The organism is Qipengyuania sp. MTN3-11 (assembly GCF_042851825.1).
Classification (GTDB): Bacteria; Pseudomonadota; Alphaproteobacteria; order Sphingomonadales; family Sphingomonadaceae; genus Qipengyuania.
Genome location: NZ_BTGM01000001.1, coordinates 1 through 55905, shown reverse-complemented (window position 1 = coordinate 55905; position 55905 = coordinate 1). Strand labels below are relative to the sequence as shown.

Here is a 55905-nt window from a genome sequence, read left to right as displayed (position 1 = left end):
CGAGACCAGCACATATTGTCCCATGTGGCCGATCAGCGCGAACAGCGTCTCCGGCGCCCGCGAAGGAAACAGCGGATGTTGCTCCTCTCCCGTCTCGCGGTTGAGCCAGGTCTGGAGCCCGTACTGCGGGCTGCGCGGGCTCGGCGTGACCATCGCCTCGACCCAGGCGCGGGGCAGGATCTGCTCGCCGCGATAGGAGCCCTTGTTGCGAAGGAAGTCGCCGAACCTCGCCCAGTCGCGCGCCGTCGCGTGGATCAGGCTGCCGCCGATCAGCGTGCCCGCCCGGTCGAACTCGGGCACGACCGAACCCATGCCGAGCGGCGCGAACAGCCGTGCCTGAAGATAGTCGCTCACCGCCTTGCGCCGCGCCTCGGGATCGCTGCTGTCGGTCAGGGCCCGCGCGGCGATGTCGGCGAGGATCACCGTGGTGTTGGACGAGTACTCGAACCGCTCGCCCGGCTCGGCTTCGAGCGGCTGTTCCTCGGCCCAGCCCGCCATGTCGTCGCGCCCGTCGAGGAACAGCATCTGCACCTCGCTGCTGGTGCGCGGATCGGGTCCGGCCTCGGTGTGGTCGAGGCCCGAGCGCATCTGCAGCAGGTGGCGCAGCGTGATTGCGGAGCGGGGATCGCCGGGGCGCTGCCACTGCGGCACCGGGGCCGGCTGGTCGAGCCGCAGGCGTCCGTCGGAAACCAGCAGGCCGATCAACACCGCGGTCACCGTCTTGGCCATCGACCAGCTGACGAAGCGGGTGCTGGCATCGTAACCCGGAGCGTAGCGCTCGGCCACGACCTCGCCGCCGTGCATCAGCACCACGGCCCGTGTCTCGCCGAGCCCGTCGCGGGTGAACAGGTCGTCGATCTCGCGCGCCAGCGCCCGGCGCGGCGCGCCCGGGCTCTCGCCGATCGCCGCCAGAGCCTCGTCCGAAAGCGGCGGCGGTTCGTCGGCGGGCGCCTCGCCGCAGCCGGCCAGGGTCGTGGTGCCGAGGGTTGTGAGAAGGGCGAGAGTGGCGATAAGGGGGCGGGGCCGGGCGATCATGCGCGGCATCTCGCATGGGGGCTCGCATCTTGGCAACGCGGAAATCGGGAACACGCGCCCGGCGCTGGGTGCTGATCGTGATCGTCGTCGCAGCGCTGGCGGCGCTCGCCTGGTGGCGCTGGGGCGGGGGCCTGCGCGACGATGCCACGGCCGGGACCGCCTATATGGCACGGGTCGCCTGTTCCTGCCGCTACGTCGGCGGGCGCTCGATGGAGGATTGCGAGAAGGACCGGCTGGCGGGGATGGAGATCATCCGGCTGAGCGACGATCCGCAGTTCCGCAGCGTCACCGCCAGCGCCTACGGCATCGCCTCGGCCACCGCCAGCTACCGCGAAGGCTACGGCTGCGTGCTGGAGGAATGGGAGGGCTGAGGCGCTCGACCGCCGATACGTGAAGATCGGTCCGTCGCCGGGGCCGTTCCGTCGATCCAGCCGCCGCCGACCACTCTTTCGCCGGCATAGAGCACCGCCGCCTGGCCGGGGGCGACGCCGAATTCGGGTGTGGCGAAACGGATCGTGACGGTTTCGCCTCCGCCCGGGGGCCCTTGCAGCGTGACAGGAACAGGTTTGGCGAGGCTGCGGACCTTGGCGGTCAGCGGCTGGTCGGGCAGGGGGCCGATCCGGTTGGTCTCGATGACGCGGGCTTCGGCGACAGCCAGCATGCGCTTGGGCCCGACCGTCAATTCGCGCGCCGCCGCGTCGATGCCGACGACGTAGAGCGGTTCCGCCTGCCCGCCGATCTCGAGCCCGCGGCGCTGGCCGACTGTGTAGTGTATGACACCCTTGTGTTCGCCCAGCGTCTCGCCCGTCTCGGCATGGACGATCGCGCCCGGCTTGCCGCCCTCGGGACGCAGCTTGCGCACGATGCCGGCATAATCGCCATCGGGGACGAAGCAGATGTCCTGGCTGTCGGGCTTGGCGGCGTTTCGCAGACCCGCGGCCTCGGCCAGCTCGCGCACCTGGCGCTTGGGCAGACCGCCCAGCGGGAAGCGCAGGAAATCGAGCTGCGCCTCGGTGGTGGCGTAGAGGAAATAGGACTGGTCGCGCGCCGGATCGAGCGCCCGGTGAAGCTCGGGTCCGGCGGGGCCCATCACTCTGCGCACATAATGTCCGGTGGCGAGGCAATCCGCGCCGAGCTCGCGCGCCATCGCGAAAAGATCGGTGAACTTGGGGCCCATGTTGCAGCGGATGCAGGGCACCGGCGTCCGCCCGGCGAGATACTCGTCGGCGAAGGTCTCGACCACGTCCTCGCGAAACGCGCTTTCGTGGTCGTGGACGTAATGCGCGAAGCCCAGCCGGTCGGCGACCGCGCGCGCATCGGAGATGTCGTCTCCGGCGCAGCAGGCCCCCTTGCGCCCCGTGGCCGCGCCGTAATCGTAAAGCTGGAGGGTGATGCCGATCACTTCGGCGCCGCTCGCCTTGGCCAGCGCGGCCACCACCGAGCTGTCGACTCCGCCCGACATCGCCACCACGATCCGGCAGTCCTCTGCCGGGCGCGGCAGGTCGAACAGCGCAGCGGCTTGCGCGGCGCCCGGAAGCGCGAGAGGTGCGGCGGTTGCGGGCATGGACACGCCCATACACGCTCGATCCCGAATATGCCAGATATCCACAGCCCATGTTTCACGGAGTGTTTACCACGCCGCGCTAGACCGGCCCTCATGTTCGAGGGGCAGATCAAGGGCATCGACTATCCCGAAACCGGCGACTCGCCGGTTTTGCGGCAATTGCGTTGGACCGATCTCATGGCTCGGCTCGCCGCGACTCGGGATCTTCGCGAGGAGGCCGGATTGGGTGCGGGCGAGCGCGTTGCGAGCTTCGCGGGCTTCCGCCGCGAGACCGGCGAAGAGGGTAAAGGCTCCTTTAACCAAGATGTTTTAAGCCGCGGCAAATTCGCCCGGCTAGATGTCGCGAATGCCGACGACGATGCGGCTGACGGCGACCGAGAGAACATATGATCGAAAACCAAGACATCCGTCCGGCCCAGGTGATCGGCCCGCTCGGCGAGCCCCTGTCGCTCGCCGACCTGCCTTCGCCCAATACCAAGCGCTGGGTCGTCCGGCGCAAAGCCGAGGTCGTGGCGGCGGTCAACGGCGGCCTGCTGACGATCGACGAGGTGCTGGAGCGCTACAGCCTGACTCTCGAGGAATTCGCTTCCTGGCAGCGGGCGGTGGACCGTTCGGGCATGCAGGGCCTGCGCGTCACGCGTATCCAGCACTATCGCGATCTCTACGAGCGGCAGTTGAAATACTGACACACTTTCCCAGGTCGGGAACGGATGTTGAAGCAAGGCGCGTCTCGCAGGAGGCGCGCTTTTTGCATTCGCGCCGGCAACCCGGGAACGCATGTCTCCCTCGATCCGTTGCATCACCGGACGGGACGGGCATGGGCGCGCGTCCCGCTCCGATGCCGGTCCCGAAAGAAGGACCCCAAACAGGAGGAATTCTATGGGTTGGATTATCGCGATTATCGTCGGGGGCGTGGCCGGATGGCTGGCTTCCATCGTCATGAACCGCAATGCCTCGATGGGCATTTTCTGGAATATCGTCGTCGGCATCATCGGTGCGCTGATCGGCAATGCCGTGCTGGCTCCGCTGCTCGGCTTCGGCGGCAGCATCCAGACCTTCGATCTCGGCGCTTTCGTGATCGCCATCCTGGGCGCGATCATCCTGCTCGCCATCGTCAATCTGGTCCAGCGCGGCCGGGTCAGGTAACTTCCGGCGCCTTCTAAGGGGGCGCAGGCGAAATCACCGAGCGGGCGGCGCGCTGGATGGCGCGCCGCCCTTCGTCGTGTTTGGAGCGAATTTCCGGGACGACGGCATCCTCGCCGTTGGACGGGCCCTGTCGGCACCGTGTCGAGCCCGCGATTGCTCCTTGGGCGCGGCGAGTCTAAGCACGCTGCCAACGGACTTGCACCGACTGATTTACTGCTATAACACACCGCAAGTCTGAATTGCGAGACGTGATGAATTACGAAACCAGGGTCACGAGCGAGAGCGCCGAAGGGTTCACGACCGCCGAAGAGGAGGTCGTGATCGATCCCCCGCGCGATCGTCGGACCAATCGCTGGATCTGGATCGGCGTCATCCTGGCGATCATTGCGACGGCCGTCCTCGCCTGGCGCTTGATGTCGTCCGATGCCGCGCCGGCTGCGGACCGCGAGTCCCAGCTACCCGTCGTGACCGTGATCGTTCCCGGGCAGACCACGGTCGAGGGCGAGATCAACGCCACCGGCACGCTGGCGGCACGCCGGGCCATGCCCGTCGGGGTGGTCGGCGAAGGCGGGCGCGTGGTTTCGGTTCCGGTCGACGCCGGCGACTGGGTCCGGGCCGGTCAGGTGCTGGCCAGCGTCGATCGTTCGGTCCAGAACCAGCAGGCGCAAAGCGCGGCGGCCCAGATCCAGGTCGCCCAGGCCGATGCCAACCTCGCCCAGTCCAATCTCGACCGGGCGTTGCAGCTGGTCGAGCGCGGCTTCGTCAGCACGGCCGATGTCGATCGTCTCACGGCCACGCGCGATGCCGCCGTGGCCCGCGTCCGGGTGGCGCAGGCACAGCTCGGCGAGCTGCGTGAGCGCAACGCCCGGCTCGACATTCTCGCGCCCGCCGCCGGTCTGGTGCTCGAGCGCAATGTCGAGCCCGGCCAGACGATCGGTGCCGGCTCGGGCACGCTGTTTCTGATCGCCCGTGGCGGCGAGATGGAACTGCGGGCGGATGTCGGCGAGACCGAACTCGCAGCCATTTCGGTGGGCGAGGCCGCCGAGGTCACTCCCGTCGGCGGCGGCCAGACCTTCACCGGGCGAGTATGGCAGGTCGCCCCGACGATCGATCCGGAGGACCGGCAGGGCACCGTCCGGATCGCCATGTCCTATGCGCCCGAACTGCGCCCGGGCGGCTTCGCGTCCTCGGTGATCCGCAGCGGCACCGTGGTCGCTCCGGTCCTCCCGGAAAGCGCTATCCAGTCCGACGACGAAGGCAGCTACGTCTACATCGTCGGGACCGACGGCGTGGTCGAACTGCGGCGAATCGAGACCGGCCGCGTCACCGAGCGAGGGATCGTGGTCGCCAGCGGACTGCGTGGCGACGAGCGGGTGGTTCTGCGCGCAGGCGGGTTCCTCAACCCCGGCGACAAAGTCAATCCGGTCAGGCAGTAGGCGCAGGAATCGGCATGAACCTGCGCAACATATCCGCCTGGTCGACCCGCAACCCGATCATCGCGATCGTCCTGTTCATCGGACTGACGATCGCCGGCATCGTGTCGTTCATGCGGCTGCCGGTCATCAACTTTCCCGAAGTCGAATTTCCTTCGACCACCGTCGCGATTTCGCAGCCCGGCGCCGCGCCGACCGAGATCGAGACCCAGATCACCCAGAAGGTCGAATCGGCGGTCCGTTCGCTCAACGGGGTCGAGACGATCACCTCGACCGCGCGCGAGGGCAGCAGCAACACCGTCGTGGAATTCAGCATCGGTACCGATCCGGACGAGGCGACCAACCGCGTCAAGAACGCCGTCGACCAGATCCGCGGCGACTTGCCCGAGGGTATTCTCGAGCCCCGGGTGACCAAGAACGAGATGAGCGGCGGGCCCGGCGGTGCCGGCATGCTCGGATTCTACGCCGTGCAGGCCGACGACATGACGATGGAGGAGCTCAGCTGGTTCATCGACGACACGATCGCGCGCCGCTTGCTGGCCGTGCCGGGCATGGCCTCGGTGTCGCGCAGCGGCGGGGTCGATCGGGAAATCCGGGTCATCGTCGATCCTGCACGCATGCAGTCGCTCGGGGTGACGGCTCGGGACATCAACAACGTGCTGCGGCAGATCAATGTCGACGCGGCTGGCGGCCAGGCCGAGATTGCCGGATCGCGTCAGTCGGTCCGCGTGCTCGGCAATGCCGACAGCGCCTACGACCTGTCCCAGACCCGCATTCCGCTCGGCGGGGGTCGGACGATCCGGCTGACCGACGTCGCCACGGTGAGCGACGGCTATTCCGAACAGAGCAGCATTTCGCGCCTCAACGGGCAACAGACGGTGAGTTTCGCCCCCACGCGTGCCCGAGGCGAATCCGACGTCGAAGTCTACGAGGCGATGCAGGAGGAGATCGAGGCGATCCAGGCCGATCACCCCGGCATCGAGATCTACGAACTGTTCACCCCCGTACCTTACGCCAAGGGCCAGTACGAGAGTTCCATCGCCGCGCTGATCGAAGGCGCGATCCTGGCTATCGTGGTGGTGTTCTTCTTCCTGCGAGACTGGCGGGCAACGCTGATCAGCGCGATCGCCATTCCCCTTTCCGCGATCCCGACCTTCTGGTTCATGGACCTGCTCGGCTTCGACCTGAACTTCCTGTCGCTGCTCGCCCTCAGCCTGGTGGCGGGCGTGCTGGTCGACGATGCGATCGTCGAGATCGAGAACATCGTGCGCCACATGCGCATGGGCAAGACCGCCTACCAGGCATCTATCGACGCCGCCGACGAGATCGGCCTTGCGGTCGTCGCCACCACCTTCTCGATCGTTGCCGTGTTCCTGCCGGTCGGACTGATGCCGGGCATTCCGGGGCAGTTCTTCAAGCCCTTCGGCCTCACCGTGGTCGTCGCCGTGCTGATGAGCCTGCTCGTCGCGCGGATGATCACTCCGATGATCGCCGCCTATTTCCTCAAGGCGCATGGCCAGGCGGCGCATGGCGAAGGCCGGGCGATGGATTTCTACATGCGAATCCTGCGCTGGACGCTCTATTCCGGCGCATCGCAGAGAATGCTGGACCGGATCCAGCCGCTCGGATTCGAGAAGCGGTGGTATCACCGGCTGATCGGCTTCCTGTTGATTCTGGCGCTGGTCGGGGTTTTCGTCTTCGCCGCGGTGCGGCTTTTCCAGTTGGCCATGGGCTTCGGCCTGCCGATCCTCGTCACCGCCCTCATCGTCCCCCTGGTCGCCGCAATTATCGCGCTCGCCGTCGGTTTCCTTGCCTTCAAGCTGCTTTCCCTCCTCGGAGAGATCGGCGCCTATCTCGGCAATCTCGGGCAACGGATCGGTGCCCGAATGCGCGACCACCGCTTCTACGCCTTCGGCTTCGGCGTCTACGCGCTGATCATGACCTTCGCGCTGCTCGCCGGTCTGCCCCAGCAGTTCCAGCCCGACGTCAACCAGGACACCAGCGTCATCCGCATCGAGCAGGTTCCCGGAACCACGATCGAACGCACGCAGGAGGTCGCGCTCCAGGTCGCCTCGCTGATCGAGGACGAGCCCGAGGTCGAGCGTATTTCGATGGGTATCCGCGAGGGCAATGCCACGCTCTACATCGCTCTGGTCCCGGCCGAGGAGCGCGAGGCCAAGACGATCGAATTCGAGCGCCGGCTCGCCCCGCGGCTGAGCCAGGTGCCGGACGCCCGGGTCACGGTCTCTTCGCAGGGCGGGGGGCCCGGGGGGCGACCGATCTCGATCATGCTCTCCGGCAGCGATCCCGAACAGCTCGACCTCGCGGCGCGGACTCTGGTCGATCAGATGCAGGGGATCGAGGGGGTCGTGGCTCCGCGCATCGAAGCCGATCTCCAGCGCCCCGAACTGATCATCACCCCGCGCGAGGATCTCGCGGCGCAGCTCGGTGTCACCACCTCGGCGCTGAGCAGCGCGATCCGCATCGCCACGCTCGGCGAGATCGACCAGAACGCCGCGAAGTTCTCGCTGTCCGATCGTCAGATCCCGATCCGGGTGATCCTGCCGCGCGAATCCCGGCGAGATCTTTCGACGATCGAGAACTTGCCCGTGCCGACCGCGACCGGCGGATCGGTGCCGCTGCAGCGCGTCGCCGAAATCAGTTTCGGTGCCGGGCCTACCCAGATCCAGCGCTACAATCAGTCGCGCCGGGTCTACGTCAGCGCCGACCTCGGCGAAGGGGTGATCAAGGGTCCGGTGATGGAGCAGATCAGGGCCCTGCCGATCATGACCGATCTGCCGCAGGGGGTGTCGAACGAACCCGTGGGCGAAGACAAGTTTCAGATGGAGATGATCGAAAGCTTCTCCATCGCGGTGATAAGCGGCATTCTTCTGGTCTTCGCGGTGCTGGTGCTGCTGTACCACCGCTTCGTTTCGCCGCTGGTCAACATGACCTCGCTGCTGCTGGCGCCGCTGGGGGGCCTGCTGGCGCTGATGATCATCGGCCAGCCGATCTCGATGCCGGTCTATATCGGCATGCTGATGCTGCTCGGCATCGTCGCCAAGAACTCGATCCTGCTGATCGATTTCGCCATCGAGGAGATGCAGCGGGGCGTGCCCAAGCTCGAAGCGATCATCGATGCCGGGCACAAGCGTGCCCAGCCGATCGTGATGACCACCGTGGCCATGACCGCGGGCATGGTGCCGACCGCCGTCTCGCTCTCGGGCGACGGTGCCTGGCGCGCGCCGATGGGGACGGTGGTGATCGGCGGGTTGCTGCTCTCGACCGTGCTCACATTGGTGCTGATCCCTGCGGGCTTCAGCCTCGCCGACGGTTTCGAGAAGAAGATCGGGCCCTGGCTGCGCGAACGTTTCCTGACCTACCGCCCGGGCGACGACACGCGGGCGCATGTTGGCGAGCCGGGGGGCCATCCTGCCGAATAGGGCGATCGCGTGATGCCCGGGCGTCCGTTCTCGACCGGAATTGCGCGGGCCGAACCGGCCTTGCCCGACCGCGCCCGGACCATGCGCCGCGCCGCCACCGGCATGCTGGTGCTGATGGCGGCGATCTTCCTGTGGTCGGGCCGCTATCTCGACGTGCATCCGGCCTGGGGATACATTCACGCCTTCGCCGAGGCGGCGATGGTCGGCGGGCTGGCCGACTGGTTCGCGGTGACCGCGCTGTTCCGTCGCCCGCTCGGCCTGCCGATTCCGCACACCGCGATCATTCCGGAGAACAAGGATCGCATCGCCGACACCATGGCGGTGTTCCTGCGCGAGAACTTCCTCATCCCCCAGGTGGTCGCGCGCCGGATGCGCGAGATGAACCTTGCCGGAGCGATCGGGACCTATCTCGCCGATCCCGGAGAGGAGGCGGGCGGTCGCATCCGCGCTGGCGCCGGCGAAATGCTGGTGGAGGTGCTCGAATCGCTCGATCCCGAACGGCTCGGCACCCAGGTGCGTGCGGGCCTCGCCTCGGCGATCGAGCGGCTGGAGGTCGCGCCGCTGCTCGGCCAGATCCTCGACGCGATGATCGCCGACGGGCGTCACCGGCCGATCATCGACAGCATCATCCGCTGGGCGGGCCTGGTGCTGGAAGATAACGAGGACATGGTCCGGGCGATGATCCATGCCCGGGCCAACGCGCTTCTGCGCTTCACCGGGCTGGACGAGCGCTTGGCCAATTCGGTGCTGGACGGGCTCTACAAACTGCTCGCCGAAGTGCTGGTCGATCCCGACCATCCGCTGCGCGCCAAGATCGAGGAGGGGCTGGTCGATCTCGCCAGGGGGCTGCGCGACGATCCGGAGATGCGCGCGCGGATCGAGAGGACCAAGGCCGATATCCTCGCCAATCCGGCGGTCGCCGAATGGTGGCAGGGCGTGTGGGAGCGCGTCCGCCGCAAGCTCATCGCCATGCTGCGCGGCGAGGGGGGCGAGGATGCCGGCAAGCTGCTGGCCAGCCTCACCGAGATGGGCGAGGCGCTGCGCGACGATCCGCGCCTTCAGCTACAGGTCAACCGCTTCGCCCGCCGCACCGCCGTCGGCATCGCCACTCGCTACGGCGACAACATCGTACGGCTGGTTTCCGAAACCGTCCGCCGCTGGGACGCGCAGACGATCACCGACCGGATCGAGGGCGCTGTAGGGAGAGACCTGCAATTCATCCGCATGAACGGCACGCTGGTCGGCGGGCTGGTGGGGCTGACGATTCATTTCCTGGCGAGCGTATTGTGACTCACCCGCTTGGCAATGAAATCAATCCGGAATCACGTAACGAACAGTACTCTGGTAAAAGGATTTGATGGGTCGGCCGTCTGCGCCTTGGGCAGGGGCGAACTTCGCCCATAGCCGAATTTCTCCGCAGGCTGGTGACTTGAACCCGTCGCCTTCGGGACCGACCAATGCTGTGAGCGTGCAACTCTCGACGTCGCCATCAGGCTCTACAATGACTCGAATTTTGAATTCCGCTTGCTGCCCGCGAAGTACGGCACGCGAGGGATAATTCTCGACAATGCGCGAAACGATCCGATCTTGGTTCAACCATTCGGGAGATTTGGTCTGATTGCGGACTTGGGTCACATCGAGACCCCAGCTCGTCACGAGGTCATCGATGCAAGTTTTCATGGCTTGCATCACTGGACCGAAATTACCCGTTTCAAGCCGGTGCCGCCCGCCTTCGGGTGAATTCAATTCGATCCATTCAATCTGTGCGCCGGATATGACATCAGATGTTTCAGGACTGTCCTGGGGTTCGGGATCGGCAGGATCGATCCGTGCCAGCGCGGCTCTTACTGCGACCGCGTCTGACTCGAGCCATTCGCCTGTTTCAAGATTGGCCTTGATCGAGCGTTCACGGTCTTCCTCGTCCAATTTGGCGAAGATCCGGGCGGTTCGCTCGGCATCGAAGCGAAATCCCGTACCCCTGACAGCCATACCGTAATCACCGAGCGAAAGGCCGGCGGCACTGATGCCCTGCATGGATTCGAAACCCGGCCCGAACTGTATTTCAAAGGGTTCCCCTTCATTGAATTGTCGGACCGCATCGCCGGCGATGAGCCATCGGAAACCGTCGTTCGGAGAGGTGCTTTCAAGATAGAAAACACTTTTCCGACCATCGCGACTGAAGGTGCGAATGATTCGGCAGCGGTCGTCCGCATAATCAATCACCCACGCTGCCTGAGCCTGGTGTATTGCTACCGGGGTGGCCCCGGGAACCTGGGCCGAAATCGATTGAGCCGTCAAAATGGCCGCGACAGCAAAAGAGCTGGACATTCGAAACATTGCGACACCCCCCGCTGGCAGTGATAACCCAGCGGGGACCGCTCAACAAGTCATGGCGATTTCCTAAAGCTTCTCCGTCAGCTCCGGCACCGCCTTGTAGAGGTCCGCGACCAGGCCGATGTCGGCGACCTGGAAGATCGGGGCGTCCTCGTCCTTGTTGATGGCGATGATGGTCTTGGAATCCTTCATGCCGGCAAGGTGCTGGATCGCGCCCGAGATGCCGATGGCGATGTAGACTTCCGGGGCGACGATCTTGCCGGTCTGGCCGACCTGGTAGTCGTTCGGCACATAGCCCGCATCGACCGCCGCGCGGCTCGCACCGATCCCGGCGCCGAGCTTGTCGGCGAGCGGCGTGATGACCTGCTCGAAGGTTTCGGCATCCTTCAAGGCCCGGCCGCCCGAGACGATGATCTTGGCGCTGGTCAGCTCGGGGCGTTCGCTCTCGGCGATCTCGGCGCCGACGAAGCTGGACACGCCCGCATCGGTCGGACCGGAAATCTCCTCGATCGTGCCCGAGCCGCCTTCGGCCTCCGCCTTGTCGAAAGCGGTGCCGCGCACGGTGACGACCAGCTTTTCGTCCGAGCTTTCAACCGTGGCGATGGCATTGCCCGCATAGATCGGCCGCGTGAAACTTTTCTCGCCCTCGACCGACATGATTTCGGACACCTGCATCACATCGAGCAACGCGGCGACGCGCGGGGCGATGTTCTTGCCGGTGGTGGTGGCCGGCGCGACGAAAGCGTCGTGGTGCGACATCTGGTCGACCACCAGCGGCGCGACGTTTTCCGCCAGCGCATGCTCGTAGGCGGGATCGTCGGCGAGGTGGACCTTGCCCACGCCCGCGATCTTCGCGGCTTGTTCGGCCACCGCGCGGCAGCCGCTTCCCGCGACGAGCAAATGGACCTCGCTGCCCATCTGGCCCGCGGCGGTGACCGCGGCGAGGGTGGCGTCCTTCATTTCGGAATTGTCGTGTTCGACCCAGACGAGCGTTTTCATCAGGCGACTCCCAGGGTTTTGAGTTTGGCGACCAGTTCGTCGACGCTTTCGACCTTCACGCCGGCCTGGCGCACGGGCGGTTCGGAGACCTTGGTGGTCTTGAGACGGGGCGCGATGTCGACGCCGTAATCGCCCGGCGTCTTGGTATCGAGCGGCTTCTTCTTCGCCTTCATGATGTTTGGCAGCGAGGCGTAGCGCGGCTCGTTGAGGCGCAGATCGGTGGTGACGATCGCCGGCATGGTCAGCTTGACCGTCTCGAGCCCGCCGTCGACCTCGCGCTTGACGGTGACGCTGTCGCCCTCGACCTCGACGGTGTTGGCGAAGGTGCCCTGCGGGCGTCCCATCAGCGCGGCGAGCATCTGGCCGGTCTGGTTGCTGTCGTCGGAGATCGACTGCTTGCCCAGCATCACCAACCCGGGCTGTTCCTCGTCGGCGATGGCCTTCAGGATCTTGGCGACGGCGAGCGGTTCGACTTCCTCGTCGGTCTCGACCAGGATCGCGCGATCGGCACCCATGGCGAGCGCGGTGCGCAGCGTTTCCTGCGCCTTGGCCGGGCCGATCGAGACCGCCACGATCTCCTCCGCCTTGCCCGCTTCCTTGATCCGGATCGCTTCCTCGACCGCGATCTCGTCGAACGGGTTCATGCTCATCTTGACGTTGGCGAGGTCGACGCCGCTGCCGTCGGCCTTGACCCGCGGCTTGACGTTGTAATCGATCACCCGCTTGACGGGCACGAGGATTTTCATGTCGCGAAATTCCTTCTCTGCTTCAGCTGAAACCGGCGGGAACGCGCCGCTTTCCTAACGAATGACACAGCCGCCCTAGCGTTCCCTTTACGTTTACGTCAAGGTCAGCCGGGGCGTGCGCTCAGGCCGCCTTCTTGACCTCCGCCACGATCTTCTTCGCCGCATCGCCGAGATCGTCGGCGCTGACGATCGGCAGGCCCGAATTCTCGAGGATGTCCTTGCCCTGCTGGACGTTGGTGCCCTCCAGCCGGACCACCAGCGGCACCGACAGGTTCACGTCCTTGGCCGCCTGGACGATGCCGTTGGCGATCACATCGCATTTCATGATCCCGCCGAAGATGTTGACGAGGATGCCCTCGACCGCCGGGTCCTTGAGGATGATCTTGAACGCCGCGGTCACCTTCTCGGTCGTCGCGCCGCCGCCGACGTCGAGGAAGTTGGCGGGGAAGGCGCCGTTCAGCTTGATGATGTCCATGGTCGCCATGGCGAGGCCCGCGCCGTTGACCATGCAGCCGATGTTCCCGTCGAGCTTGATGTAGGCGAGATCGTATTCGCTCGCCTCGACCTCGGCCGGGTCCTCCTCGGTCTCGTCGCGCAGCGCCTCGATGTCCTTGTGCCGGAACAGCGCATTGCCGTCGAAGCTCATCTTGGTGTCGAGCACCAGCAGCTTGCCGTCTTTCGTCTCGACCAGCGGATTGATCTCCAGCATCTCGCAATCCATCGCCATGAAGGCGTCGTAGAGCTGCTTGCTGAGCTTCTGCGCCTGCTTGTTGAGATCGCCCTCCAGCTTCAGCGCGAAGGCCACCGCGCGGCCGTGGTGCGGCATGAAGCCCTGTGCCGGATCGATATCGATGGTGGCGATCTTTTCCGGCGTGTGGTGCGCCACTTCCTCGATATCCATGCCGCCTTCGGTGGAAACGATCATCGCCACCCGGCCGCTGGCACGGTCGACCAGCATGGAGAGATAATATTCCTCGGCGATGTCGACGCCGTCGGTGACGTAGAGCCGATTGACCTGCTTGCCCTCGTCGCCGGTCTGCACCGTCACCAGCGTGTTGCCGAGCATCTCCTCGGCATCCTTGCGGACATCGTCGAGCGAATGGGCGAGTCGCACGCCGCCCTTGGCATCGGCATCCAGTTCCTTGAACTTGCCCTTGCCGCGCCCGCCGGCATGGATCTGCGCCTTCACCACATAGAGCGGCCCGGGCAGCTTCTCGGCCGCCGCCACGGCGTCCTCCACACTCAGCGCGGCATGCCCGGCGGGCACCGCGATCCCGTGCTTCGCAAGCAGTTCCTTGGCCTGGTATTCGTGGATGTTCATGGTGGGGCGTGATCCTTGCAGTCGGGGATAAGGAGAGTCGCAGCGCGCCTAAGCATGGATGGCCCGGCTTGAAAAGTGGCCAATCCCGGCCCAGCAGCGTTGTCCTGCCATATGATCGATGCCGCGCGCCTCCAATCCATCGTCTCCGAAGCGGGGCGCATCGCCCACGGCCAGTGGCCCGGCGCGGGGCATACCGTGCGCAGCTGGGAGAAGGAGCCGGGCAGCCCGGTCTGCGATGCCGACCTCGCAGTGGACGCCTTCCTCAAGCGCGAACTGTCCGCGCTGCTCCCCGCGGCGGGCTGGCTTTCGGAAGAGACCGGAGACGATCCTGCGCGGCTCGAGACCGGCCTCATCTGGATCGTCGATCCCATCGACGGAACCCGCGATTTCCTTCGCGGGCGCGCTGGATGGTGCGTTTCCGTGGCGTTGATCAGCGCCGGGCGGCCGTTGATCGGCATTCTCGCGGCCCCGGCACGCGACGACTTCTGGACGGCGGTCGCGGGCAAGGGGGCGCAGCGCAACGGCGATCGCCTCGCGGCCTCCACGCGGACCCAATTCGAAGGCGCCAGGGTCCCCGCCGATTCGCTGCCCAAGGCGGACCGGATGCTGCGGCCGGTGGCCAAGCCAAATTCGATCGCACTCAGGATCGCGATGGTCGCCGCCGACGAGGCCGATCTCGTCGCGACGCTGCGCTGGGGATACGAATGGGACATCGCCGCCGCGAGCCTGATCGCGCGTGAGGCCGGGGCCGCGGTCAGCGACGCCTTCGGCCACAAGCTCGACTACAACAAGCGCGACCCCCGCGCCTTCGGAGTGCTGGTCTCGGCCCCGGCGATACACGAGGCGGCTGTGGAGCATCTGGCCGGGCGCGCCGCCGCGATCGGCAGGCGCGACCTCTAGTCGGATTGCCGGCTCATGAAAAAGGGGGCCGCCCGCAGGCGACCCCCTCTGCCGTGATTCCAGGAGCGGAAGCCCGGTCTACTGGGCCTGCCGCGCCGCGTTGACGTCGTCCTGATCGAACGGGATGATCTTGATCTCGACCCGGCGGTTGAGCGCGCGGCCCTGGGCGGTGGCATTGTCGCCGACGAAATAGGCCGGATTCTCTCCGAATCCCTGCCAGCGGATGCGCGAGGATGCGACGCCGCGGCTGGTCAGGTAGTTGGCCACGGCCTGGGCACGCTGTTCGGACAGCCGCTGGTTGAAATCGTCCGAACCGGTCGAATCGGTATAGCCGTACACGTCGATCAGGCTGTTGGGATATTGCGTCAGGCTGGACGCGACATTGTCGAGCGTGTTCCGGAAGGTCTGGTTGATCGTGTAGCTGCCGGTGGCGAAGGTGACGCCGTCGGGCAGGTTGACCAGGATCGCCGAGCCGTTGTCGACGCTGGTGACGTCGACGCCCGTGCCCTCGGTCGCTTCCTCCAGCTCCTTGATCTGCTGGTCCATGCGGTAGCCGACATAGCCACCGGCGGCACCGCCGGCGACGGCGCCGATGATGCGTCCGGTCTTGCCGCCGATCACGCCGCCGAGCAGGCCCCCGGCGACCGCGCCGCCGACGCCGCCGAGCACGGTACGGGAAACCTTCTGTTCGCCGGTGTTCGGATCGGTGACGCAGGCGGATACGGTCAGGAGCGAGGCAGACGCCAGCGCGGCGACGAAAATGCGATTGTTCTTCATGTTGTCGAATTCCTCCAACTGGCGGCCGGGCCGGATCTGTCGTCTGGCCTTCCCGCAGGACAAGGGACGCGCCCTACCCGCGTCTGACCCCCACAACCCGCGACCCCACGGGCTTGTTCCGCCGAGAAGCTACAAGCTGGTGGCGCGGCCACACAATTGTGCTAGCGGGGGGCCACCGTGACGCCGTTCCCCTGGACCGATCTCCTGATCATCGTGTGCCTGATCGTGCTCAATGGCATTTTCGCCATGAGCGAGCTGGCAATCGTCTCCGCGCGCACTTCCAAGCTGCGCGCCGCCGCGCAGGCGGGCAAGGGCGGGGCCGAGGTCGCGCTTCGGCTCGCGTCCGAACCGGGCAAGTTCCTTTCCACCGTCCAGATCGGCATCACTCTCATCAGCATCATCGCCGGCGCCTATTCGGGTGCGAGCCTGGGCATGCCGGTGGGCGAGAGGCTGGCGGCGCTGGGCCTCCCGGCAGCCTATGCGGAAGAGGCCGGATTCGCGCTCGTCATCGCGCTGACGACCTATCTCACCCTGGTGGTCGGCGAACTGGTGCCCAAGCAGGTCGCGCTCCGGATCGCGGTCCCGGTGTCGATCCTGATGGCGCGGCCGATGGCCCTGCTGGCGCGGATCGCGGCGCCGCTGGTGTGGCTGCTCGACACCTCCTCGGGGTTGCTGATCCGCCTGCTCGGGGTCAACCCGGCGGGCCAGTCGACGGTCACCGCCGAGGAGCTCCACATGCTGTTCGCCGAAGCGACGCGGACCGGAGTGATCGAACACGAACAGCACCAGATGCTCCAGGGGGTGGTCCGCCTCGCCCAGCGGCCGGTGCGCGAGGTGATGACTCCGCGCAACCAGCTCGACTGGCTCGACGTCTCCGCCGATGCGGAGGAAATCCGCGAGACTATCGAGGACAGCGCGCATTCGCTGCTGCCGGTCGCCGACGGGTCGCCCGACAAGGTGCTGGGCGTGGTCAAGGTGCGCGAGGTGCTGGCGCGCATGGTCGCGGGGCAGGAGATCGACCTCGCCGCGATCATGCGCCGTGCCGAGGTCGTGCCGGACCAGCTCGACGCGGTCGATGCGCTCCGCGTGCTGCAGCAGGCGGAAATCGCCATGGCCATGGTCCACGACGAATACGGCCATCTTGACGGGATCGTCACTCCGGTGGACGTCCTCACCGCGCTGGTCGGCGATTTCGCCAGCGACCAGGACCACGGCGAGGCACCCGGGCTGATCGAGCGCGAGGACGGTTCGCTGCTGGTCTCGGGCGGGCTCTCGGCCGATGCGCTCGCGGACCGGCTCGGCCTCGACTACGGCGACGACCGCGAATTCGCCACCGCCGCGGGCTTCGTGCTCGCGGTGCTCAGGAAGCTGCCGCAGGAGGGCGAGCATTTCACCGAGCAGGGCTGGCGCTTCGAGGTCGTCGACATGGACGGTCGCCGGATCGACAAGCTCCTGGTTTCCGAGACGAAAAAGCCCAGGTCGAACACCCCGGAAAATTCCGCCGTCGATTAACCTTTGGCAATTGCGGGATGGTGGCGGGCGCGGCATCTGTCGCGAACGGCAGGTGCGAATCTGCCCGAGCGTGGCGCCCGCGACCTGTGCGCCGGATGACGAGCGATGATGATCGTTCCGACCTACATCGGCCCCAGCACGATCGAGGGGGTCGGCGTGTTCGCTGCCGCTCCCATCGCGAGGGGCCAGGCGATCTGGGCGCTGGACGAGCGTTTCGACCACCTGTTCACGGCCGGCCAGCTCGAGGCCCTGCCGCCGCTGCTGCAGGACTTCGTCGAGCGTTACGGCTATCCCCACATGACGCGGCCCGGCCTGCAGGTGGTCGAATTCGACAACGGCCGCTTCATGAACCACGACCGGCGGCCCAACACGAATTTCACCGATCCGGATACCGGCTATGCGATCCGCGACATCGCGGCGGGCGAGGAGCTGACCTGCGATTACAGCGAGTTCGATCCGGCCTTCGTGATGCAACCGGGCCGGTCCTTCGTCGCGACGGCCGCCAACGGCGCGGCCGACGGCAGCGGCCTGGGCGAAAAACCCTTCTAGAGACGAAGACGAACCCGGCGAGGCGGGCCCGCAAACCCGAAGACTAGCCCGGGATCACCGCCTGCGCGAACTGGCCGTCGCCTTCGGGCGCGGCGATGATGTCGCGGGTGACGCGGCCCTTGGCCACGGTGTTGGTCTGCGGGTCGCCGACCGCCGAGCGGATGCCGGGATCGGCGGTGCCGGCGCGGTCGAGCGCGCTGGTCTCCACCGCGCTGCGCTGCGCGGGTCCGCCGAACAGCGCGTCGAGCGCCTGCTCCGCCGCGGTGCCTTCGGCCGGGCGCGGCGCGCCGGGGGCAGGGGGCACGAGGTTGAAATCGGGCGGCACCACCAGAGGGGCCTGCCGCTGCACCGCGAATTCGTCGGGCCGCTCGCGGTCGAGGAAGCCGCCGCCACCGCAGGCGGTCAGCGTGGTCGCTCCGGCGAGCAGGACGAGCGTCAGTGTCTTCTTCATGGGGCTTTCTCCCCGGCCGCAGCCGGTCTTTCTTTCATCGCGTCGTCGAGAGTGTCGCGCATCAGGAATGCACGGGCAAGGATTATCACCACGCCGATGGTGATCGCGGCATCGGCGACGTTGAAGATCAGGAAGGGGCGGAAGGTGCCGAAATGCAGATCGGCGTAGTCGATGACATAGCCGTAATTGTAGCGGTCGCGGATGTTGCCGAGCGCGCCGCCGAGGATCATCGCCAGCGCCACGATGTCGCCCAGCGCCTTCTCGCGCATCATCCACACGGTCACCACCAGCGCAATTAAGCCGGTCACCGCCACCAGCCCCCAACGCATCTCGGGGCTCGTCGCCTCGAACATGCCCAACGAGATGCCGAAGTTCTGCGTCCAGCGCAGGTCGAAGAAGGGCAGTACTTCGATCGCGCCGACCCGCTGGAGGTCGAGCGGGCCCTTGACCCACCATTTGACCAGCTGATCGACCGCGAAGATCGCGAGGGCGAGCGCGATCCCGATGGCGCGGCGTTGTGCGATCGCGCTCATGCCGCCGCGTCCAGGGTTTCGACCACCGCTTCGCAGCGCGCGCACAGATCGCCGTCTTCCGCCACCTCGGGCAGCAGGCGCCAGCACCGGCCGCATTTGTGATCGGATGTCTTGGTCACCTGCACGCCGGCGCTATCGCCGCGCACCACTGACGCGGTGATGAACAGTTCGGCGAGATCGGCATCGCCGAAGCCTTCGGGCACGGCGGAGGCGGGCACCGCGACATCGGCTTCCAGGCCCGAGCGGATCACCTTCTCGCGCCGCAGCGGCTCGATCGCTTCCATCACGTCCTCGCGCAGGTCGCGCAAGCGCGCCCAGCGCGCATCCAGCGCCTCGTCGCGCCAGTCCGCGGGCAGGGGATGCCATTCCTGCAGGTGGATCGATTCGCGATCCGGGAAACGCGTGCCCCAAACCTCCTCGCTGGTGAACACCAGCACCGGCGCGGCATAGCGCACCAGCGCCTGGAAAAGCGTGTCGAGCACGGTGCGATAGGCGCTCCGCTCGGTGGAGCCCGGCGCGTCGCAATAGAGCCGGTCCTTGCGGATATCGAAGAAGAAGGCCGAAAGGTCTTCGTTGCAGAACTCGATCAGTGCGCGGGTGTAGTCGTTGAAATCGTATTCCAGCGCCGCCCGGCGCAGCTCGGCGTCGAGCCCCGAAAGGCGCGAGAGCATGTAGCGCTCGAGCTCGGGCATGGCCCCCGGCTCCACGCCCTCGCTGTCGTAATCGAACCCGTCCAGCGCGCCGAGCAGATAGCGGAAGGTGTTCCTGAGCTTGCGGTACTGGTCGGCGACGCCCTTGAGGATTTCCTCGCCGATCCGGTGATCCTCGGAGAAATCGACGCTGAGCGCCCACAGCCGGATGATGTCCGCCCCGTACTGCTCCATCACCTTCAGCGGATCGACAGTGTTGCCCAGGCTCTTCGACATCTTCCGCCCGTCGGCGGCCATGGTGAAGCCGTGGGTCAGCAGCTGGTCGTAGGGCGCGCGGCCGCGCGTGGCGCAGCTTTCGAGCAGGCTGGACTGGAACCAGCCGCGATGCTGGTCCGAGCCTTCGAGATAGAGGTTCGCCGGCCATTGCAGGTCCGGCCAGCGACCGCTTTCCAGCACGAAGGCGTGGGTGCTGCCCGAATCGAACCACACGTCGAGGATGTCGGTAGCCATCGCGAATTCGTCCGGGTCGTGATCCGGCCCGAGGAATTCGGCCTTCCGGTCCTCGTCCCAGGCATCGACGCCGTCGGTCCGCACCGCCTCGACCACGCGGGCATTGACCGCCGGGTCCTGCAGATACGAACCGTCCTTGCGCACGAACAGCGTGATCGGCACGCCCCAGGCGCGCTGGCGCGACAGGACCCAATCGGGCCGGTTCTCGACCATCGAGCCGAGGCGGCGGCGTCCCTTTTCCGGGATGAACTGCGTGTCCGCGATGGCCTGCATCGCCCGCTCGCGCAGCGTTCCCCCTCCGTCAGTCGCTGACGCGCCTGCCACCTCCCCCAGGGGGGGAGGATTGCCGCTTTCCGATCCTACCCCGCCGGGGGAGGTGGCGGCGAAGCCGTCGGAGGGGGCCGGGAGCGGCTTGTCCATCGGCACGAACCACTGCGGCGTGCAGCGGAAGATGATCTTGGCCTTGCTCCGCCAGCTGTGCGGGTAGCTGTGCTGGTAGTCGTCGCTGGCGGCGAGCAGCGCGCCGGCCTCGCGCAAATCCGAGCAGATCGGCCCGTCAGGCGCGTTGAAGGGCTTGTTGATCACGCTGCGGCGGCGCTCGTCGTCGCCGCCCAGCCAGGCCCAGTCGTCGCGATAGCGACCGTCGTCCATCACTGCGAAGCGCGGCTCGATCCCGTATTCGCGGCACAGCTCGAAATCGTCCTCGCCATGGTCGGGCGCCATGTGGACGAGTCCCGTGCCGCTGTCGGTGGTGACGAAATCGCCCGGCAGGAAGGGGCGGGGGTTCTCGTAGAACCCGCCGAGATGGTGCATCGGGTGGCGGGCGACGGTCCCGGCGAGGTCGGCACCTTTATAGATTTTTACCGTTTCACTCGCGCCGCTTTCGGGACCGCCAATCCCATTCTCGGCTGCTCCGGTGCGAAGCGACAAAGCGTAGCAGAGGTCTTCAGCGACAAGGTATTTGCGCTCGCCATAACGCACGAGAACGTATTCGATATCCGGTCCGTAGGCGATCGCCTGGTTGACCGGAATCGTCCACGGCGTAGTCGTCCAGATGAGCGCATAGGCACCCACCAACTCGTCGAAGGGGCTCTCCACGATCTCGAACGCCACGTCGATCTGAGTGCTGGTGATGTCCTCGTATTCGACCTCGGCCTCGGCCAGCGCGGTTTCCTCGACCGGGCTCCACATCACGGGCTTCGATCCGCGGTAGAGATTGCCCGCCTCGACGAATTTCATCAGCTCGGCGACGATCGCCGCTTCGCTATCGAACTGCATGGTGAGGTAGGGATTGTCCCAGTCGGCCATGATGCCGAGGCGCTTCAATTGCTCGCGCTGCACGTCCACCCAGTGCGCGGCGTAGTCGCGGCATTCGGCGCGGAATTCCTTCGCCGGAACGTCCTTCTTGTCGCGCTTCTTCTTGCGGTAGAGCTCCTCCACCTTCCACTCGATCGGCAGGCCGTGGCAGTCCCAGCCGGGCACGTAGGGCGCGTCCTTGCCCAGCAGGTTCTGCGTGCGGCAGACCATGTCCTTGAGCGTGTGGTTGAGCGCATGGCCGATATGCATGTCGCCGTTCGCATACGGCGGGCCGTCGTGGAAGATGAACTTCTCCCGCCCCCGGCGCGCCTCGCGCAGCTTCGCGTAGAGATCCTGTTCCGCCCAGCGCGCGGCGATCCCCGGCTCCTTCTGCGGCAGGCCGGCCTTCATGGGAAAATCGGTCTTCGGCAGGAAGACGGTGTCCCGATAGTCCCGTTTCTCTTGGGCGCGCTTGGTTTCGGTGTCGGACATACGGGGTGGGCCGCTAACGGAATTGCCGCGTGTAGGAAAGGCTTTCGCGCAGAGGCGCAGAGAGGAAAAGAGGCCGCAGAGAGAAGCTCCTGCGCCGCAGGCGCCTGATTTGTCTCACACGAAGTCACGAAGACACGAAGGTGTTCCGCTTCACGCACCACCTCTTCGTGTTCTTCGTGGCTTCGTGCGATGAAAATGAAACGGCGGCTTTGCCGCAAGTCCTGGCTCTCCGCGCGAAACCCTATTCCGCCAGCAACCGCCGCGCCTCGTCGCAGTCCTGCGCCATCTGCTCCTGCAACGCTTCGAGGGAATCGAACCTGGCCTCGCCGCGCAGGAAATGGTGGAACGCGACCTCGATCTCCTGCCCGTAGAGATCGCCCGCGAAATCGAAGAAATAGGGTTCGAGCAATTCCTTGGGCGGCTCGAACTGCGGGCGCACACCGATATTCGCCGCGCCCCGCAACACCTGGCCGGTCGCGAGGATGCGGCCCGTCACCGCATAGATCCCGTATTGTGGGCGCAGATAGTTCTCGATCGCCAGATTGGCGGTGGGATAGCCGATCTCGCGCCCGCGCTTGTCGCCATGCTCGACGACGCCGCGAATGGCGAAGGGGCGGGTGAGGAGGCGCGCCGCCTCCTGCGGATCCCCTGTGCGCAGCGCCTCGCGGATGCGGCTGGAGGACACCGGCGCGCCGCTATCCATGACCGCCTCAGCGATGCGCACCTGCAGTTCCGACGCGCGCAGCAGGTCGACATCGCCGGTCGCGCCCTGGCCGAAGCGGAAATCTGCGCCCGTCACCACGCCATGTGCGCCCAGGCGCTCGATCAAGATGCGATCAAGAAAGTGTTCGGCACTGGTGTTCGCCAGCTCGGCATCGAAATGGAACACCAGCATCGCGGTCGCCCCGGCGGCGAGGTAGAGTTCCTGCCGCTGCTCCAGCGTGGTCAGCCGGAACGGCGGAACCTCGGGTCTGAAAAAACGCGCCGGGTGGGGATCGAAGGTGGCGATGATCGCCGGGCGGCCCTCGGCGCGCGCCCAGTCGATCGCCTCCTTCGCCACCGCCTGGTGGCCGGTATGGAACCCGTCGAAATTGCCCAGCGCGATGACCGCCCCGCGGAGCGGCTCGGGAATCCGGGCGCGGTGGTCGAGCCATCTCATGGGGCCACCTCGGCCTTGCGGTAGCTGACGAAGGAATAGGCGGGGGCTTTCCCTTCCGCCGGAAAATCCTCGCGCGCGGCGACTTCCCATTCCGCGCCCAGCGGGGGCATGAAGACGTCGCCCGCGAAATCGGCGTGGATCTCGGTCAGTTCCGCGCGGTGGCAGTGCGGCAGGAAGACATCGAAGATCGCCGCCCCGCCGATCACCGCGACGGTGCCGGAGGGATTATCCTGCGCCGCCCGGGTCAGCGCCTCGGCGACCGAGCGGACGACTTCGGCCCCTTCGCTGTCCCAGCGTTCGCGGCGGGTGAGGACGATGTGGCGGCGGCCGGGCAGAAGGCCGGGAAGGCTTTCGAATGTCTTGCGACCCATGATCATCGGCACGCCGGTGCCGTCGGCGCCCATGGTCAGCGCCTTGAAGCGCTTGAGATCGGCGGGCAGGTGCCAGGGCAGCCGCCCCTCCTTGCCGATCGCGCCATTGGCCGCGCGCGCGTAGATCGCGAAGATGTCGGCGGTCATGGAAAACGCCTCATGCGTCGGACAGCCGGGTCACATGGCCCATCTTGCGGCCCGCGCGGACCTGGCGTTTGCCGTAGAGGTGGAGGTGGGCGTCAGGGTCGGCGAGGCAATCCTGCGCGCTGTGTGCCGCCTTGCCGATGATGTTGGTCATCTCGACACGGGAGGCGATCGACCGCGTGTCGCCCAGCGGCAGACCGGCCACGGCGCGGATGTGGTTCTCGAACTGGCTCGTCGCCGCGCCCTCGATCGTCCAGTGGCCCGAATTGTGCACCCGCGGCGCCATCTCGTTGAACACCGGGCCTTCCGCCGTGGCGAAGAATTCGAGCGTCAGCACGCCGACGTATTTCAATGCGTCGGCGACCTGCCGGGCCAGTTCGCGCGCTTCGGGGACCTGGGCCTCCACCGCCTCGCCGGCGGGCAGGATCGAGCGGGCGAGAATGCCGTCCTCGTGGATGTTGTGCGGGCTGTCCCAGAAGCGCACTTCGCCTTCGCGGCTGCGGACCAGGATCACCGAAAATTCCGCGTCGAAGCGGACGAAACCTTCGTAGACGGTCGGAGCCCCGGGCAGGTTGACACCCTGTGCGTCGCGGTCCGATGAGATCCGCCACTGGCCCTTGCCGTCGTAGCCGTTGCGGCAGGTCTTGAGGATGCCGGGGGTACCGATCCGCTCGATCGCGCGGGTGAGATCGGCAATGTTCTCCACGGCTTCGTAAGGCGCGGTGCGGCCTCCCAACCCGCCGACGAAGCGCTTCTCCTTCATCCGGTCCTGCGCCGTTTCGAGCGCGAGCCGTGGCGGATGGAGGCGGCGCTGCGGCAGCGCGTCGATCGCTTCGAGAGGGACGTTCTCGAACTCCCAGGTGATGCGGTCGCAGGCGGCGGCGAAGGCGGCAAGCGCGGCGGTGTCGTCCCAGCGGTTGGTAAAGAAGTCGGCACTCACCGGTGCAGCGACGTTGTCGCCCTCCGGCGCATAGCCGATGCAGCGAAATCCCAATTGCGCGGCGCTCGTCGCCAGCATCCGGCCGAGCTGGCCGCCGCCGAGAATACCGATCGTGCTGCCGGGTTCGAGCGCCGTCATCGATCCTCGGGCCGTTCCGTCACCCGGTCGGTCTGACTGCGCCGCCATGCCTTCAGGCGGTCGGTCAGCGCGTCATCGCTGGTGGCGAGAATGCTGGCGGCGAGGAGCCCGGCATTGGTCGCCCCCGCCTCGCCGATCGCCAGCGTGCCGACCGGGACCCCGGCGGGCATCTGGACGATCGAGAGCAGGCTGTCCTGCCCCGAGAGCGCCTTCGACTGCACCGGCACTCCGAGCACCGGCAGATGGGTCATGGCAGCCACCATGCCGGGAAGATGGGCCGCGCCGCCGGCCCCGGCGATGATCACCGCGAACCCCTCGTCCGCCGCGCCCTTCGCGAAAGCCGCCATCCGATCGGGGGTGCGGTGCGCCGAGACGATCCGCGCCTCGTGGTCGACGCGGAGCTCGTCGAGCACCTCGGCGGCCTTGCGCATCGTCGGCCAGTCCGACTGCGAGCCCATTATGATCGCCACCCTGCCCATCGCGTCAGGCATCCTTGAGATAGTAGCGTTCGCCGGCAGGGCGCAGGTTCTCGCCGAATTCGTAGACGATCGGCTGGCCCGTCGGGATCTCCAGGCCGGTGATGTCTTCGTCGGAAATGCCCGAGAGGTGCTTGACCAGCGCCCGCAGCGAATTGCCGTGGGCCGAAACGATCACCGTCTCTCCGGTCGACAGCCGCGGCAGGATGTCGCTTTCCCAGAAGGGCAGCACTCGCTCGATGGTGAGCTTCAGGCTTTCGGCGCGCGGCACCGGCACGCCGGCGTAACGCGGATCGTCCGACAGGTCGAATTCGCTGCCTTTGTCGATATCGGGCGGTGGCACGTCGAAGCTGCGGCGCCAGATGTGGACCTGCTCGTCGCCGTGCTTCTCGCGGGTCTGTTGCTTGTCGAGCCCGGTCAGGCCGCCGTAATGGCGCTCGTTCAGCCGCCAGTCCTTGATTTCCTGGATCCACAGCCGATCGCAGGCTTCGAGCGCCAGATGCAGCGTCTTGATCGCGCGCGTCTGGAAGCTGGTGAAGGCGATCGTCGGCAGCAGACCTTTGTTTTTGAGCAGCTCGCCCGCCGCCACCGCTTCCTCGACGCCCTTGTCGGTCAGGTCGACATCCCACCAGCCGGTGAAGCGGTTGGCGAGGTTCCATTCGCTCTGGCCGTGGCGGACGAGGATCAATTTGGACATTGTGGCTCCGACGGGGTTGCGGGAGCAATGCGCGTTAGCGCTGCGGCGGCTCTTTGGAAAGCGGTCTGTCGCCTTCCTTCAGATCGCGCGCCTGCGTCTTGCGGCGGCGCAGGTTCTCGCGCAATTTCGCCGCCAGCCGCTCTTCGCGCGAAGTTTTGTCGGGGGCATCGGCCATCGCATCCCTTCATGCGAGAACGGCCCGCCCGGCGCAAGCCGTGCTTGACTTTCCCCGCCCTCGCGACAATAGGCGCGCCCGGCCACTCGGCACATGATCCGAGGCAGGCTCCCCCGTGCTGCTGTAGCTCAGTGGTAGAGCGCACCCTTGGTAAGGGTGAGGCCGGGAGTTCAATCCTCCCCAGCAGCACCATTAATTTTCTCCGCTTGCGCCGCCTCCGGCCATCCGCCACCCGTCGCGCGACAGGAGATACCCCGATGGACTTTCAGCTTACCGAACAGCAACGCGACCTTCAGGAGGCTGCACGCAGGTTCGCGCAAGGGGAGCTGACCGAGCTGGCGCGGGAGATGGAGGAAAAGGATTTCCCCGTCCCCGACGAAATGGTCCGCCGCTATGGCAAACAGGGGTTTCTGGGCGTCAATCTGCCCGAGAAATACGGTGGCCTCGGCCTAGGCCATCTCGAAGCCTTGCTGGTCCTCGAACAGTTCGCGATGATTTCCAACGCCGTCGCATTTCCGGTGTTCGAGGCACTGGTCGGCCCGGTGCGGACGATCGCCCTGTTCGGCAGCGGCTCTTTGCAGCAGCGAATCATCCCCAAGGTCGCGCGCGGCGAGGCGACGGTGGCGGTCTCGATGTCCGAACCCGAAGCTGGTACCGCGCTGACCGACCTCTCCACCCGGGCGCGCGATGAAGGCGATCACTACCTGCTCGACGGCACCAAGCGCTGGACCAGCGGGGCGGGACACGCGCAATTCTATGTGGTTTATTGCCGGCTGTCCGATGCGCCGGGCGCCAAGGGGATCGGCGCACTGCTCGTTGCCAAGGATACGGCAGGTGTGAGCTTCGGCAAGCGCGAGCCGTTGATGGGCTTTCGGGGCATAGAGACGCGCGACATTTCCTTCGACGGGGTCCGGGTGCCCAAGGACAATCTGATCGTCGGGGCAGGCGGGTTCGGACGGCTGATGGCGGCTTTCGGCCTCGAGCGCTGCGGTAATGCCACACAGAGCCTGGGTCTCGCCGCCGCCGCGCTCGAGCAGGCGAGCGCCTATGTCCAGGAACGCGAGGCCTTCGGCAAGCCGATCGTCGATTTCCAGGCGGTTCAATTGCGGCTCGCCGAGATGGCGATGCAGGTGGAGGCGGCGCGGCTGCTGATCTACCGCGCCGCGGCCAATGCCGCGCATCAGGAGAACGGGCTGCCGAGCGTCTACGAGAGCAGCCTCGCCAAATGCTACGCCAACGAGATCGTCCGTTCGGTAACCGCCAATGCCATGCAAGTGATGGGCGGTTACGGCTACCATCGCGAATATGGCATGGAACAGCGGGTGCGCGACGGCTTCGCCTGGGGCATCGCAGGGGGGACGACCGACGTGCAGAAGACCAATATCGCCGCGGCCATGATCGGCCGGCGGTTCGACCAGCGTGGTTGATCGGAATGAGTGTGTTAGGTAGATAGTACGCTATGAACCAAATTGCCGACGCGCCGGCCGATCGGGAAGTGGCTGCCGAACTCTCGCAACTCGATCCGCGTTACCGCACGGTGCTGCGCATCGTCGGGCTGATCTGGTCCATTCCCGTGCTGATCGCCGCCACGGTCCCCGGCATCGCGATCGCGGGCTGGTCGCTCTATGCGGCCGTTCCCGCGCTTGTCCTGGTCGCGCTTCTCATCTTCCGGTTCCCGTCGCGGCGATGGGCGGCGCGGGGTTACGCGCTTTCGGACGATCGCCTCCGCGTGGTAAGGGGTATTCTCTTCCATTCCGACACGATCGTGCCGTTCGGACGGGTCCAGCACATAGATGTGGACCAAGGACCCCTGGAACGCGCCTACGACCTCGCCACGCTGACGGTGCACACCGCCGGTACGCACAATGCCTCGGTCCAGCTGCCGGGTCTGGCGCACGAGGATGCCTTGGCCATGCGCGAAACGATCCGCGCTGCGATCGAGCGCGATACGCTGTGAGCGGGCCGGAGAGCGTCGGGGGCGCACCGCAACGCACCGACCCGCGCAGCTTCGCGGTCAAGGCGCTGGCGATGCTGACCCAGCTTGTCGTGCCGCTCGGCTTCGCCGGTTACACCATTCTCGACGATGGCGACCTTGGCGATCTCATCGTCTATTTCCTGCCCATTGTGCTGGCGGCGATCGGTGCGAACTTCTTCTTCGCCTGGCTCGGCTGGCGGCGATTTACCTATCAGGTCAATCCTGCCGACATCCGGGTCGAGAGCGGCATTGTCTCCCGCCAGGCGCGTTCGGTGCCGTACGAACGCATCCAGGACGTCAGCATCGAACAGAAACTTGTTCCGCGACTGTTCGGCCTGGTTCAGGTCAAGTTCGAGACCGGGGCGGGGGGCAAGGACGAGTTGACGCTCGCCTATCTCACCGAAGCGGAGGGCGAGCGCCTGCGTGAACTGGTCCGGGCACGGCGTGACGGCGAATCGCTCTCGACCAAGGATGCGGTGGTGGAGCGGGCGGAGCAGGACGAACTCCTTTTCACGATGGGCCCGCGCCGGGTCGTCACCTTCGGCCTGTTCGAGTTCTCGCTGGTGGTGGTGGCGGGCTTTGCCGGCTTTGCCCAGCAGTTCGATTTCCTGCTGCCTTTCGACCTGTGGGATTTCGAGGAATGGCAGGCGCGGCTCGCGGGGCCGGGACAGTGGCTGGCCGGGCTCGGGTTCGCGGCGCAGATCGCCGGCGGCGCGATCGCAGCCCTGATCCTGCTCGCGGTGGGATTCGGCACGGGTCTGATCCGCACCGTTCTGCGCGAATGGGATTTCCGGCTCGAACGGACCGACAAGGGGCTGCGTCGGCGGCGAGGTCTGCTGACCCGGACCGACGTGGTGATGCCCGTGCACCGGGTCCAGGCACTGCGCGTGGGTACCGGTCTCGTCCGCCGATTCTTCGGCTGGCACAAGCTCAGCGTTGTCAGCCTCGCCCAGGATAGCGGAAACGCCAGCCACGATGCCGCGCCCTTCGCGCAGATGGAGGAGATAGCACCGATCGTGGCGACGACCGGTTTCGCCCTGCCGCCGGTAGAAACCGACTGGAAGCGCGGCGACTCTCGTTACCGGATCGACCGGGTCATCGCGGCGGGATTGATATTGGCGGTTATGGCGATCGGCCTCTCGCTATCGCCGCGGAGCGAGGTGGCGCTGGTGCCGATGATCGGGATGATCGCCGTGGGGCTCGTCGAGCTCTACAACTGGCGGTTCGCCGCAAATGCATGCGATGCGCGGCAAATCTACGTCCGGCGAAGCTGGCTTTCCCCGAAAACCTCGATCGCCAACCGGGTCAAGCTACAGTCGGTCGAGATCGCGCAAGGGCCGCTGGCGCGCCGTCGCGGCTATGCGCACCTGCATCTCGGGCTCGCCGGCGGGAATTTCCGCATCCACGGGATCCCGCTCGAGCGGGCCCGTGAACTGCGCGGCGCGGTGCTGGCATCGATCGCGCGCACCGATTTCAGCGAGCTCGTCTGATCAGGCCTTGAGGTCGCTCCAGTCGGGACGGCGCCGGAACTGCGCGGCGACATAGGAACAGGCCGGAACGATCCGGAAGCCCTTCTCCCGCGCATCGGCGATCAAGGCTTCGACGAGCCGTTCGGCGATGCCGCGGCCGCGCATCGCGGGCGGCACGCCGGTGTGGTCGGCCACCCGCACATCCTCTCCGCGCGGATGCCAGGTCAGCTCGCCGGCATGTTCGCCGTCGGCGGTCCGGGCGCGATATTCCCCGCCGCCCGGGGTGTCGCGGTGTTCGATCGTGATACTGTCGTCGGCCATGCTCTCGCCTCCTTCTTGCAACCAATCGCCGCGTGGCTATGGCCGTTCCCCATGACCCGATCCCGCCAGTTCCTGTCCGACAATTCCGCCGCGGTCCATCCCAAGGTTTGGGAGGCCATGAAGGCGGCCGACGAGGCGCAGACACCCTATGATGGCGATGCGCTGTCGCAGGCGCTGGACGAACGTTTCTCCGAAGCGTTCGGGCGCGAGTGCGTTGCCTTGTGGGTGGCCACCGGAACGGCGGCGAACTGCCTTGCTCTGGCGACGATGGTCCAGCCGCACGGCGGGGTCGTTTGCCATCGCGAGGCGCATATCGAGATGGACGAAGGGGGTGCGCCGGGCTTCTTTCTCCACGGTGCGAAGCTCCTGCTGGCCGAGGGCGAGAGCGCGAGGCTGACCCCCGATACGATCCGCGCGGCGATCGACCCGATTCGCGACGATGTCCATCAGGTGCAGCCGCACGCGATCTCGATCACTCAGGCGAGCGAATACGGCTGTGCCTACCGACCGAAGGAGGTCGCCGCGATCGCCGAGCTGGCGCGCGAGCGCGGGCTGGGCTTGCACATGGACGGGGCGCGGTTCGCCAATGCCGCAGCCTTTCTCGAGGGTTCTGCGGCCGGGGCGGCGGGGCCGATCGATGCGCTCAGCTTCGGTTGCGTCAAGAACGGCGGCATGAATGCCGAAGCGGTGCTGTTCTTCGATGTGGGGCTGGCGGATGTCGCGCGCTACCGCCGCAAGCGCGCGGGCCATCTCCAGTCGAAGGGCCGGTTCCTGGCCGCGCAGCTGATCGCCATGCTCGACGGGGACCTCTGGCTGGACAACGCCAGGCAAGCCAATGCTGCCGCGCAGGAGATCGCCGGGAATTGCGGTGACAGGCTGATACACCCCGTCGAGGCCAACGAGCTGTTCGTGAGGTGCACTGCGACCGAACGCGAGACGCTGCGGACGCAGGGTTTCGATTTCTACGACTGGGGCGGGGATGCCGCGCGTTTCGTCACCGCCTGGGACACGCGCGAGGACGATGCCCGGGCCCTGGCGGAAGCCGTCGGCGGGCTATGACCGCGACCTCATCGGGCGAGACGCTGTTCGCCCCGCGCAATCTTGCCGCATTTCTGCTCGTCAGCCTGCTGTGGGGCGGGACCTGGCTGGTCATCAAGGACCAGTTGTCCGCCGTCCCGGCGAGCTGGTCGATCACCTATCGCTTCATCGTTGCCTCGCTGGGCATGTTCGCGCTGGCGAAGCTGCGCGGCGAGCCGCTGGCCCTGCCACGCTCCGGCTGGCGGTGGGTCGTCGCGCTCGGGCTGTTCCAGTTCTCCTTCAACTTCACCTTCGTCTACAATGCCGAGCGGTTCATCACCTCGGGCCTCGTCGCGGTGATGTTCGCGCTGCTGGTAGTTCCCAACGCCATTTTCGGCAGGCTCGTGCTGGGTCAGCCGATCCGCCGCGAATTCGTGCTCGGTTCGGGCATAGCGGCGATCGGCGTCGCGCTGTTGCTGGCGCAGGAATGGCGCGCCTCGCCCGCGACGCTGACCGAAGTCCTGCTGGGCACGGCGCTGACGGCGGGCGGTATCCTCTCCGCCAGCGCCGCCAACATCGTCCAGGCGATGGAGGGGGCGAAGCGGCTGCCGCTGCTGACGCTGCTGGCGTGGTCGATGGCCGCCGGGGTGGCGTTCAACGCCGGCGTCGCGTTGGCCACTCAGGGCCCGCCCGTCTTCGATACCCGGCCCGCTTACGCTCTGGGCATCCTCTATCTCGGGTTGCTGGGTTCGGTCGCGACGTTCCCGCTCTATTACGGTCTCGTACGCAAGGTCGGGGCCGGACAGGCGGCTTACACCAGTGTCATCGTCCCGATCGTTGCGATGATCCTTTCGACCCTCTTCGAAGGGTTTCGCTGGGGGCCGTTGCCCGCAGCCGGAGCCATCGTCACCCTCGCCGGAATGGTCGTGGCGATGCGCGGCCGGGGCGCTCCGCCGCCTAGACGCGCTGTTCCCGAGCCCTGATCGCAGCCAGCCCCTCGCGATAGGTCGAATGGCGCGGCTCCCAACCCAGCACGCGCTTCGCCTTGCCGTTCGCGACGCGGCGGTTCTCGGCATAGAACCCGCGGGCCATCTGCGACAGGCCGGCCTCGTCCAGGGTCTGCAACGGTGGCGGTGCCCTATCGAGCAGGCGGCAGGCTTCTTCTGTGATGGCGTTGTGGCTGGCGGGCAGGTCGTCGGAAAGATTGTAGGCTCCCGGGGGTGCCGCGATCTCGATAGCCGCCACGACGCCCGAGACGATGTCCTCGACATGCACCCGGCTGAAGACCTGATCGGGCAGATCGATGCGATGCGCCTTGCCTTCGCGCACCCGGTCGAGCGCGCTGCGGCCGGGCCCGTAGATCCCCGGCAGACGAAAAATGCGCGCGCCGCGTTCGAGCCAGGCTTCGTCGCATGCGGCGCGCGCCGCTCGGCGGCCGCCGCCGATCGGGCTGCTCTCGTCGACCCATGCACCGCCGACATCGCCATAGACCCCGGTCGAGGAGAGGTAGGCGAGGTCGATCCCCTCCAGATCGCCGCCATAGGCTTCCAAAACCGGATCGGCGCCCTCGGTGGGCGGGACCGAGGAGAGCACCCAATCCGCCCCTCGGAGCGACGCCAGCACCGTCTCCCGATCGTCGAACGGCACGTTCCCGGCGCTGCCCGTGGCGTCCACGCGCCAGCCCCGCGCTTCCATGCTTTTCGCGATCCGGCCGGCGGTGTAGCCCAGCCCGAAAATGAACAAACGCGCCATAGCCGCGTAATAGCTGGAAACGCGCTTCGCGAAAGGATTGCATCGCTTCCATGGATATTGCCCGCACACCCTCCACCGCGGACGGAAACCCGCAGCTCGCCGACGCCGCACCGGAACCCAAGGCGCCGCCGGAAATCCGGCGGCAGGACTACACGCCGTTTCCCTGGCTGGTGCCGACGACGCGCCTGGATTTCGAACTCGGACTGGAAAAGACCCGGGTGACCGCCACGCTCGAGATCGAGCGCAATCCGGATGCCGAGAATTCGCCCACCATCCGCCTCAACGGCGACGGGCTGACGCTGGTCTCGCTGAGCTGCGACGACGGGCCTTGCGAGGGCCACATGATGGACGGCGACGATCTGGTGGTGACGCTGGATGGAGACCGGCATCGGCTGACCATCGTCACCGAGATTGACCCTTCGGCCAATTCGCAGCTGAGCGGGCTCTACGCCTCGAACGGCATGCTGTGCACGCAATGCGAAGCGGAAGGTTTCCGGCGGATCACCTTCTTCCCGGATCGGCCCGACGTCCTGTCGGTCTACACCGTATCCATGCGCGGGCCGGCGGCGCAGTTTCCGATCCTGCTCAGCAACGGCAACGCCGTGCAAAACGGGGAGAGCGGAGACGGCATGCGCCATGCCGAGTGGCACGATCCCTGGCCCAAGCCGAGCTATCTGTTCGCTCTGGTCGCCGGCGATCTGGTGGCGCGCAAGGACCGTTTCACCACCATGGGCGGGCGCGAGGTCGAGCTTGCCGTCTGGGTGCGCGAAGGGGATCTGGAGCGGACGGAACATGCCATGGAAAGCCTCAAGCGGGCGATGACATGGGACGAGGAGACCTTCGGCCGCGAATACGATCTCGACGTCTACAACATCGTCGCGGTGTCCGATTTCAACATGGGGGCGATGGAGAACAAGGGGCTCAACGTCTTCAACACCAAATACGTCCTCGCCGACCCGGAAACCGCCACCGACGGCGATTTCGATGCGATCGAGGGGGTGATCGCACACGAATACTTCCACAACTGGTCGGGCAACCGCGTCACCTGCCGCGACTGGTTCCAGCTCAGCCTCAAGGAAGGCTTCACCGTCCTGCGCGACCAGCTGTTCAGCCAGGACATGCATTCCGCCCCCGTCAAGCGCATTGAGGATGTGCGCGTACTGCGCAGCGTCCAGTTCCCCGAGGACAGCGGACCGCTGGCGCATCCGATCCGACCCGATTCCTATCGGGAAATCTCGAATTTCTACACCAGCACGGTCTACAACAAGGGGGCCGAGGTCATCCGCATGATGCGTTCGATGGCGGGCGAAGAGCGGTTCCGCAAGGGCACCGACCTCTATTTCGACCGCCACGATGGCGAGGCAGCGACCTGCGAGGATTTCGTCGTCGCGATCGAGGAGGGGGCCGGGTTGGACCTGGAACAGTTCCGGCTGTGGTATTCGCAAGCCGGCACGCCGAAGCTGAAGGTCGCCTTGTCGCACAAAGGCGAAACAGCAACGCTGGCGCTGTCGCAGGAAGTGCCACCAACCCCGGGCCAGGCCGAGAAACAGCCCATGCCGATCCCGCTACGCATCGCCCTGTTCGACCGCGAAAACGGCGCGCATCGCGGCGAGGAATTGGTCGTTCTCGAGAAGGAGGCGGCAACGCTGAACTTCGACGGCTTCGTCGATCCGCCCGTCCTCTCGGTCAATCGCGGCTTCACCGCTCCGGTACGGATCGAGCGGGATGTGGCTCGGGCCGATCTCGCCTTCCTCGCCCGCAACGACGACGATCCCTTCGCTCGCTACGAGGCGATGCAGGACCTGGTCGTGGGCCATCTTCTCGAAGTCGCCGACGAATCGCTCGGCGAGAACGAGCGCAAGGCGGCGCGCGAGGACATCGGCGGAGCGATGAAGGCTATCCTCGAGGATGACGCGCTGGACGATCTGATGCGCGGCGAGCTCATGATGCTGCCGGGCGTCAGCTATCTGATGGATCAGGTGCTGCTCGCCGACCCCGGGCGGATTTCCGCCGAGCGCGAGGCGCTCAAGGCCGATCTCGGCGAAACGCTCGGGGAGGAACTGCGGGCGCTCCACTCTCGCGCGAGCGCGATCGGCTATTCGCAGGATCCACAGGCCAAGGGCGCGCGCAAGGTCAAGTCGATGGCTCTGACCTATCTCGCGGCCGCGAACCCGGCGCAGGCGTCCGAGCTGGCCGCGGCGCAATACGATGCCGCCGACAACATGACCGACCGCCAGGGCGCGCTGATGGTCCTCACCGGCCTGGACACCGCGGCGCGAACGGACAAGCTGCTCGATTTCTACGAACGGTTCCGGGGCAACCCGCTGGTGATCGACAAATGGTTCGCGCTGCAGGCCTCCTCGCTCCATCCGCAGGTCATCCGGCATGTCGAGGCATTGGCGAATCATCCCGATTTCACCCTGCGCAATCCCAACCGCGTGCGCTCGCTCTACATGGCCTTCACCGGGACACCGCAGGGCTTCCACGCCGCGAGCGGCGAGGGCTACCGGATGATCGCGGACCTCATTCTCGCGCTCGATCCGATCAATGCCCAGACCGCGGCGCGCTTCGTTCCCGCTCTCGGGCGTTGGCGGCGGATGGAGGAAGGGCGTGCCGCGCTGATGCGCGAGCAGCTCGAACGGATCGCCGCGGCTTCGAAGCTGTCGCGCGACACCTACGAACAGGTCACGCGCTCCCTTGGCTGACCTGCTGAGCTCGCAATCGCTGCCGGTGCCGCACGGCTTTTCCACGCGTGCCGGTGCTTCCGCGGCGGACGTCATCCCCGGGGCTGCCCTGGTGATCGCGAAGCAGGTGCATTCGGCACATGTGCTGCGCGTGGAAGAGCCCTGGCCCGAGGATCGCGCTCCGCAGGCCGATGCGCTGGTCACCGATCGTCCCGGTCTGGTGCTGGGCGTGGTTACGGCCGACTGTGCACCGGTGCTGCTGGCGGATGACGAGGCGCGCGTGGTCGGCGCCGCTCATGCCGGATGGCGCGGCGCGCATGGCGGGATCGTCGCGAACACGGTGGCGGCAATGGAGGAACTCGGCGCCCGGCCCGAGCGGATCGTCGCGGCCATCGGCCCCTGCATCGCCCGGGCGAGCTACGAGGTGGACGAAACCTTCCGCAAAAAATTCGGCGAGGGCGACGATCGCTTCTTCGTCGACGGGCGCGCGGGCCATTTCCAGTTCGACCTGGCCGGCTACGTCGCGGCTCGTCTGCGGGATGCCGGGGTCGGCCATGTCGATATGCTGGCGAGAGACACCTATGCCGAGGAGGAGAGCTTCTGCTCCTATCGCCGTGCCACCCATCGCGGCGAGCCCACCGGGGGGCGACAGATCAGCCTGATCGGCTTGCGGCAAAGCGCATAGACCTTGCCGAAAATGCCGGTTGGCAAGTTTCGGCCCAGAGGCTAGAGGCGCGATCCGAACCGGCTCGTGCGCGCAATGCAGGGGTTTTTCGTCGGAATTGCGCGCGGGATACCGGAAGGTGAATTATTGCAAGGGCTCCCGCCGTCCGGCATGGGGCCGGCACGCAAGGCGCAACAAGGCATAGGGGCCGATGGCAGAGACCGCTGCAACCGCTAATCCCGAAACTGTGGTCACGAGCGAGGACGGCATCCGCCGCCGCGACTTCATCAACATCGCCGCCGTTTCCGCTGCCGGAGTGGGCGGGGTGGCGGTGCTGTTGCCGCTGATCAGCCAGATGGCCCCGTCCAAGGACGTGCTCGCCGAGAGCACGACCGAGGTTGACGTCGGCGCGATCGAGCCGGGCCAGGCGATCAAGGCGGTGTTCCGCAAGCAGCCGCTGTTCGTGCGGCGGCTGACGCCGGCCGAGATCGCTGCGGCGGACGCGGTCGATCCCGGCAGTCTGCGCGATCCGCAGACCCTCGAGGAGCGGACCAAGGAAGGGCACACCGACATGCTCGTCACCATGGGTGTCTGCACCCATCTCGGCTGCGTCCCGCTGGGTGCCGCCGAGGGCGAGGTGAAGGGCGAGTTCGGCGGCTATTTCTGCCCCTGCCACGGCTCGCATTACGACACCGCGGCGCGCATCCGCAAAGGCCCGGCACCGACCAATCTCGAAGTGCCGGACTACGAGTTCACGAGCGACACCACGATCGTCGTCGGCTGAGGACTGGAAGAGACACGACCATGAGCTTTCCCTGGGCCAAGCAATACACGCCGGCGAACGGCCTGACCAAGTTTCTCGACGAGAAGCTGCCGCTGCCGCGCCTCGTCTACAATGCGGTGGGCGCGGGCTATCCGGTGCCGCGCAACCTGTCCTATTTCTGGAATTTCGGCGTGCTCGCCGGCTTCTTCCTGGTGCTCCAGATCGTCACCGGGGTGATCCTGGCGATGCATTACGCCGCCAATGCCGAAGTCGCCTTCGCGACGACCGAGCACATCATGCGCGACGTCAACTGGGGCTGGTTGATGCGCTATGCCCATGCCAACGGCGCCAGCTTCTTCTTCATCGTGGTCTACATCCACATCTTCCGCGGGCTGTTCTACAGCTCCTACAAGGCCCCGCGCGAGATGATCTGGCTCCTGGGCGTGGTCATCTTCCTGCTGATGATGGCGACCGCCTTCATGGGCTACGTCCTGCCCTGGGGGCAGATGAGCTTCTGGGGCGCCAAGGTGATCACCGGCTTGTTCGGCGCGATCCCGCTGGTCGGCGAGCCGATCCAGATCTGGCTGCTCGGCGGTTACGCGCCCGACAATGCCGCGCTGAACCGGTTCTTCTCCCTGCACTTCCTGCTGCCCTTCGTGATCGCCGGCGTGGTGATCCTGCACATCTGGGCGCTGCACATACCCGGGTCGAGCAACCCCACGGGTATCGAGGTGAAGAGCGAGAGCGACACGCTGCCCTTCCATCCCTATTATACCGCCAAGGACGGTTTCGGGCTGGGCGTCGCGCTGCTCTTTTTCTTGGCGATGGTATTCTTCCTGCCCAACGCGCTCGGCCACCCGGACAATTACATCGAGGCGAACCCGCTTTCGACCCCGGCGCACATCGTCCCCGAATGGTATTTCTGGCCGTTCTACGCGATCCTGCGGGCCTTCACCGGCGACCTCACGATTCCGTTCACCGCGATCGTCCTGATCCCCGCCAAGCTGCTCGGCGTCCTCGCCATGTTCTCGGCGATCCTGTGCTGGTTCTTCCTGCCCTGGCTCGACAAGTCGCCTGTGCGCAGCGGTCACTATCGGCCGCTGTTCCGCAAGTTCTTCTGGTTCGGTCTGCTTCCGGCGATGCTGGTTCTGTTCGTGTGCGGCGGGGCACCGGCCGAGGAACCCTATGTGATGGCGAGCCAACTGGCGACCGCCTATTACTTCCTGCATTTCCTGGTGATCCTTCCCCTGGTGAGCCTCGTCGAGCGGCCCGAGCCCCTGCCCTATTCGATCACCGAGGCTGTGCTCGGCTCGGACAAGAAGGCCGTGCTCGGCGAAAACACGGAGCCGGCGGTCTGAGCCGCGGTTGAGGAAGAGAGAAAAGAGAAGACGATGATCCGTATCCTCTCCGTGCTGATCGGTGGCGGCCTCGCCCTGACCGTGTTTTTCTGGTCCTTCGTGCCGGGCGTCATCGCCTGGGCGACCGAAGAGGCCGAGGGCCATTTGCCCTACGAGGAGCCGCGGAACTTCGCCTATTCCTTCGACGGGCCGCTCGGCACCTGGGACTACGGCCAGCTCCAGCGCGGCTACAAGGTCTACAAGGAAGTCTGCTCGGCCTGCCACAGCCTCAAGTTCGTCGCGATCCGCAACCTTGCCGAACTCGGCTATTCCGAAGCGCAGGTGAAGGCCGAGGCCGCGACCTGGCAGGTGCCGGGAATCGATCCCAACACGGGCGAGGCGACCACGCGTCCGGGCGAACCGACCGACTATTTCCCCTCGCCCTATCCCAATGCCGTGGCGGCCGCGGCGGCGAACAACAATGCCATTCCGCCCGATCTCTCGCTGATCACCAAGGCGCGGGCCGACGGGACCAATTACGTCGCTTCGCTGCTCACCGGATATCAGGAGCCTTCGGCGGAGCTGCTCGCGGAGCATCCCGAAGCGGCACCGGGGCCGGGGCTCTATCACAACCCCTATTTCCCCAATCTCAATCTCGCCATGGCGCCGCCGCTGACCGGAGCGGGCCAGGTGACTTTCGACGACGGGACCGAATCGAGCATCTTCAACATGTCGCGTGACGTGGCGGCCTTCCTCACCTGGACGGCCGAACCGACGCTGGTGAAGCGCAAGCAGACCGGTTGGGCGGTTCTGATCTTCGTCCTCTTCGCCACCGTGCTAGCCTATTTCTCGAAGCAGCAGATCTGGGCCGCGGCCAAGCCGAAGCGCCGGAAGGACTGAGCGGCATCGCCGCCGCGTCGTTGCCGCATCGTACGGCCGCCACGGCGGCGCAGCGGGTGCGGCCGTGACTGCCGACGAACTCAAGGCGCTGGTCCGCACGGTTCCGGATTTTCCCGTACGCGGGGTCCAGTTCCGCGACATCACCACGCTGATTGCACATGGCGAGGGCCTCGCGGCGAGCGTCGACCATCTGGCGAACCCCGCCCGGGAGGCCGGGGCGGAGGCGATCGCGGGCATGGAGGCGCGCGGCTTCATCTTCGGTGCCGCGGTCGCGATCGAATTGGGCGTCGGCTTCGTCCCGGTCCGCAAGCCGGGCAAGCTTCCGGTCGAGACCATCGGTATCGACTACACGCTCGAATACGGCAGCGACCGCCTGGAGATGGACCCGAATGCGGTGACCGAAGGACAGCGCGTGGTCCTGGTCGACGACCTGATCGCCACCGGCGGCACAGCTTGCGCCGCCGCCGAGCTGCTGCGCCGGGCCGGCGCGGTGGTCGACCACGCCGTCTTCGTCATCGATCTTCCCGAACTCGGCGGGGCAGCCGCGCTGCGCGACCGCGGGGTCGCGGTGCACGCCCTGATGGAATTCGAGGGTGCGTGACGGGAAAGAACGCTCTAGCCCTGCATTGTAGCTAGAGAATACGCGGGGTCGACACGCGAAGCCGGTTCGCCGCAGGGGGCCATGGAAGAACAAGCAATCGTCATCGCCTTCGTCGGCATACTGGGCATCGGTTCGCAATGGATCGCCTGGCGCACCGGCTGGCCCGCCATCGTCCTGATGCTCGCTGCCGGCTTCCTCGCCGGGCCGGTCTTCGGACTGATCGACCCCGAACACGCCTTCGGCGACCTGCTCGAACCCATGGTTGCGATCGGCGTCGCGCTGATCCTGTTCGAAGGCGGGCTGAGCCTCGATTTCCGCGAGTTGCGGCATTCCGGCGATGCGGTCTGGCGGCTGGCGACGATCGGCGTTTTGCTCGGCTGGTTCTTCGGGGCGCTCGCCGCGCACGAGATCGCCGGCCTGGTCCTGCCCGTGGCTGTGCTGTTCGGCGGCATTCTGGTGGTCACCGGCCCGACGGTGGTGATCCCGCTGCTGCGCCAGTCCTCGGTCAAGCAGAGGCCAGCCTCGATCCTCAAATGGGAAGCGATCGTCAACGATCCGACCGGCGCGCTGTGCGCCGTGCTCGCCTACGAATATTTCCGCAAGGTTGCCGAAAGCCCGGGGGCGACGGTGACCGAGGTCCTAGTGCCGATGCTGTTCGCGGTCGCGCTCGCCGGGCTGCTGGGCTTCCTTGCCGCGCTGGCGATCGCCTGGGCCTTCCCGCGCGGCGCGGTGCCCGAATATCTCAAGGTCCCGGTGCTGCTGACCACGGTGATAGGGGTCTTCGTGCTGTCCAACATGATCGAGCACGAGGCCGGGTTGCTGGCGGTCACGGTGATGGGCGTCGCGCTGGCGAACATGAATGTGTCGAGCCTGCGATCGATCCATCCGTTCAAGGAGAACATCGCCATCCTGCTGGTCGCGGGCATCTTCATCGTGCTTTCGGCCTCGCTCAAATGGTCGGACCTCGCCTATCTCAACTGGCGCTTCGGCCTGTTCCTGCTGGCGCTGCTTTTCCTGGTGAGGCCTCTCACGATCCTCATCAGCCTGCTCGGCAGCAGCGTGCCATGGAACGAGCGGCTGTTCCTCGCCTGGATCGCACCGCGCGGCATCGTCCTGGTGGCGATTTCCGGCCTCTTCGCGCTGCGGCTCTCCGAACTGGGTTTCGACGACGGCAACGTGCTCATCGGGCTGAGTTTCGCGGTGGTGGTGGCCACCATCGTTGCCCACGGCTTCACGATCGACATCGTTGCCCGGCTGCTCAAGGTGAAGGGCAGCACCCAGCCCGGGCTGCTGATCGTCGGCAGCAATCCCTGGACGATTTCGCTGGCCGAGCAGATGCACGATCTCAAGACCCCGGTGCTGCTGGTCGATTCGAGCTGGCAGCGGCTGGCCGCGGCGAGGCAGAAGGGCATCCCCTTCTATCACGGCGAAATCCTCAACGAGGCGACCGAACACAATCTCGACCTGGGGCCCTATCAGGTCCTCGTCGCCGCGACCGAGAACGAGGCTTACAATACGCTGGTGTGCAACGAATTCGCGCACGAGATCGGCCGCGATTCGGTCTACCAGCTCGGCGAGGCGGGCCACGAGGAGGACCGCCACGCTTTGCCCGAGGCGCTCCGCGGACGGGCGCTGTTCGAATCGGGCTGGGGCGTGACCGAAGTTGCGGATCGTCAGGCCCAGGGCTGGGTCTTCCGCAAGACCAAGCTCTCCGAAGAATTCAATTTCGAGGCGATGCAGGAAAAGCTACCCGATTCGGCCCATACGCTGCTGATCCTGCGGCAGGGCGGCCAGATGCGCTTCTTCACCCACGCCGCCCGGCCCGAGCCGCGCGCCGGCGACACGATCATCAGCTTCTCCCCGCCGCAGACCCGCACGGCGGGAGACAAGGCGGCGAAGCGTGCGGCCAAGAAATCGGGGCCGGAGCCGCAACCGGCATGAGGAACGAGAGGATGAGAGCGAATTCGCGAAACCGAGCAGTCCTGACCGCGCTGGCGGCGACCACCCTGACCATCGGCCTTGCCGCTTGCGACCGTGGCGAGCAGCCCCCGGAGCCGAAGGTGGAACCCGACGAGCCGCCGACCTCGATCATCCGCGAGGGTTTCGAAGAACCGGTGAACGAAGTCATTCCTCTCTCGCCGCTCGACATGCGCATTCCCTTCGCCGACGGGGAGAGCGAATTGAGCGAGACCGCGGTCGCCGATCTCGAGACCCTGCTCAAATCGCCGCAGATGGCTGCCGGCGGTCCGGTGATCCTGCGCGCGCATTCGGATTCGGGCGGTAGCGACGAGGTGAACATGCGCGTCAGCCGCGAACGCGGCGAACTGGTCCGTGACTGGCTGCTCGGAAACGGAGTCGCGGAGGAGCGAATCCAATTGATCGTCTTCGGGGAACAGAACCCGATCGAGCCGAATGCCATGCCCGACGGCACGCCGAACGAGGCCGGCCGCGCGCTCAACCGCCGCGTGGACATTCACGTCGGCGTCGAGGAACCGCGCGAGCCGAGCATGGCCGAGGAATTCGACGAGAGTGCGGGCGAGGAGGACGAGGCGGAAGCCGCCACTCAGCAGAACGGAACGACGCGGCAAGACAGTTGACGCTGCGCGGCCAACGGTGGCAATGGCGGCAGGCTTCAAGCGACCGACTATCCCGGGCGCGTGCGGGTATAGCATAGTGGTAATGCTCCAGCCTTCCAAGCTGGCTAGAGGGGTTCGATTCCCCTTACCCGCTCCAGCCGCTTGTCCTCAGTCAACGAAACTGCGCCGCGGGTGCAATAAGGTTGCGCCGCGAAGCCACTAATCTTCTGATTTCATTGACACTAAATTGGGGCTCTCAATTCGAAGGAGCTCTACATGCCGACTAAGAAGACTTCAGCCCCGCAGACGCTCGAAAAATCCAGCGAGCAGTCCTTCCCTTATCTGATGAACGGTGGATCCGTCCCCGTCCAGGTCCACGCGGTCTACAGAGTGCCGGACATCCATCCGAGGACGGACGGCCCTTGGAAGAACGAGGTCGACAAGATCGCCTGGGTAGATCCTGCCACTGGATACCAGTGCATCTGCAGGAGGCAGGCTTCTAAAGGCTTTCTCGAGGGCTTCGTAGGCATCGATCCTTCGCATCCCCTTTTCGGAAGGCATGAGGCATCACTCCTCGGCTATGGCATCGCCGTCCATGAGGGGCTGACCTATTCGGCCATCTGCCAGATCAATCAGCCGGAGGCCCTTTCGGTCTGCCACGTAACGCATATGGGCCTTGCTCAAGGCCGGCGCCGTGACGGTCCGCAGTCCGGTCGCAGTCTCGTTCTTCATGAGCAGGCCTGGTGGTTCGGCTTCAGCTGCAATGGGGAAGGCGATGTCATTCCCCTCGACAAGCCCATCCAGCGTCAGGACTTCATGCCCGGCGTGAATTTCGTGAATTACAAGAACGAGGACTTCGTGCGCCGGGAATGCACGAGACTGGCCGCGCAGCTCAGGGCGATCGAAGATGGGCGCGATCCGCGCGAAGTCGATCCCGGGGGGCCGCGTCGGGCATTCGGCACCAGCAGGAGCGAAGGCTAATGCCGCGGGCGATCGACCCCGACCTGCCGTGGGGCTATTGGCTGAGGCTCGAGACGGGCGGCCGGGAGCCCCGGTACGTGGACGACTTCACCGGTTCGGAGTATCTCAGCATTCGGGCTGCCTTCTGGACCGGGCGCATGGGGATGCCATCCTATAAGGGCGAGCCGCCACAACAGATCCTCGAGGTGCTTCACGCCATCCTCGCAGCCACCCTGCGTAGGGTCTACCGGGAAGCAGAGCTCGCGAATGATCTTTTCGAAGGCAATCGGATCGCATCACAGATGTTCCTCATGTGGCTTCATGCCTGCGGACTGATCGTTTCGGAAAGTGAAACCGATGTCCGGTTCTCGCTGACCGCAGAGGGACATTCCGTTCTCCTCATGCTGATCGCAACCCGCCCGGACTCGGTGAAGGCCAATCGTCCCAACCTCGCTACCGCCAAGGAACTCGCGGGCTTTGGCCGGTCCTCGGATCGCGAGGAACGCTTCGCTGAAATCGAGGGAGCGGTTTCCCAATGGGACGCGGCCTTTCTGCGCCGCAAGGAGGCAGGTAAACCAGCAGTCGTGCTCGCCGTACGCATGGATGATCCGATGCCCGTGCTGCAGACCGTCTGGGCGCTTCGGTTCGATTCGGTCGAACACCGTGACCAAGTCTACGACTGGATCTGCACCCGTTTCGACAAATGGCAGGCGTGGTCCGAACTCATCAAGACAAATTCATCCCGTGAACTGACCCACGAACTCCTTACGTGCTTGGCTGGCGAACTCTGTCGGGACGCGGAAGCGGAAGGAAATGCAGCCAACCGACAGGCGTTGCCCGCAAGCTGAGGAGACGAGGAACAAACCGGATACTCTCGGCTTCGATCCAAGGCATCGAACGCCGAGAGGTTCTCGTTCGTGAGACTTTGGATCGAGTGGCACGAGACACTATCTGCAGCCCATGACCGACTACTAGCTTATACCGCAGGTGGACCTATTCCGGCTTTTGGAAACCGCCAGTCCGATTAAGGAACTTCTTTGATGCCTCCCGCAGACCGCATGAGAGGGGATATGCGTCGCTCGGGCGGTTGTCCTAGGTCATGCCGCATGCCTTCGCGTCGACCGAGCGCGTGATCGCCGACATTGTGAGATAAGGTGTCCAGCGCTTTCTCAAACCGCGAATTTCACCGTTCCCATACGAGTTCAGTAGCAAACTAAGTCGCTGCCGCCGTCGTTTAAAGGCGCGACGCTGAAATCATGACGCAATTTCGATGAGCAGTCATTGCTGGCAGAGTGCACTTCCGCGACCCCGCCCAAGAAACAATCGATATCTATGAGTTCGTCCGAAGGTGGTTAGAAAAAATCAGGCTTTTCATTACCAAAGATCGATAAACTATAAAAATCAAGTGTAAATTGTCCGTTGTATTACAATAGCTTAGGATGAAAATAAGGTGAAAAATAACGCTCTATGCCTAGCACTGACCATCGCATTTTTCGTAATACTGAACGTAGGATCTCATCTTCGAGCCCAATCCGCCGATGGCGGGGCTATGACAAATTCTACGGAAGAGGTGTATTCGCGAAACTCCATGGACGTATCGCCTACGACAACGTCAGTTCCCACACACGATACTTTAATTCTGGTCCTGCCTTTGGCACTTGGCGGCCTAATTCTAGGCATAGCTGGGGCTTCCATAATCGCGTGGGGTGATCGAAAGACCAACCGCATCGCAGCGGCACTGTGCTTCAGTAGCGCAATTGGACTGTCGGCTGCGTTGGCGATCCTGTTCGCTAACGGCTAGAAGTCCCTAACCCACTGGTTTGGACAAATTGGTCTTCGAGAATTCTTACCGGGTCGTATCCCCTATCTGTACGCCGTCCCCGTCAATCCTAATGGATTGCTCCCACGTCGGCTGACCGATAATGAAAATCGAGCGGTCCGCAGTGAAGCCTGGTCCTTCAGAACCGACGTGACGGCGTTTCTGGCAGTTGCATTCTTCTAATCCATTCGCTTCCGCGTCAGCATATGTCCGAAGCAAGCTTGATGGCGAAAAAAGGATCGTGATTAGCGCACTTACAGGGACTAGAACACTTGTAAATATGGTGATGGTTAGTATCACATCTTGCGGACCACCATAAATACCAGAAAGCAAGGACATTATTAACCCGATCGCGGTGTATATAGAGAGCATGATAGTGAGCGCGATCTTTTGACGCTTTGAAGGAGAATTCATCTTCGATGTCCCATCCGTTTAAATATTAACGGTTACGATGAACAGGTTAAGGCGAAGTTTCGATTTTCCTGAGAAGGATCGACCCTGATGACGAGACATTCCAAGATACAAAACAAGGGAAGACCCAGAAGACGATCGCGAGCGTGCTCGCCATTACAGCCGCAATAACGCACCCTGATGGGAGGGACGTCATTCAACGTGGTGGAGTCCACTTCATCATATAAATGCGTTCAAAACATTCCGTGGACCAGGGTGCTTCGCGAACCCCTGCGCGTCAAAGTGCGCTTCCTCATCGGTAAATAAGCGTAGGCTTCGAACATCCGATATTAGGGAAAAACATTCGCATGGAGGTGGCGGAGGGCCATTGCGTGTGCGAAAGACACACATCTCGATTTCGCAGAGGATAGTTCGACCGGCGGCAGGTCCGAGGAGTTCTCCTGGTTGGTCGCATCGGCCTTATCATAGCTTATTGCCGCCTTTTCGACGAAGACTGGCTCGGCTACGTCTCGTCGCAGATCGCCATCGATGAGCGCATTCGCCGCCGGCAACCATCACATCCGAATGCACCTTCTCCTCACATCGGTAACCGATTAGCTCGGCCGCGACGACACGTCCGATCCTATTCATAACGACGGCACCACGCGCTCCGTAATTCCCATGCTGCATGCCACGCTGCGGAATATCCATAGCCGAGATCGATCCGGTCGAACGGGGGCCCGCTAAGTGCGGTCATCAACTGATGGGCCAACGGACCGTCCTAGAGGATGCGCGTGCGACGCTCGGCGAAAAAAGCGACGACCGCTGCCTCAGTCAGTTTGGGAATCGCATCGGGCCGCGCGTCGACGAACCCGTCGTCGCTAAGCGAGGTGAGGAACTGCGGAATTGGATCCGTCGCAAGTGGAACGACCCGCTCCGCGGTCTGCGTCATGACTCTCGCGCGTGACAGCACCAAAACGGTCGCCAGCAAGTATGTCTTGAACGAGGGCATTCTGCTGGCTTTCCGATGGGTAAGTTCAGGGCATCGCGCTGATCTTGCGGATCATCCAGCTGCCATTGGTCGCCTTCTGCAATTCGAACCAGAGCACCGCCGCCTCGCTTGAATTCGCCGAGACGTAGGACGCTGGGAATTTCACCGCGTTGGCCGCCGGCTTCGACCAATACGAGATGCGCGTCGTGTTGAGACAGGTCGCCTTGTCGTGATACTTCATGTCAAACATCGGGGTCTTGATCCACCGATGATGCGTGATCGGCATAACGTAGAACCGGTTCACACTGTTCCAAGCTTCCCCGCTCTGCGCACAGGTACCGATCGTCACCAGCTGTCGGATCAGCGGGATGGCTTCCGCGCGGTCCGCGTTGATCGCCGGAGCCTCAAGCGGCTCGGCGAGCAGCGTAACTGTAAATCTTTGTCTGGAATGGCCGTTCCGCGTTTTCGCCAGAAAAGCGCCATTCCGGCAAGTTCATTGCACTGCTGATATCCGGCAGGTAGGCGTTTTTCCTGCAACTGTTTGGCTAACGAACGGTTCTGACACCTAATCCGCTACCACGTTTTTCCGCGCCGTTGCGGGTGTCACAACCCCGTGCCAAAGAAATCGGGTGCAAATCGGCTACGCCCGCGTGTTCCGAGGGGACTCCGAGGACCTGGAACCCCAGCTCTGCGCGCTGACCGACGCGGGCTGTTCGATCATCTATCAGGAAGAGGCATCAGGCGCGAAAACTGACCGTCCCGAGCTGGCGCTAGCGATCAGGGCGTTGAAGCCCGGCGATGTGCTGGCCGTGTGGAAGCTGGATTAGCTTCCCCGCTCGCTCAGCGACCTCTTGTTCACATTGAAGGCGATCGCGGCGGCCGAGGCCGGGTTCCGGTCGCTGACCGAGGCGGTCAATACGGCCACGCCAGCAGGGCAGTTGATGACGCAGACCCCTGGCGCGTTCGCCGAGTTCGAGCGCGCGATGATCCGCGAGCGGACCATGAATGGATTGGCGCACGCTCGGAAGGCGGGTAAGCATATCGGCCACAAGCGCGCGCTGACACCCCTACAGCGGTCCGAAATCATCGAGCGCGTCGAGAACGGGCAATGCTACCGCGCCCAGCTCGCCTCGCTGTTCCGAGTGTCGCGATCGACCGTGCAGCGGGTGCATCGCGAGCATCGCGCGAAGGAGCATAGGTATGAGATCGGTCTTCAGTCGTGGAGCCGTTGTTTTGGCGAGCATAGTGCTAACGGCTTGCTCATCGAGCGAACCGGTTTCCGGTACCGATAAAAGCGGATGGACGGTCTACGCTCCAGATTCTCCGCAAGAGAACACGCCGACATCCGAGCCTTACGAACCCGGAATGCAGTGGATGCTCGACAGGACGGCTTACGCCGAAGACCCCGATCGCCCTTGCCTCATGCGACAGGTTCCTCGCCCCTCCTGGGTGGAAGACCCCCAAGTCGGGACCAGACTCCGGGAAGTTAGATCGGACAGTTATTGGCTTGGCCAATGGGCGCGCGAAAATCTGGGCGACAGGCTCGCCTACGCCATTGTGACCTATGATCGGCAGCCGGTGAGAGGCGAGCCGCCGCCATCAACTCCCCCGCCCCTAATCTATGAGATCGCCGTAACCGGCGAAGGCAGGATCAATCCGCCCCCCTTGCGTGATCGTGCTAAGGGAGTGTCGGTTAAAGTCGTTTACGGCGTGCCAGTCACCGATGCCGAGTTCATGCGCAGACGCGATATAGGCCGCCCCATCGCGCAGAAGCTTGTCGACATGGTCAGCGAAGGAGGGTCGCCTGAGAACGGATGGGCGGTCCGGCTGAGCGTGTTCAGCGAGAATGGGCAGCCGGACTCCGAAGCGCTGGCGCAGTGCGACGCGCTGCGCCGCGCCTATCGCTTGCCGGTATTGATGGAGTTTTCAGCCGGGCGGGCCTCCCCATTGTGACCGATACCCTCACCATCGCCGGCCGATCCGAACGTATGAGCCGGGTTCGCGCCAGCGACACAAAACCCGAGATGATCGTGCGGCGCATGGTGCTTGGCATGGGCTATCGCTATTGCCTGCATGATCGCCACCTTCGCGAAAGCCCGAACCTCGTGTTCCGCAGCCGTCGACATGTCATTTCCGTGAACAGCTCGCCGACGCAGTGCCGGTTCGACTAGCGGAGGTTATTGCAAAGAACGTGGCGGGGCATTTGACTGCCGCAAACCGACGAGGCAATCCGTTAAGCTTCCGGTCGCCGAACTTCGCGCGATGCTTAACAAGATTACAGGACAAGCAGAAGCCGCGCAACATTCCGCACCAAGCCCTCGTGCGCTCGATAAGAAAGTCTGCAGCGTCATCGAGGAGCGGGTTCCTTCCTCAATTCTTTCGATCCTATCCGGCAACCTTCCGCCATGTTCGATCCGTGCAATCCCAAGGTCGTCAGCCGTTTCGCGTCACTGGTCCCGGTGGCACAACAGCGCCACTCGCTGGCGGAGATCCCCGGCTCTTACGGATCGGATATCTACGCCGTCTACTATATTGGCTCCCTTCCCCGCCTATGCGCCACTTCGTGGCAGCGTCCCGCCGATCTACGTGGGTCAAGCCGCGCGGACGGAGAACAATGCTCGCACGCCCTTGGAGGAAGGACCGCGGCTCCGCGCACGACTCTCCTCCACAGAGAGAGCATAGCGAAGGCAATCGAAACGTTGAACCTAGTCGAGTTCGAGCAGACCCATCGCTAGTCAGCAAGGGTCTTATCGGGGCTGTCGGTACCCGATGAATATGTTCGCTTCCATAAACGGGAACGTACAGCGGTGTCTCCTCAAGAAGAGGGCGCCTCACCTCGATTTCCCGATCAGGCTCTTCGCATCATAAGTCTTTGAACGGCGATTGCGAAATCGGCGAACGCATCCTGCGAAACCCTATAGAGGACGTCACGACCGTCCTTCTCGTTCGCTACCAAGCCACACGCTCGCAGTGGCGTCAGATGATAGCTGATTAGGTTACGAGGCAGCCCCATCAGTTCGGAGAGGGCAGTCGGGCCCAAGCCCGTAGGAGAGGAATCGACAAGTTGCCGAAAGATTTCCAGCCGCACGTCGCTTCCCAACGCTGCGAAGCACATTGCGATCTTATCATCGTCCATATGGCAGCCATATTTGACGTTTCAAGGGCAAACAAGGACGCATTTTAGAAAAAAGCGTCAAAATATCTTGACGTATTGGTTGTCATGTATATGTTCTGTTCCGCAGGCGAAAGCGCCTGTGTTCCAAAGGAGCTGCACATGACGGTAATCAATTGCGACCACGCCTCGACCTTCAGCACCAGCATCGCCGCATCGGTCGGGACCGATGACCTTTCCCCTGAGATCATGTGGTCCGCTCTGGATCCCTTGGGAGAGGACGCCGCTTCGGATACCGTTTTCGAAACCACCGATCGCTCTCTGGTGCGTTTGGCAATCGCGGCGTCGGATGCAGGCGCACGCTTCGAGAGGGAGGGCTTGGAGTTCGATCCTGCCGCGTGGCTCATGACTCCTCGAACCCTCTTCAACGGCCGGGCGGCCATAGAAGCATGCATGGAACGGGAGGGTTTTCGGCGAAATCTTCTTCTCCATGGGTTGCAGCTCGGCCTCGATGCAGATCCGACCACCCTCGACGCGCTACTTAGTGAAAATGACGAAGAAACCGCAGCGACCGTGGTTCACGATGGCGGCAACGAAACGGATCGCGAAGTCGATGCCAACGCCCCTGGAGAACCGGATCCGCAGTTGCGAACCTGCTGGCTCGATCTGGAACGTGACGGAGTACGTGTCTTCACATTCTGGGCTTTGGTCTCCGACCGCCCGGACGACATCGTCGAGCGCGTGATCGGGCGGTTCAGGAAGGAAGCCGCAGTCAATGCGGATTTCCGTGTCGGTTTCGATCACTCGACGCCGCTCGGCGTCGCGATGATCTCCGACGCTCTCGCAGACACGCTGGCTGTCGCCGCCTGCGATCCACGTTCGCCGCTCGCGGAGGGTCTCGACATGCTCATTGAGCAGCGGTTCAAAGCGTAATGTCGGAGATGATCTCGGTGACGGTGGATGCGGAAGACGTCGCGCGGTCCTTGGACCTGCACGACGACTTTCGCGTCCTTCGTCGTATGCGCGAGATCGAGAGACCAGCCGACCCGCGTAACAGAGATATCGGACGGGTCGGTATCGCCATCGACGTGGAGACTACAGGTCTCGATCCCGATAAACACGAGGTGATAGAGCTTGCAGTCCAGCGGTTTCGCATCGACGATGCAGGATCCATTATCGAAACGGGACAGCCGCGGAGCTGGTTTGAGCAACCATCGATACCCATTCCGGTAGAAGTCGAACGGATCACCGGACTGACCGATGCCGATGTAGCCGGGCGTACGATCGGCGATGGCGAAGCGACTTCGATGATCCGAGATGCCGATTTCGTCGTGGCGCACAATGCTTCTTTCGATCGACCATTCGTCGAAGCTCGATTGCCCCTGACGGCTGGTCAGCCGTGGATCTGCACCTTGGCAGATGTAGATTGGAAAGGTCTCGGATACCAAGACCGAACCCTCTCCGGTCTGCTGGCACGAATGGGATGCTTCTACGACGCGCATAGAGCACAAACAGATGTTTCAGCGCTACTCCACTTACTCGACCACGCACCTATTGATGGAGGCAAAACCGTTTGCGGCATGGCACTTGAAAGAGCGCAGACCCCTAAGGCTGTCATCGAAGCAATTGGGGCGCCTTTTTCCAAGCGAACGTATTTGCGTGAGCGCGGCTATCGATGGAACCCGACCCTGCGAATGTGGTCCATTGAGGTCGACGAGATTAACATTGGCCAAGAGCGCGATTGGCTATTGCAGCATGTTTATCGAGGTCAGGGCGAGCCGCAGATCAGAAAGATAGCGTGGGAAACTCGATTCTCCCGCAGATAAGACGAAGTAGCGTTCCCATCCGCTGAACCTACGACCTTGGTCAGTTTCATTAGGTCAGCTATGCGCCCCATATCGGACGTCCTACCCACCTTTTTGAGTTGCCAAAAGCAGCCGAAATGAGGGGTGCCGATCGATTGCAGCCAAAATTCATCGTAAGTTGAATAGTCAACTAATTTGATAGCTGCTCACGCAGCAATTGCGAGGCGATCCCGAAGCCTGTGTTCGAGAGTCGAAAGCGTCGCGCACCCCCGGCAGCTTGTGAATCCACTTCAAAAAGCGGTGAATATTCTTGATTGAAAAAGCGGCTGACATTGTCTTTGTGCTTTGCAGGCATTTTGGGGAAATCAGCAGCGATAAGATTCGCGATCTCGGTAGTGGTGAAGGAAGTGCGATCTTCTGTGAAATCCCATCTCTTCAGCAACGTCAGCAGTATCGCCTCTTCAAGGCCAAGGGCACCTACTTCCCGCAGATCATCTACTTTTTGCGCCTCACGTGTACTCTTCAATTTGCCATCCTCAGCAATAGCCCCAACTGAATCATAAAAGTCAGGTATCGCGCGATGATTGGGAAGCTTAGTTACTCCAGAAAGCTGTGCTATTTTTGAGAGTCCCATCCGCTCCTGCTGCAGGTCGCGCCTACAAAATCTCTCGAAACTGACGATGTCACCCGGACGCATTCGAGCTTTCATTCGCTCAAACCTTTCTGCCGGCGTTGCTTCGATGAAAATGGTTTGAAGTTCCCTTCCCAAAACCTTCATCTCGTCTTCCAGATGGACCACCTCGTCGGGTGCTCTAAAACCCGAAACAACGATAGAGCTCCGGACGTACTGACGGATAAACTCAACCACCTTTTCTGCAGCTATAAGCGGCTTTTGAGCCAGGGCACTCTCTGCAAAATCACCAATCTCAATCTCAGCCTCATACCCATGCCTGAGATGGTAACTGAGATGCATGAAATCGCTGGCTTCGAGATGAAGGAAGCCTAGATGTTGGGCCAGATACTGGCTTGCAGTCGTCTTGCCTGCACACGTGGGACCACAAAACAGTATGGTCTGCGGACGGGTCTCTAGTGGGAGAGACATTTGCTCGGCGGACTTGGCGATTTCTCCCTTTGACGCAAGAAATTGGAAGAGTTTGGCGAACGCTTTTCGCCGAAAGTCATACTTGTCCGCCTGATCGATCGGCAGTGCTCCTAGAGGGCAATCAGAGCCTGTCGGGACAAACCATTTGTTGAATGTTTGATTATCAAGCCATGGAAATACCAAGTTCGTATCGAAGTCTTGCTCGGAGTTGACGATGTGACCGGACTGCGTTCCGGTGAAAGTGAGAAATGGCTCGTTCACACCCCAAAGGCGTTTCTTGTTCTCAGGCACATGGAGCAGAATGTCGGATCGGACTTCGACAGCGCGGCCCCGTCCTCTTGAATTAAGTTCAGCGTCGACAGCTGCAAAGCCTGTTTCGCGCATCCAGTACTTAATGTCCACACCAGGCACCTCGGTTGCCTCGGTGCTTAGCGCATGAATTTTGACTGACGTGTCTTCCAGTATGAATGGGTTGTTTTCAGGTGAAAGCTTGGCCTTTGCAAACTGACCTTTCGCGCTCTCATAAGACGCTTCAAAGATTTCATCGCGAGATGTCAGGCGAGGCTCATGGTAGCCAGCATGGTAAGTTCTCTCTCGAAAACCCACGATTGAAATTGGATACTGTTCGGCAATGTAGCGAGCATGAGCTAGCTTGACGTGGTTTCCGGTAAAAAATGTGAGCTTTCTGATCAATTGTATTTTACCCGTCGGCCCCCAGTTGAAGGCGATAGAGGCACGACGATACAATCGAGCTCCGCTTGTCGATCGCAAATTTTACGCAAGGCATCTTTTGATCCCATGGCGAAGATTGCCGGGCCGAGACTTGATAAACCAGAGCAATCAGCTCCCAGTTGCCTCACATCCTCCCTAAGCTGCGATAAGGGCTCACCATACTGGCCAATCTCGGCTGATTTCCAATGCGTGGTCTGCATACGCTCAACTCCTTCGCAGAAGCGATTGTAATCGGCATCGAGCGCGCTGGCATAGATATCAAACAGTGCGATGTAGGCGGCCCGGTGGCTTTCAGGCTCTGGAATAGGGGTTGTCTGAGCGAAGAAAGCGATCTCTTCACCTTGAGATTTGAATGGGATACTCTTTGGCAGGCAAGCCACCATATTCCAATTCGGCATGATCAGTCGCGGTAAGGTTCTTGGCACTCGCGAAGCTAGGGCGCGCGATGAGGGCAGATATCTCGCGTCATGACGAGCAACACCTAAATCCATGAAAAGACCGCCGTCAAAGTATGTTTGAATACCGATCCCTGACGTTCCGCCTCTCCCAGACAATTTGACCAGATCATCTCTAGATAGATCGTCATTGTTGATAAGCGAAAGAGCTTCGATCGCTGCTAGTCGCAACGCTGTCCCTGACCCTAAACCAATGTGAGTCGGCAACTCCCCGGAAAACTGGATTGCGGCAGCCACTGTCCAGTTGCGAAGCTTCGCAGCTTCGGTCAGCTTCGTCCGCACAAGTTCAAGTTCCGCCCCTGAGAAGGCTCCTCGTCGGTTATCTGCAAGCGACAATCGTTCAGAAGCTTCGGCCCGCACCGTCGCTCCTAATCCAGCGACGCCAAAACCAATTCCTCCATTCATGCGCCGAGCAGTCGCATGCATAGATATTAGGCCGAGGTGCAGCCTTCCATCGACCTCAATCGAAACCTCAGACTTTGATGGGGGCCGCATCCCACACATCCTGAAAGTGCTCCGCATATTTGCGCGCAAATGGAGTTGAAGCGGCGACATGGACAGCTGGTGCGTACTTACTCTTTTCGCGAGCAAAGATCGGGCCAGCAATAAGGTGCTCATCGACCAGAACGAAACTATGAGCTGCCTCGCCTTCAAACCGACCTAACTGCACCCGATCGGCATACTTTTTCTTCAACTCATTGAATTTTGGCATCAGGTCCGTAATTCTATTTTGAGTGCTTTTCGACATAAATTCATCGGTAGGTATTAGGAATCGGATAGCCAGCCTCTTGTGCCTATCTAAAGCTTCAACAAGGACCTTGTTTTCACTTTCTAAATCTAAAAAATCCTCCACAAATCGGGTGCAACTCGCACCCATCACATCGACCCTTTCCCTACAATTCTTTACTATTTCGCGATAGTACTCTTTATCGTGGCGGTTCTCTAAAAGATCGATCACACCCAAGCGGTCAAAATGGTCTACCCGCTGTAGGGGGGCAAGGACACTGAGAAACGTGACCAAATAAACTATGATACCGCTCGCAACACCTCCCAATAGACCAAGTAATTTGACGTTGCTGCTATCGACAACATACAGCAGATACCCTAGCAAACACAACGCAAGTGTTAGCAGTCCTACGAACCACACCCAGCGAGGGACCTCATCCTTTATCTCAGTGAATTTACTCACTTCGGCCGCCCAACAAAAAGGAGTTCCTGCTTGCGCGTCTTGCTGAGAGCATGGTGATGATCCAACGTATGAATAGAGACATTCTCGAATGATGCTGAGAATTTAGCTCGTAGTTCATCGAAGCTGGGGTAGGCGTCCTCCACATATGACAGGACAACCAAAGATTGGCTGTGTAAGTCAATCAGTTCAAATAATTTTTCCCTGAAAAGTTCTTTGCTCGACCATTCCTTCGACCAAGCTGGTTCTGCGATCATACGGATAGGCGACACACTGTCGATCCTATCGTGCCAGCATTGATAGTCCGCTAAGCCCTCCAGAAAATGATACTTCTTCCAATAACCATCGCGATTTCGGGATGAATTTTCACTGATGTAAGGGGGGTCGATGTAAACAAGGTCAAAGTAATCGTCGATCTTTGAAGCGTCGAACCCAGCAGAGATTTCGATATTACCTCGCAAGCTCGACGAGCATTTCAGACGCGAAAGTTCATCGAATGCACCCATCATGTGCACCGAGAACTCAGTTTTCCAAGTTTTTGCGTTCCCGAACGATCGCTTCACGTCGGAGTTAGTTCGCAGCGCGAAATTGGCTCTATGAAAGAGGTTAAAGGGCCGCTTCTTGAGACACGCCTGATATAGCAGGTAGCGCAACACCGCTATTTCGTACGAATGTTTGCGGGCTCCGATTGCATCTGCAAATCCATCGAGCCATCGATTTTCTTCATCGCTGTAGAAAATACCCGCGAAGGTTTCTGAGATGAAACCTTCCCGCGGAACAATTCCGTCAAGTAGGTCTTGCAGTTCGTATCGACTTGGAAGCTCTCCGCTTGAGAGCAGCGCGTGGGCAACGTCGTGGTTGAATTTAAAGCCATCGTGATAGCGAACGGATTTACCCATCATGCGCAGCAGCATGGACACGGATCCGGTCCCTCCAAATACGTCGAGGGCCGTTTCAAACTTCAAGGGGGCGATGTGCTGATAAATCCAAGGCAACAGATTTCTCTTGCTGCCGTAGTAGCGTGTCCGAGGAACGCGCTTGAGCGCGTCGCTCACGGGCTCGATCGAGATTAATAACGGCTTCTCCGGTTTGCGAGATGCCGGGCCACAAACTGCCATTGGTCGAGACGAATTTTCTGACAAGACTCTAGCTATCGATAACGCAATGTTGGTTGGCTGCTTAGACCAAGAGTTTCACCATAAGTCGAACTCGAACTTGAGGTCGTGCATCTATCATAGCTGGCCACTTGCGTCGGAAACGCATCGGCATTTCTTGCGATGCATGCATCTAGATCGAATATTGCTCGACATTCTCCAGCGCAGCTTCCGGTCCCACGGAGAACTGAATGAAAGCGGCATATTCATAGCCTAGCTGTTGCTTCAACTGGGTAAGTTTTGCCAAGTCCCCGTCCGGGCCAAGAGGATTGGTCGATTTCTTCGCCTCGATGACGATGAGATTTTGCTCATCATGCCCTGGTTGATGAGCGATAATGTCAGGAAACAC

56 protein-coding genes, 2 tRNA genes and 1 pseudogene (1 of these 59 only partly in view) are annotated in these 55905 nt (G+C 63.5%); 33 read left to right on the top strand and 26 right to left on the bottom strand.

Annotated elements, in window-relative coordinates; genetic code table 11:
* Positions 1–1035, bottom strand: the 5' portion of a protein-coding gene (locus ACGHN1_RS00295; RefSeq protein ID WP_390547308.1) for a serine hydrolase domain-containing protein. Its footprint begins 114 nt before the window's first position; only the first 1035 of its 1149 coding nucleotides appear in the window; it begins with the start codon at positions 1033–1035; the stop codon falls past the left edge of the window.
* Between the two features lie 29 nt (positions 1036–1064).
* Between ACGHN1_RS00295 and ACGHN1_RS00290 the strand changes: the two genes are divergently transcribed.
* On the top strand, positions 1065–1406 hold the full coding sequence (locus tag ACGHN1_RS00290; protein ID WP_390547306.1) for a hypothetical protein: 342 nt from the start codon (positions 1065–1067) through the stop codon (positions 1404–1406).
* Here ACGHN1_RS00290 and mnmA read toward each other — a convergent pair.
* On the bottom strand, positions 1373–2599 hold the full coding sequence (gene mnmA, locus ACGHN1_RS00285) for a tRNA 2-thiouridine(34) synthase MnmA (RefSeq protein WP_390547304.1): 1227 nt from the start codon (positions 2597–2599) through the stop codon (positions 1373–1375). The genes ACGHN1_RS00290 and mnmA overlap by 34 nt on opposite strands.
* A gap of 93 nt (positions 2600–2692) precedes the next feature.
* On the opposite strand from mnmA, the gene ACGHN1_RS00280 reads away from it, so the two are divergent.
* The 6 genes from ACGHN1_RS00280 (at position 2693) to ACGHN1_RS00255 (ending at position 9911) form a co-directional block, all read left to right on the top strand.
* Positions 2693–2989 carry a hypothetical protein gene (locus tag ACGHN1_RS00280; RefSeq protein ID WP_390547302.1) on the top strand — a complete coding sequence of 99 codons (297 nt, stop codon included), beginning with the start codon at positions 2693–2695 and terminating at the stop codon, positions 2987–2989.
* Positions 2986–3285, top strand: coding sequence for a DUF1153 domain-containing protein (locus ACGHN1_RS00275; RefSeq protein WP_390547300.1), 300 nt, complete (start codon positions 2986–2988; stop codon positions 3283–3285). The genes ACGHN1_RS00280 and ACGHN1_RS00275 overlap by 4 nt, the downstream gene beginning before the upstream one ends.
* 193 nt (positions 3286–3478) lie before the next feature.
* Positions 3479–3745, top strand: coding sequence for a GlsB/YeaQ/YmgE family stress response membrane protein (locus ACGHN1_RS00270; RefSeq protein WP_390547298.1), 267 nt, complete (start codon positions 3479–3481; stop codon positions 3743–3745).
* A 251-nt stretch (positions 3746–3996) separates the two neighbouring features.
* Positions 3997–5181 carry an efflux RND transporter periplasmic adaptor subunit gene (locus ACGHN1_RS00265; RefSeq protein ID WP_390547296.1) on the top strand — a complete coding sequence of 395 codons (1185 nt, stop codon included), beginning with the start codon at positions 3997–3999 and terminating at the stop codon, positions 5179–5181.
* 14 nt (positions 5182–5195) lie between these two features.
* Positions 5196–8621: an efflux RND transporter permease subunit gene (locus ACGHN1_RS00260; RefSeq protein WP_390547294.1), complete on the top strand. Its 3426-nt coding sequence runs from the start codon at positions 5196–5198 to the stop codon at positions 8619–8621.
* An 81-nt stretch (positions 8622–8702) separates the two neighbouring features.
* Positions 8703–9911, top strand: a complete 1209-nt coding sequence (locus ACGHN1_RS00255; protein ID WP_390549697.1) for a DUF445 domain-containing protein — start codon at positions 8703–8705, stop codon at positions 9909–9911.
* Between the two features lie 21 nt (positions 9912–9932).
* Here the strand turns inward: ACGHN1_RS00255 and ACGHN1_RS00250 are convergent, their stop codons facing one another.
* The 4 genes from ACGHN1_RS00250 to sucC all read right to left on the bottom strand — a co-directional run bounded on the left by ACGHN1_RS00250 (position 9933) and on the right by sucC (position 14021).
* A complete protein-coding gene (locus tag ACGHN1_RS00250) occupies positions 9933–10949 on the bottom strand; it encodes an energy transducer TonB (RefSeq protein ID WP_390547292.1) in 1017 nt (338 codons plus the stop codon).
* Between the two features lie 72 nt (positions 10950–11021).
* Entirely contained in the window at positions 11022–11954 is a 933-nt protein-coding gene (locus ACGHN1_RS00245) for an electron transfer flavoprotein subunit alpha/FixB family protein (protein ID WP_390547290.1), read from the bottom strand.
* Positions 11954–12700 carry an electron transfer flavoprotein subunit beta/FixA family protein gene (locus ACGHN1_RS00240; RefSeq protein WP_390547288.1) on the bottom strand — a complete coding sequence of 249 codons (747 nt, stop codon included), beginning with the start codon at positions 12698–12700 and terminating at the stop codon, positions 11954–11956. The genes ACGHN1_RS00245 and ACGHN1_RS00240 overlap by 1 nt, the downstream gene beginning before the upstream one ends.
* Positions 12701–12821: 121 nt before the next feature.
* Entirely contained in the window at positions 12822–14021 is a 1200-nt protein-coding gene (sucC, locus tag ACGHN1_RS00235; protein WP_390547286.1) for an ADP-forming succinate--CoA ligase subunit beta, read from the bottom strand.
* A 111-nt stretch (positions 14022–14132) separates the two neighbouring features.
* On the opposite strand from sucC, the gene ACGHN1_RS00230 reads away from it, so the two are divergent.
* On the top strand, positions 14133–14921 hold the full coding sequence (locus tag ACGHN1_RS00230; protein ID WP_390547284.1) for a 3'(2'),5'-bisphosphate nucleotidase CysQ: 789 nt from the start codon (positions 14133–14135) through the stop codon (positions 14919–14921).
* 78 nt (positions 14922–14999) lie between these two features.
* Here ACGHN1_RS00230 and ACGHN1_RS00225 read toward each other — a convergent pair whose 3' ends face one another.
* Complete coding sequence (locus tag ACGHN1_RS00225; RefSeq protein WP_390547282.1) at positions 15000–15698, bottom strand: OmpA family protein; 699 nt, start codon at positions 15696–15698, stop codon at positions 15000–15002.
* Between the two features lie 177 nt (positions 15699–15875).
* Here ACGHN1_RS00225 and ACGHN1_RS00220 point away from each other — a divergent pair, with 177 nt between their 5' ends.
* The gene (locus tag ACGHN1_RS00220) at positions 15876–17210 is read left to right on the top strand and encodes a hemolysin family protein (protein WP_390547281.1); all 1335 of its coding nucleotides are present in this window, start codon (positions 15876–15878) and stop codon (positions 17208–17210) included.
* A 105-nt stretch (positions 17211–17315) separates the two neighbouring features.
* The gene (locus ACGHN1_RS00215; protein WP_390547279.1) at positions 17316–17759 is read left to right on the top strand and encodes an SET domain-containing protein; all 444 of its coding nucleotides are present in this window, start codon (positions 17316–17318) and stop codon (positions 17757–17759) included.
* A 43-nt stretch (positions 17760–17802) separates the two neighbouring features.
* Here ACGHN1_RS00215 and ACGHN1_RS00210 read toward each other — a convergent pair whose 3' ends face one another.
* From ACGHN1_RS00210 to ACGHN1_RS00170, 9 genes are all read right to left on the bottom strand, one after another.
* Positions 17803–18210: a DUF3035 domain-containing protein gene (locus tag ACGHN1_RS00210; protein ID WP_390547277.1), complete on the bottom strand. Its 408-nt coding sequence runs from the start codon at positions 18208–18210 to the stop codon at positions 17803–17805.
* On the bottom strand, positions 18207–18743 hold the full coding sequence (gene lspA, locus ACGHN1_RS00205) for a signal peptidase II (RefSeq protein ID WP_390547275.1): 537 nt from the start codon (positions 18741–18743) through the stop codon (positions 18207–18209). The genes ACGHN1_RS00210 and lspA overlap by 4 nt, the downstream gene beginning before the upstream one ends.
* Complete coding sequence (gene ileS / locus ACGHN1_RS00200; protein WP_390547273.1) at positions 18740–21691, bottom strand: isoleucine--tRNA ligase; 2952 nt, start codon at positions 21689–21691, stop codon at positions 18740–18742. The genes lspA and ileS overlap by 4 nt, the downstream gene beginning before the upstream one ends.
* A 241-nt stretch (positions 21692–21932) precedes the next feature.
* Positions 21933–22850 (bottom strand): bifunctional riboflavin kinase/FAD synthetase, encoded by a 918-nt coding sequence (locus tag ACGHN1_RS00195; RefSeq protein ID WP_390547271.1) that lies wholly within the window; start codon positions 22848–22850, stop codon positions 21933–21935.
* Positions 22847–23368: a dihydrofolate reductase gene (locus ACGHN1_RS00190; RefSeq protein ID WP_390547269.1), complete on the bottom strand. Its 522-nt coding sequence runs from the start codon at positions 23366–23368 to the stop codon at positions 22847–22849. The genes ACGHN1_RS00195 and ACGHN1_RS00190 overlap by 4 nt, the downstream gene beginning before the upstream one ends.
* Before the next feature lie 10 nt (positions 23369–23378).
* A complete protein-coding gene (locus ACGHN1_RS00185; protein WP_390547267.1) occupies positions 23379–24443 on the bottom strand; it encodes a 5-(carboxyamino)imidazole ribonucleotide synthase in 1065 nt (354 codons plus the stop codon).
* Positions 24440–24934 (bottom strand): 5-(carboxyamino)imidazole ribonucleotide mutase, encoded by a 495-nt coding sequence (purE, locus tag ACGHN1_RS00180; protein WP_390547266.1) that lies wholly within the window; start codon positions 24932–24934, stop codon positions 24440–24442. The genes ACGHN1_RS00185 and purE overlap by 4 nt, the downstream gene beginning before the upstream one ends.
* A complete protein-coding gene (gene gpmA, locus ACGHN1_RS00175) occupies positions 24927–25616 on the bottom strand; it encodes a 2,3-diphosphoglycerate-dependent phosphoglycerate mutase (RefSeq protein WP_390547264.1) in 690 nt (229 codons plus the stop codon). The genes purE and gpmA overlap by 8 nt, the downstream gene beginning before the upstream one ends.
* Positions 25617–25650: 34 nt before the next feature.
* Complete coding sequence (locus ACGHN1_RS00170) at positions 25651–25791, bottom strand: hypothetical protein (RefSeq protein ID WP_390547262.1); 141 nt, start codon at positions 25789–25791, stop codon at positions 25651–25653.
* Positions 25792–25908: 117 nt separating this feature from the next.
* Here ACGHN1_RS00170 and ACGHN1_RS00165 point away from each other — a divergent pair.
* The 4 genes from ACGHN1_RS00165 (at position 25909) to ACGHN1_RS00150 (ending at position 29256) form a co-directional block, all read left to right on the top strand.
* Positions 25909–25983, top strand: a tRNA-Thr gene (locus tag ACGHN1_RS00165).
* Between the two features lie 65 nt (positions 25984–26048).
* On the top strand, positions 26049–27218 hold the full coding sequence (locus ACGHN1_RS00160; RefSeq protein ID WP_390547260.1) for an acyl-CoA dehydrogenase family protein: 1170 nt from the start codon (positions 26049–26051) through the stop codon (positions 27216–27218).
* A gap of 32 nt (positions 27219–27250) precedes the next feature.
* Positions 27251–27748 (top strand): PH domain-containing protein, encoded by a 498-nt coding sequence (locus tag ACGHN1_RS00155; protein WP_390547259.1) that lies wholly within the window; start codon positions 27251–27253, stop codon positions 27746–27748.
* The gene (locus ACGHN1_RS00150) at positions 27745–29256 is read left to right on the top strand and encodes a PH domain-containing protein (RefSeq protein WP_390547257.1); all 1512 of its coding nucleotides are present in this window, start codon (positions 27745–27747) and stop codon (positions 29254–29256) included. The genes ACGHN1_RS00155 and ACGHN1_RS00150 overlap by 4 nt, the downstream gene beginning before the upstream one ends.
* Here the strand turns inward: ACGHN1_RS00150 and ACGHN1_RS00145 are convergent, their stop codons facing one another.
* On the bottom strand, positions 29257–29556 hold the full coding sequence (locus ACGHN1_RS00145; RefSeq protein WP_390547255.1) for a GNAT family N-acetyltransferase: 300 nt from the start codon (positions 29554–29556) through the stop codon (positions 29257–29259).
* Positions 29557–29607: 51 nt separating this feature from the next.
* Here ACGHN1_RS00145 and ACGHN1_RS00140 point away from each other — a divergent pair, with 51 nt between their 5' ends.
* Entirely contained in the window at positions 29608–30615 is a 1008-nt protein-coding gene (locus ACGHN1_RS00140; protein WP_390547254.1) for a threonine aldolase family protein, read from the top strand.
* Positions 30612–31556: a DMT family transporter gene (locus ACGHN1_RS00135; protein WP_390547252.1), complete on the top strand. Its 945-nt coding sequence runs from the start codon at positions 30612–30614 to the stop codon at positions 31554–31556. Before ACGHN1_RS00140 ends, ACGHN1_RS00135 begins: the two co-directional genes overlap by 4 nt.
* On the opposite strand, the gene ACGHN1_RS00130 is transcribed toward ACGHN1_RS00135, so the two are convergent.
* A complete protein-coding gene (locus ACGHN1_RS00130; protein ID WP_390547250.1) occupies positions 31531–32325 on the bottom strand; it encodes an SDR family NAD(P)-dependent oxidoreductase in 795 nt (264 codons plus the stop codon). The genes ACGHN1_RS00135 and ACGHN1_RS00130 overlap by 26 nt on opposite strands.
* A 50-nt stretch (positions 32326–32375) precedes the next feature.
* On the opposite strand from ACGHN1_RS00130, the gene pepN reads away from it, so the two are divergent.
* The 11 genes from pepN (at position 32376) to ACGHN1_RS00075 (ending at position 43658) form a co-directional block, all read left to right on the top strand.
* Positions 32376–35030, top strand: a complete 2655-nt coding sequence (gene pepN / locus ACGHN1_RS00125) for an aminopeptidase N (protein ID WP_390547248.1) — start codon at positions 32376–32378, stop codon at positions 35028–35030.
* Entirely contained in the window at positions 35023–35694 is a 672-nt protein-coding gene (pgeF, locus tag ACGHN1_RS00120; RefSeq protein ID WP_390547246.1) for a peptidoglycan editing factor PgeF, read from the top strand. The genes pepN and pgeF overlap by 8 nt, the downstream gene beginning before the upstream one ends.
* Before the next feature lie 190 nt (positions 35695–35884).
* The gene (petA, locus tag ACGHN1_RS00115) at positions 35885–36457 is read left to right on the top strand and encodes a ubiquinol-cytochrome c reductase iron-sulfur subunit (protein ID WP_390547245.1); all 573 of its coding nucleotides are present in this window, start codon (positions 35885–35887) and stop codon (positions 36455–36457) included.
* Positions 36458–36477: 20 nt separating this feature from the next.
* Positions 36478–37794, top strand: coding sequence for a cytochrome bc complex cytochrome b subunit (locus ACGHN1_RS00110; RefSeq protein ID WP_390547243.1), 1317 nt, complete (start codon positions 36478–36480; stop codon positions 37792–37794).
* A gap of 33 nt (positions 37795–37827) precedes the next feature.
* On the top strand, positions 37828–38673 hold the full coding sequence (locus ACGHN1_RS00105; protein ID WP_390547241.1) for a cytochrome c1: 846 nt from the start codon (positions 37828–37830) through the stop codon (positions 38671–38673).
* A 64-nt stretch (positions 38674–38737) separates the two neighbouring features.
* Positions 38738–39274, top strand: a complete 537-nt coding sequence (locus ACGHN1_RS00100) for an adenine phosphoribosyltransferase (protein ID WP_390547239.1) — start codon at positions 38738–38740, stop codon at positions 39272–39274.
* Between the two features lie 81 nt (positions 39275–39355).
* A complete protein-coding gene (locus ACGHN1_RS00095; protein WP_390547238.1) occupies positions 39356–41215 on the top strand; it encodes a cation:proton antiporter in 1860 nt (619 codons plus the stop codon).
* 11 nt (positions 41216–41226) lie between these two features.
* Positions 41227–41871 carry an OmpA family protein gene (locus tag ACGHN1_RS00090; RefSeq protein WP_390547236.1) on the top strand — a complete coding sequence of 215 codons (645 nt, stop codon included), beginning with the start codon at positions 41227–41229 and terminating at the stop codon, positions 41869–41871.
* 62 nt (positions 41872–41933) lie between these two features.
* Positions 41934–42007, top strand: a tRNA-Gly gene (locus ACGHN1_RS00085).
* 119 nt (positions 42008–42126) lie between these two features.
* Entirely contained in the window at positions 42127–42831 is a 705-nt protein-coding gene (locus ACGHN1_RS00080) for a hypothetical protein (RefSeq protein WP_390547234.1), read from the top strand.
* A 77-nt stretch (positions 42832–42908) separates the two neighbouring features.
* Positions 42909–43658 carry a hypothetical protein gene (locus ACGHN1_RS00075; protein WP_390547232.1) on the top strand — a complete coding sequence of 250 codons (750 nt, stop codon included), beginning with the start codon at positions 42909–42911 and terminating at the stop codon, positions 43656–43658.
* A gap of 2142 nt (positions 43659–45800) precedes the next feature.
* Here ACGHN1_RS00075 and ACGHN1_RS00070 read toward each other — a convergent pair.
* Together ACGHN1_RS00070 and ACGHN1_RS00065 are read right to left on the bottom strand one after the other, a co-directional pair.
* Complete coding sequence (locus tag ACGHN1_RS00070; RefSeq protein ID WP_390547230.1) at positions 45801–45971, bottom strand: hypothetical protein; 171 nt, start codon at positions 45969–45971, stop codon at positions 45801–45803.
* Positions 45972–46056: 85 nt separating this feature from the next.
* Entirely contained in the window at positions 46057–46260 is a 204-nt protein-coding gene (locus ACGHN1_RS00065) for a hypothetical protein (protein ID WP_390547229.1), read from the bottom strand.
* Between the two features lie 379 nt (positions 46261–46639).
* Here ACGHN1_RS00065 and ACGHN1_RS00060 point away from each other — a divergent pair.
* The 4 genes and pseudogenes from ACGHN1_RS00060 to ACGHN1_RS00045 all read left to right on the top strand — a co-directional run.
* Positions 46640–47038 (top strand): annotated as a pseudogene (locus tag ACGHN1_RS00060) (recombinase family protein); the annotation flags it as partial.
* Entirely contained in the window at positions 47012–47302 is a 291-nt protein-coding gene (locus tag ACGHN1_RS00055) for a helix-turn-helix domain-containing protein (protein WP_390549695.1), read from the top strand. The pseudogene ACGHN1_RS00060 and the gene ACGHN1_RS00055, both read left to right, overlap by 27 nt.
* A gap of 73 nt (positions 47303–47375) precedes the next feature.
* Positions 47376–47963 (top strand): hypothetical protein, encoded by a 588-nt coding sequence (locus ACGHN1_RS00050; RefSeq protein ID WP_390547228.1) that lies wholly within the window; start codon positions 47376–47378, stop codon positions 47961–47963.
* A complete protein-coding gene (locus ACGHN1_RS00045; protein ID WP_390547226.1) occupies positions 47960–48181 on the top strand; it encodes a hypothetical protein in 222 nt (73 codons plus the stop codon). The genes ACGHN1_RS00050 and ACGHN1_RS00045 overlap by 4 nt, the downstream gene beginning before the upstream one ends.
* Positions 48182–48858: 677 nt before the next feature.
* Here the strand turns inward: ACGHN1_RS00045 and ACGHN1_RS00040 are convergent.
* On the bottom strand, positions 48859–49125 hold the full coding sequence (locus ACGHN1_RS00040; RefSeq protein ID WP_390549693.1) for an ArsR/SmtB family transcription factor: 267 nt from the start codon (positions 49123–49125) through the stop codon (positions 48859–48861).
* Positions 49126–49284: 159 nt separating this feature from the next.
* Here ACGHN1_RS00040 and ACGHN1_RS00035 point away from each other — a divergent pair, with 159 nt between their 5' ends.
* Together ACGHN1_RS00035 and ACGHN1_RS00030 are read left to right on the top strand one after the other, a co-directional pair.
* On the top strand, positions 49285–50055 hold the full coding sequence (locus ACGHN1_RS00035) for a hypothetical protein (RefSeq protein WP_390547224.1): 771 nt from the start codon (positions 49285–49287) through the stop codon (positions 50053–50055).
* Positions 50055–50948, top strand: a complete 894-nt coding sequence (locus ACGHN1_RS00030) for a 3'-5' exonuclease (RefSeq protein WP_390547222.1) — start codon at positions 50055–50057, stop codon at positions 50946–50948. Before ACGHN1_RS00035 ends, ACGHN1_RS00030 begins: the two co-directional genes overlap by 1 nt.
* Before the next feature lie 169 nt (positions 50949–51117).
* Here the strand turns inward: ACGHN1_RS00030 and ACGHN1_RS00025 are convergent, their stop codons facing one another.
* From ACGHN1_RS00025 to ACGHN1_RS00005, 5 genes are all read right to left on the bottom strand, one after another.
* Entirely contained in the window at positions 51118–52722 is a 1605-nt protein-coding gene (locus ACGHN1_RS00025) for a non-canonical purine NTP pyrophosphatase (RefSeq protein WP_390547220.1), read from the bottom strand.
* A complete protein-coding gene (locus tag ACGHN1_RS00020) occupies positions 52719–53711 on the bottom strand; it encodes a beta-ribofuranosylaminobenzene 5'-phosphate synthase family protein (protein WP_390547218.1) in 993 nt (330 codons plus the stop codon). The genes ACGHN1_RS00025 and ACGHN1_RS00020 overlap by 4 nt, the downstream gene beginning before the upstream one ends.
* Complete coding sequence (locus tag ACGHN1_RS00015) at positions 53689–54405, bottom strand: hypothetical protein (RefSeq protein WP_390547216.1); 717 nt, start codon at positions 54403–54405, stop codon at positions 53689–53691. Before ACGHN1_RS00015 ends, ACGHN1_RS00020 begins: the two co-directional genes overlap by 23 nt.
* Complete coding sequence (locus ACGHN1_RS00010; protein ID WP_390547215.1) at positions 54402–55457, bottom strand: DNA adenine methylase; 1056 nt, start codon at positions 55455–55457, stop codon at positions 54402–54404. The genes ACGHN1_RS00015 and ACGHN1_RS00010 overlap by 4 nt, the downstream gene beginning before the upstream one ends.
* 232 nt (positions 55458–55689) lie before the next feature.
* Positions 55690–55905, bottom strand: a 216-nt coding sequence (locus tag ACGHN1_RS00005) for a hypothetical protein (protein WP_390547212.1), incomplete at its 5' end; no start/stop codon positions are given.

Excerpts from the sequence above, each read along its gene's own strand:
- mnmA (WP_390547304.1), bottom strand. The coding sequence starts at position 2,599 with ATGCCCGCAACCGCCGCACCTCTCGCGCTTCCGGGCGCCGCGCAAGCC.
- ACGHN1_RS00280 (WP_390547302.1), top strand. The coding sequence starts at position 2,693 with ATGTTCGAGGGGCAGATCAAGGGCATCGACTATCCCGAAACCGGCGAC.
- ACGHN1_RS00275 (WP_390547300.1), top strand. The coding sequence starts at position 2,986 with ATGATCGAAAACCAAGACATCCGTCCGGCCCAGGTGATCGGCCCGCTC.
- ACGHN1_RS00270 (WP_390547298.1), top strand. The coding sequence starts at position 3,479 with ATGGGTTGGATTATCGCGATTATCGTCGGGGGCGTGGCCGGATGGCTG.
- ACGHN1_RS00265 (WP_390547296.1), top strand. The coding sequence starts at position 3,997 with ATGAATTACGAAACCAGGGTCACGAGCGAGAGCGCCGAAGGGTTCACG.
- ACGHN1_RS00260 (WP_390547294.1), top strand. The coding sequence starts at position 5,196 with ATGAACCTGCGCAACATATCCGCCTGGTCGACCCGCAACCCGATCATC.
- ACGHN1_RS00255 (WP_390549697.1), top strand. The coding sequence starts at position 8,703 with ATGCGCCGCGCCGCCACCGGCATGCTGGTGCTGATGGCGGCGATCTTC.
- ACGHN1_RS00250 (WP_390547292.1), bottom strand. The coding sequence starts at position 10,949 with ATGTCCAGCTCTTTTGCTGTCGCGGCCATTTTGACGGCTCAATCGATT.
- ACGHN1_RS00245 (WP_390547290.1), bottom strand. The coding sequence starts at position 11,954 with ATGAAAACGCTCGTCTGGGTCGAACACGACAATTCCGAAATGAAGGAC.
- ACGHN1_RS00240 (WP_390547288.1), bottom strand. The coding sequence starts at position 12,700 with ATGAAAATCCTCGTGCCCGTCAAGCGGGTGATCGATTACAACGTCAAG.
- sucC (WP_390547286.1), bottom strand. The coding sequence starts at position 14,021 with ATGAACATCCACGAATACCAGGCCAAGGAACTGCTTGCGAAGCACGGG.
- ACGHN1_RS00230 (WP_390547284.1), top strand. The coding sequence starts at position 14,133 with ATGATCGATGCCGCGCGCCTCCAATCCATCGTCTCCGAAGCGGGGCGC.
- ACGHN1_RS00225 (WP_390547282.1), bottom strand. The coding sequence starts at position 15,698 with ATGAAGAACAATCGCATTTTCGTCGCCGCGCTGGCGTCTGCCTCGCTC.
- ACGHN1_RS00215 (WP_390547279.1), top strand. The coding sequence starts at position 17,316 with ATGATGATCGTTCCGACCTACATCGGCCCCAGCACGATCGAGGGGGTC.
- ACGHN1_RS00210 (WP_390547277.1), bottom strand. The coding sequence starts at position 18,210 with ATGAAGAAGACACTGACGCTCGTCCTGCTCGCCGGAGCGACCACGCTG.
- lspA (WP_390547275.1), bottom strand. The coding sequence starts at position 18,743 with ATGAGCGCGATCGCACAACGCCGCGCCATCGGGATCGCGCTCGCCCTC.
- ileS (WP_390547273.1), bottom strand. The coding sequence starts at position 21,691 with ATGTCCGACACCGAAACCAAGCGCGCCCAAGAGAAACGGGACTATCGG.
- ACGHN1_RS00195 (WP_390547271.1), bottom strand. The coding sequence starts at position 22,850 with ATGAGATGGCTCGACCACCGCGCCCGGATTCCCGAGCCGCTCCGCGGG.
- ACGHN1_RS00190 (WP_390547269.1), bottom strand. The coding sequence starts at position 23,368 with ATGACCGCCGACATCTTCGCGATCTACGCGCGCGCGGCCAATGGCGCG.
- ACGHN1_RS00185 (WP_390547267.1), bottom strand. The coding sequence starts at position 24,443 with ATGACGGCGCTCGAACCCGGCAGCACGATCGGTATTCTCGGCGGCGGC.
- purE (WP_390547266.1), bottom strand. The coding sequence starts at position 24,934 with ATGCCTGACGCGATGGGCAGGGTGGCGATCATAATGGGCTCGCAGTCG.
- gpmA (WP_390547264.1), bottom strand. The coding sequence starts at position 25,616 with ATGTCCAAATTGATCCTCGTCCGCCACGGCCAGAGCGAATGGAACCTC.
- ACGHN1_RS00170 (WP_390547262.1), bottom strand. The coding sequence starts at position 25,791 with ATGGCCGATGCCCCCGACAAAACTTCGCGCGAAGAGCGGCTGGCGGCG.
- ACGHN1_RS00160 (WP_390547260.1), top strand. The coding sequence starts at position 26,049 with ATGGACTTTCAGCTTACCGAACAGCAACGCGACCTTCAGGAGGCTGCA.
- ACGHN1_RS00155 (WP_390547259.1), top strand. The coding sequence starts at position 27,251 with ATGAACCAAATTGCCGACGCGCCGGCCGATCGGGAAGTGGCTGCCGAA.
- ACGHN1_RS00145 (WP_390547255.1), bottom strand. The coding sequence starts at position 29,556 with ATGGCCGACGACAGTATCACGATCGAACACCGCGACACCCCGGGCGGC.
- ACGHN1_RS00140 (WP_390547254.1), top strand. The coding sequence starts at position 29,608 with ATGACCCGATCCCGCCAGTTCCTGTCCGACAATTCCGCCGCGGTCCAT.
- ACGHN1_RS00135 (WP_390547252.1), top strand. The coding sequence starts at position 30,612 with ATGACCGCGACCTCATCGGGCGAGACGCTGTTCGCCCCGCGCAATCTT.
- ACGHN1_RS00130 (WP_390547250.1), bottom strand. The coding sequence starts at position 32,325 with ATGGCGCGTTTGTTCATTTTCGGGCTGGGCTACACCGCCGGCCGGATC.
- pepN (WP_390547248.1), top strand. The coding sequence starts at position 32,376 with ATGGATATTGCCCGCACACCCTCCACCGCGGACGGAAACCCGCAGCTC.
- petA (WP_390547245.1), top strand. The coding sequence starts at position 35,885 with ATGGCAGAGACCGCTGCAACCGCTAATCCCGAAACTGTGGTCACGAGC.
- ACGHN1_RS00110 (WP_390547243.1), top strand. The coding sequence starts at position 36,478 with ATGAGCTTTCCCTGGGCCAAGCAATACACGCCGGCGAACGGCCTGACC.
- ACGHN1_RS00105 (WP_390547241.1), top strand. The coding sequence starts at position 37,828 with ATGATCCGTATCCTCTCCGTGCTGATCGGTGGCGGCCTCGCCCTGACC.
- ACGHN1_RS00095 (WP_390547238.1), top strand. The coding sequence starts at position 39,356 with ATGGAAGAACAAGCAATCGTCATCGCCTTCGTCGGCATACTGGGCATC.
- ACGHN1_RS00090 (WP_390547236.1), top strand. The coding sequence starts at position 41,227 with ATGAGAGCGAATTCGCGAAACCGAGCAGTCCTGACCGCGCTGGCGGCG.
- ACGHN1_RS00080 (WP_390547234.1), top strand. The coding sequence starts at position 42,127 with ATGCCGACTAAGAAGACTTCAGCCCCGCAGACGCTCGAAAAATCCAGC.
- ACGHN1_RS00070 (WP_390547230.1), bottom strand. The coding sequence starts at position 45,971 with ATGACGCAGACCGCGGAGCGGGTCGTTCCACTTGCGACGGATCCAATT.
- ACGHN1_RS00065 (WP_390547229.1), bottom strand. The coding sequence starts at position 46,260 with ATGTTTGACATGAAGTATCACGACAAGGCGACCTGTCTCAACACGACG.
- ACGHN1_RS00055 (WP_390549695.1), top strand. The coding sequence starts at position 47,012 with ATGAATGGATTGGCGCACGCTCGGAAGGCGGGTAAGCATATCGGCCAC.
- ACGHN1_RS00050 (WP_390547228.1), top strand. The coding sequence starts at position 47,376 with ATGCAGTGGATGCTCGACAGGACGGCTTACGCCGAAGACCCCGATCGC.
- ACGHN1_RS00040 (WP_390549693.1), bottom strand. The coding sequence starts at position 49,125 with ATGTGCTTCGCAGCGTTGGGAAGCGACGTGCGGCTGGAAATCTTTCGG.
- ACGHN1_RS00035 (WP_390547224.1), top strand. The coding sequence starts at position 49,285 with ATGACGGTAATCAATTGCGACCACGCCTCGACCTTCAGCACCAGCATC.
- ACGHN1_RS00030 (WP_390547222.1), top strand. The coding sequence starts at position 50,055 with ATGTCGGAGATGATCTCGGTGACGGTGGATGCGGAAGACGTCGCGCGG.
- ACGHN1_RS00020 (WP_390547218.1), bottom strand. The coding sequence starts at position 53,711 with ATGCGGCCCCCATCAAAGTCTGAGGTTTCGATTGAGGTCGATGGAAGG.